The organism is Pirellulales bacterium, assembly GCA_019636345.1.
In the GTDB taxonomy this organism is placed as follows: Bacteria; Planctomycetota; Planctomycetia; order Pirellulales; family Lacipirellulaceae.
Map to the genome: position 1 here is coordinate 57,244 of JAHBXQ010000003.1, position 57,671 is coordinate 114,914.

A 57,671-nucleotide genomic window follows, 5' to 3' on the forward strand; every position below is an offset into this window, starting at 1 on the left:
GACGGCGACCCGCGCTTCGCGGGGCTGATGGTCACCCAACTGGTGATCGAAGACGGCTGGATCGCGCTGGCTTTGGGCCCGGAGTCCCCCGAACGAACGGCCTGGCGAAGCGACCCGACGACGACCGAAAGCCGCTGACGGCCCGGTTCAGCGGTCGGCGTCGTCCTCGAATCGCCCGAACTCGATCTGACACCGCCCCTGCAATTGCTTGGCAAACGCGTGCAGCGCGGTCGCCGCGTCGAAGTCCGCTTGGACCTCAGGCAACGCTGTTGCAGCGGCCGCGATCTCGTTCTTCAGCACCAGAATCCGTCTCTTGGCATTGCCGACGGCGGCCAACGGTTTGACCCCCGGGCCGTTGATGTATGCGTACAGATTGTCCGCCTCGGCTTCCATCTGAGCCATCGCGTCGGACAGCTTCTCTCCCTCCCGCGCAATCTTCTGGCAAGTGCGCGACAGTTCGGGAATGAAGAACGGCGTCGCCGACCTCCCCAAGGTTCCCGTCGACGCGGCGACGTTGAACGAGGTTTGATCCTTCTCCCCTTTGACGTACCGGATTTCGATCGTCACTTCTTCCGGCCCGTCGAGCACGATCTTCACGTCGTGCTGCTCATCCAACCGGCCGTCTCGGGGATATATCTCGTAAGGAACGGGGCAACCGCGAAGAGCGAGAACCTGCAGCGCGGCGGTCGAGCCCGATTTCAGCGAGAAGCCGACGCGACGCTTAGTCACGTCCAGCGGGACGCGGTGGGCGACCTGCGGAGGACCGGGGCGCGGCGCCTCCTGCTGACCGTCGAAGTCGCGCGCGCGATCCAACGGGTCGGCCTTGAGCTGAGCTACGGAATTGGATGGCCCGACGTCGGCCCGGGGAACCCGCTGCGGAATGATCGGGGCGGGTTGGGTTCGCGACGGACGAGGGGCAGGGCGGGGCTCAGAGTCCTTGCGCCGCGGCGCCGGATTCAGTGTCGCCCGCTCGGGGGGATTCTGCGGCGACGGGGGCTCAGGCTGCGGGACCGGCCGCGCGACAGGCGGATCGTTCTCGAACGGCGGATTAGGCGCAAGCGCCGTCCCGACTCCGGGCCGTGTCGCAAGGGCGATGCCGAAGCACAGTGCAAGCAACACCAGCGAACAGGCGACGATCACTAGCGGTCCCTGAGTACGTTTCGCACGCTGCGCTCGGGGTCGGCCGGCGACCGAAGCCGACGGCTCGCGTTGAATGATCGGGCTTTGAGGGAACGACGGCCTTGTCGCGGCGGTACGAGGAGACATGCCGGCATGAGCGCCGTCGACGCGCGTCGCAGAGTTCGCAAGCGGCTGCTCGCCTTGCAGCCGCCTGTCGTAAGCCGCCTTGCGTTGGACGTTCAGCAACGTCAGTCGCGCTTGGGCCAGTTCATTGAGCAGCGCCTGCGACTCGGCCCCGTTCCGTCCCGCGGCGAAGGACTTCACATGCGCCATCTGACGATCGGCCGCGGCGGCGATCACTTCCGGATCGTCCTCGAACCGGGCGAGCCCCAGCAGCCGGTAGCAATCGGCAGGCTGCTCGCTGGGGGGAATCCCCAGCCATTTGTGGTAGGGGTCGAAGCGTTCGGAGGCCGTGGACCGCATCACAGTCTCGCTGGGCGCAAGGCGACCGGCCGGGAGGGCCGGAAAGTGCTCGAGTTTATTTGCGGCCTCTTCGGGCCATAAGATACCATGACGACCGACGGACGGGCAATTGAACGTCGCCGGCATGCGAAACAAGTGGGGGAAAACTCCCTTGTTCGATCCGACCTCCGCTCGACGCCGGCCTCCCCGCGACGCTCGCTCGCACTGCGCGGCAGGGCGACACGACGAGGACGACTCGGCTTATTTTGGCGATTCCTTCCCGGGGCTTTCCGACCATGTCCGCTGTCATCCCCGTCGGCATCGATCTCGGAACGACGAACTGCGCGGCCAGTTACGTCGATTCCGAAGGTCGCACGAAGATGATCCCGACCAGCACGGGCGACGTGCTGACCCCGAGCGTCGTTTACTTCCATGACGACGCGCCCATCGCGGGCCAATCGGCGTGGGAGGCCGCGTTGACCGCCCCCGACCGCGTCATCGAGAACGCCAAACGCGATATGGGATCCGCCGCCTGCCGGCAATCCGTCGCCGGAGAGCACTATCCCCCGGAAGTCGTCCAAGGCTGCCTGCTGCGCCAGTTGCTGCGCGACGTGACGGCGATCGTCGGCGAGGAGTTCCAAGCGGTCGTCACCGTGCCGGCGTATTTCGACGAGGCCCGCCGCAAAGCCGCCCACGACGCGGCGATCATGAGCGGATTGCCCCTGCTGGACATCGTCAATGAACCGACGGCCGCCGCCTTGTCGTTCGGCGAGCGGCTCGGCTACCTGCGTTCCGACGGCGCCCCGCAGGCTAAGCTCAACATCCTGGCGTACGATCTCGGCGGGGGGACCTTCGACGTGACCGTCATCCGCCTGTCCCCGGGCGAGGTCCGCACGCTGGCCACCGACGGCGATTGCGAGCTGGGAGGAATCAACTGGGACGAACGATTGGTCGGGCTCGCCTTGGAGCGCGTGCCGATGTTGCAGCAGCGCGGAACAACGCTGACGCAAGTCGAGCAGATCGCCTTGCGACGCGCCGCCCGCGACGCGAAACACGCGCTGTCCGATCGGCCGGCGACGCTGCTGGAATGCCGCGTCGGCGAGGCGGCTTTCGCCATGCCGGTCACGCGCGAGGAGTTCGAGGAACTGACCGCGGACTTGCTCGAACGGACGTTGTTCACCACCAAGCAAGCCCTGCAGGCGGCGGGACTGATTTGGGATGAGGTCGACCGGTTGCTGTTGGTCGGCGGCTCGTCGCGCATGCCGGCGGTGCGCCGCGCCCTGGAACAGGCTTCGGGACTGCAGGCCGAGGTCGCCGTTCATCCCGACGAGGCCGTCGCCCGCGGGGCCGCGATCTTCGCCCGCTACTTGCTCGGACTCAGGGGCCGCGACGACGTCGCCCCCGCGCTGAGCGTCGTCGACGTCAACGCCCACGGACTGGGCATCGAAGGAGTGAATCTGCAAACCTTGCGAACCGAGAACGTCACGCTCATCCCGCGCAACACCCCCTTGCCTTGCGAGGTTGTGCGCAAGTTCGTCACCCGCAGCGACGGCCAACCAAATGTGCGGGTTCAATTGCTCGAGGGCGAGAGCACCGTCCCCTCGCAGTGCGCGCCGCTGGCGACGGCTCTGATCAAGAATCTGCCCCCTGGGCTGCCGCAAGGGACGCCGATCGACGTGCATTATTCGCTGCAGTCCAACGGACGGTTGGCGGTGAGAGCCGCCGTGCAAGGCTTCGGATCGCCGGCTCGAATCGAACTGCAGCGAGTGCGCGGGCTGGCGGAACGGCGCGTGCAGCGCTGGAAACAAGTCGTCTGTCGCGACGGCGGGTTCCGGAACTTTCAGGAGGTCCTAGCGGTGATGGCCAACGACCCGCCCGCCGGCGGCAAGCCCGAAACGCTCGAATCCGAGACCCGCGTCGAGAATCGCCGCCAAGGAGGTCGCTTGTCAGGTCCGGCCGTAGCGTACGGCGCCCCTCAGGCCGCTGCAGAAACCTTGCAAGCTCAACTCAATCCGACAAGGTCGTCGGGCTCCGCCGCGGCGATCACGCTCTCCGATCCTGAAGAAGCGGGATCGGACGCAGCAGACATCTATGCCCAGCCGGCGCCGACGAGCCGGCGCAGGCGAGGAAACTGGATCAACTCTGCCGTGAACCTGACCGGACACGTCCTCGCCGCGTTCGTCGGGTTGTTCGTCGGCTATTACCTGTTGTGCATCGTGCGACCCGAACTGAATTATTTCCGACTCAATCTCCCGGGGGTCGCCGCCCCCAGCGAAATCCGGCGATGAATCCGCCGCCCGCGCGGTCGAAGCGCTACGCGCCGACCTTGTCGCCGAGGCGCTGCTTGCGAATGTAATCCCGCGCCCGTTGGACAGAGGCAGGCTTCTTGAGGCCAAGGCGAACCGCTTCCTCGAACGCCTTGTCGGGGCCGACCCCTTCGTCGAGCACGCGGTACGTCATCCACGCGGCGCCGACTCGGTTGGTCGTCGCGCTGTGGAGCACCAGCGGCCGGCGGGCTTCGTTGGCCAGCACCTCGCGGACCTTGGTGAAGACTTCGTCCGAAAGCTCGTCTTCCGGATCGAGCGCGAGCTCGACGTAGTTCATCCCCACGACCCGCACCTCGCGCCCTTCGTCCCAGTCGACGTCGTCCGGCATGCGAAGCTTGACGACCGTTTTGATCCCGCGCCGCGCCCAGCGGGCGAAATCTTCCTTGCGCGGCTGGCCGCACAAGTAGAGATCGCCAACCGCGAAGGACGGCGCGTCGAGCCCGAGGTCGACCGGCTCGACCATCGCGGGGCCGGTCGACGCGGACTCCGGCTCCGTCTGGTTCGCCGTCCGTGCGGCGTCGCGACATCCGACGAACGCCGCAAAGTTCCCGGCGACGGCCAGCGCAATGAACACGAGCCGACGCCTATCGGGCCAGGACGACGGAAACGGCGACGGCTTCATCTGTGATCTTCTCCTGCGACGGCGGCATTCGCGACGACGTGTGACGGCGCTATGTCCAATCGTACCACGCCAGCGGAAACAGGAGCGGTCGCGGCGAGAATTCCAGGTGCAGCACGCGGCGACGGACCGGCGCAGTCGTACGTTGAGAGCTATGGAGCAACAGCGGTCGCATCAGCGCCACGCCGCCGCGGGAGGCAAGGCAGTCCACGGATGCGATCGACTCGATCTGCATGCGAATCTGCTCCTCGTCGAGCACGCCGTCGCGGTGCGTGCCCGGCAGCACGCGCAAGGGTCCCGCGTCGTGATCGCAGGGATCGAGATGGATTCGCACGGCAACCATTTCGGCGAGAACTTCAACTGGCGGCTTCACGTGAGGCACGCCGGCTTTGACCGACCACGCGGAGAACCCGGGCGCTTCGTGACGCTCGGCCACGGCAATCATCAGGTCTTGATGCCAAGCGACCTGCCAATTCGCCGCGGGACGCTTGTCGAACCACAAGGCCTTGACGCAGCGGGCCGGTCGCCCCAAGGCCGTCGCGACGCACTCGCGCACAGGAAGCGACTGAGCGACGCGGCGAACCGCCTCGCAGCGACGCAGCAAGTCGCGGGCGCCCGCGGCGTACGGATCGGCTTCTTTCTCGGTCAGAATCTGCAGAGCGTCGGCGAGCGCGTCGCACTGGTCGGCGTCGACCACCTGCGGCAGGCACGCGTAGCCGTCGCGTTGAAATCGCTCAATCTCGTGCTCCATGCGCGACGCAATTCCGGGAGTTGAGTTTGCCTCTGGGCGGCGATCAATTCTAAACTGACGGCAGGCGACGACAACATGCCCTGTGCCAAGGCGGCCGCGAAAGGAACTCTGCTTATGGAACGCGTCGGCGTCTCTTTCAAATCGTCGCTCACGGGCGACGAGGTTCGTGAGCGGTACGTGCAGCCGCTCCGCGCCGCGCTCGAGGCCGCCCAGGCCGGGTACTACAGCAATTATTTGCGCCAACCCGACGACGATCCCGACCGGCCGAGCGAACACCTGCTGATGTTCATGGTCCGCGACTTCCAGGTCGGGCTGCGACTCTTGCGGACGGAACTCGAGAAGCTCGAACGCCCGGGGGACGTGCAGTTGCACAATCTCAATCCGAGCGATCCGATGTATTGAGGGGGGCGCCTCGGCGCGTCCGCTCACGCGATCGGCGATGTGTGCGACGCGGGGCGCGAGAATTTCGCCCTTAGACCGCTCGCCCCTCAGATGTACCACATCGCTCCCGCCGCGGCCGCGCCCCGTTCGGCAAGATCGGCGAGCGTGACGCTGGTGAGCACCTCGCGCCGAGCCCGCGCCAAGTCGGCACAGGTTTCGACCAAGGCCGCGGCGAAGGGCGATTCGCCAGCCGCGCATTCGCTCGGCGCATCGTTCGCCTCGAGCAGGTCGACCACGTCGGCCAACGTCACCTCCTGCGGCGGCTGGCTGAGACGGTAGCCCCCCCCGGGACCGCGGGTGCTGGCGATGATTCCGGACCGCTTGAGTTCATGGAGAATTTGCACCAGAAACGTCGCGGGAATGCCATGCCTCTCGGCGATCCGCGCGGCGGAGGCCGGGCGCGCTGCGACGCCCGGTTGCTCCTGGGCGAGCTCCAGCAGGGCGAGGATCGCGTATTGGGTTTTGGCGGACAGCATCAGGCAACGGGGGCAAGGGGCCGGCGAGGGCGTGAATTAAATGCCGCTCCCCTCGCTCTCCGCGGGGGTGTGCAATCCGCACTCGGTTTTGCCGCTGCCGCTCCAGCGACCCGCCCGTTCGTCGCCGTCCGGCTCGCCGGGAACGACCGCCCGCGTGCATGGCCAGCAGCCGATGCTGGGATAGCCGCGGTCATGGAGCGGGTTGTACGGCACGTCCTCCTCGAGGATCCGCTTCCACACGTCCTTCTTGGTCCAGTTGGCCAGCGGGCTGATCTTCACAAGCTGGAACTTCTTGTCCCACTTCACGATCGGCGTTTCGGCGCGGGTCTCGCTCTGGTCGCGGCGAATGCCGCTCATCCAGGCGTGCTTGCCGCGGGCCGCTTGCTGCAAGACCTTCACCTTGCGGTCGAAGCAGCACTGATCGGGGTTCGATTTGTAGAGCGGTCCGCCGTGGAGCGCCTCGTACTCGGGGACCGACAGCTCGGGCTGCAGCATGTCGACTTCGATGCCGTACTTGCGCGCGATGCGATCGCGCAGGTCGAGCGTTTCGAGGAACTGGTACCCCGTGTCGAGATTGAACACGTACGTCTGCGGCGCCACCTTGGCCAACATCGACAGGATGACGCACCCCTCAGGGCCGAAGGCCGTGGCCATGGTCAAGTAGGGGGCGAACCGCTCGTGGGCCCAGGCGATGATCTCCTCGGGAGTCGCCGATTCGAGCCGAGCGTTGGCCTCGGCCAGTTCGGAGAGGAGCTCGGGGGTCGCCTCAAGCTGCTCGGGCGCGAAGGGGGCGAGTTGGGTCATGGGGAGGATTCTCAGGCGGGGCCCGGCGGCGGGCTGGAACGGTTCGCTTGTGCGCGACGCCGCCCCGGGGATCACGGGCAAAACAGGCAGGTTTTCCGCGGAAAACGCACGGGGAGAGCTGGAACTTGCCATAATGTTATCTTTGTTGGTCAGAATAGTCAACTAAAGACCGCCAGTCCCTGGTATCGGTTCGCGCGGGGCCGATTATTCAGCCTGGATCGGTCGCGCCGGCGCCCTGGAGGAACCGAGCGGAAGTTGGGCGCCTTCGCCGATCCGTGACAAGCTCCTGCCAAAACCGGGCGGCGGGTTGACCCGATCGCGGGGGGGCCGGACGATGCGGGGCGATCGGCCCGCCGAACATGGGGAGGCCGCGCGACCGGGCCGCCAACGGGGCGTTCCGCCGCTTTGACCTCCGCCTCCTCTCATCCTCACTCCTGCCTTCGCCATGCCTTGCTATCTGGCTGTTGATTTGGGCGCCTCGAGCGGGCGCGTCGTTGCAGGGCTGTTCGACGGCGAGCGGCTCGTTCTGGAAGAGGTGCACCGCTTCGCCAACGGTCCGGTTCGGTGCGGGGCGCGGCTTCACTGGCGGACCTTCCAACTCTGGCAGGACATCCTCGACGGGCTGCGTCTTGCAGGGCAGAAGTACGGCCGCGAGGTGGCGAGCGTCGGGGTCGACACCTGGGGAGTCGACTTCGCCTTGCTCGACGCCAACGACGAATTGCTCGGAGCGCCGGTGGCGTATCGCGACTCGCGCACCGAGGGCGCCTTCGAACGCGCGTTCGCCCGCGTGCCCCGCGAGGAGATCTTCGCCGAGACGGGCCTGCAGTTCATGGAGCTCAACACGCTCTACCAACTGCTGGCGCTGCAGGAGGCCGGTTCGCCGGCGCTCGTCGCGGCACGGCGGATGCTGCTCATGCCGGACCTGTTTCACTGGATGCTATGCGGCGAGAAGGCGAACGAAGAGACCGACGCCTCGACGACGCAACTGTTCAACCCCCGCACGCGGGACTGGTCGCACGCGCTCATCCAGCGGTTCGGGCTCCCCGCGGAACTGTTCGGCCCGATCTCTCCCCCGGGGACGACGCTCGGGCCGTTGCTCGAGCATGTGGCGGCCGAGACGGGGCTTGCCGGGGTGAAGGTCGTGTTGCCGGGGTCGCACGACACGGCCAGCGCGGTGATGGCGGCGCCGGGCGCGAAGCCGCAAGCGAGCGGCGGGCCGGTCGAGTGGGGCTACATCAGCTCGGGCACGTGGTCGCTGATGGGGCTCGAACTCCCGGCGCCGGTGATCACCGACGACTGCGCCCGGTGGAACTTCACCAACGAAGCGGGGGTCGCCGAAACGACGCGGCTGCTGAAGAACATCCCGGGGTTGTGGCTGGTGCAGGAGTGCCAACGCATCTGGCGCTCCAAGGGCGAGGACTACACCTGGAACGACCTTACCCGACTGGCCGCCGAGGCGCCGCCGCTGGCCGCGGTGATCGACCCCGACGACGCGCGGCTGGTCGCCCCGCGCGACATGACCAAGGCGCTCGCCGAACTGTGCCGCGAGACCCACCAGCCGACGCCCGAGTCCCCGGGGCAAATGTTCCGGTTGGCGCTCGAGAGCCTGGCGATGCGTTATCGGCAGGTGCTTGCAATGTTGAACGCGCTGAACGGGACCCCCCTGGCGCGGCTGCACGTCGTCGGGGGCGGAACGCAGAATCGACTCTTGTGCCAAATGACCGCCGACGCTTGCGGGCTGCCGGTGACCGCCGGGCCGGTCGAAGCGACGGCGATCGGCAACGTGCTGATGCAGGCGATCGCCGCCGGCGACGTGGCGGACATCCCCCAGGCCCGCGAGGTCGTCCGACGCAGCTTCGACGTCATCGAGTACGAACCGCAGAGCCGCGCGAAATGGGACGACGCGGCGGCGAAGTTCAACGAGCAGTGAAGCGAACTCGCTTCGGCTTCGCGCCCGCAATCTGCCTGCGTCCAAGCGCTAGAGCGGCGCCGCTTTTCGTGCGGCGACGAAGGCGCAGATCAACCACGCGGCCGAGACGACCTCGATCGTTGCGAACAGGTAGGTCAGCTTCGCAACCGAGAAGGCCGCCAGCGTCGGCACGCGGAACAACACCAGCGAAGTCGAGAAGATCGCGGCAAACGCCAACCCGCCCAGTCGAAGCGAAGGGGTCAGCCCGCACAGGATCATCGCGGCGCCGAGTCCCGCTTGCAGACCGCCGTAGACGGTGATCCACTCGCTGCGGCCCGAGCCGCCGGTGAGCGAAAAGCCGACCGAGGCGGCCGTCGAATCGGGAGCCGCGGCGCACCACGCCCCCAAGGCCAAGTAACACGCCCCCAGCGTCGTCAGCGGAATCACGTCCGTCCTCCCTTGCCTGATCGTCGGCGAGGCCCGCGGGGCGAGCCACGAGTGCGCCTGGCGAATGCCTGGACCCCGTGCAGCGCCAACCGCAAAGACGACGGGAGACTCACCAGCCCTGCGGGGGACTACTCGAACGGATTCTCGCTGAGCGGCTCGTCGGCCCCTGCGTCGTCGAACATCCCCTCGTCCTCGTCGAAGTCGGCCGGTTCGTCGGCCGGGAAGGCCTCGTCCTCTTCGACCATCGGCTCGTCCTCGTCCAGGGGTTCGTCGTCCGCGGCGAAGGGGTTCTCCTCCGTCTCTTCAGCCGGCGCGACGGGCTGGGCGGCGCCAGGGGTCGGCGGGACGCGATGCATGACGACCGCCTCTGCACCGACCTCGTGCAGACACTGAAGCAAGCCCAGCTCGTCGGCCAAGAAGACGCGGTCGGTCTGCTCGTTGACCAGCGCGTGGACGCCGTCAACGCCGGTCAGTCCGTTGACGGTTCGCCCCGTCTTGGCGTCGATGACGTAGAAGTTGCCGAACGCGTCGCCGGCGTAAACGCGGTCCTTGCCGCGAGCGGCGAAGCGATCGAGCCCCCGCACTCGCCACAACTCGGCCCCGGTCTTCACGTCGACGGCGTACAGCGCGGGCTCGCGCGAGGCGACGTACGCCGTATCGCCGATGACGACCGGCTGGCTTTCGATCGCGTCGCCGGCGGAGAACCGCCACTTCTCGGCGCCGGTGATTTCATGGACGCAGTACAGGTACCCGTCTCGCGACGCCGCAAACAAGTAGGGAGACTGTTCGGCCGGCGGGGCGACGATTTCGTCGTTCGTCTGCAATCGGAACAGCACGTTCGGCTTGTTGGCGCTGCAGACGTACAGCCGGCCGGTGGTGGTCGGCCAACAGATGACGTCGCCGGAGTGGGTCGGTCGCTGAAAGGTGCGCCCCTCGGACTGATAGTACCACGGTTGCGCCGCGGAGTCGTTCAGCGAGAAGGCCTCGACCCGACCGTTCACTAACGAAACGTAAGCGTACTCGTCGCTGAGCGCGGGCCCGGCGGCGGGAGCGCTCCCCAGATCGCGCTGCCAGATGACGTGCCCGTCGTTTCGATCGATCAGGTAGAGTCGCGAGGCGCTGACGACGGCCAGATAATCCAAATTCGCCCCGGGACCGAACGCCGCCGCCCCCGCGGCGCCGATCGAGGTCGTCCACAACGTTTCGCCCGTCTCGGCGTCGAACGCCGCGAGCAGACCCGACGTGGTCACGGCGTAGGCGCGATCGTACTGAAGCTTCCACTGCGACACCCGGCTGCGAGTCGTGTCGACCGGCGCCTGGGCGTACCAACTCCGCACCAATCCGCACCGCGTGGCGTCCTCGTACGAGACGAGCCGACCCCCGGCCTGCACCGCGGCCGCGGAAACGAGCACGACCGCCGACGCCCCCCACAGGGTCGACACGGCACGCGAAGCAACCAAGCGAACAAACATCGTCATCACGCCGGGGGCGAGGAGGTGATTCGAGACAGGCCTGACGGACGCCGAACGCCCACGGCCGCAGCCTTCCAGTGTAGTCACCGCCGGCGCAACCGGCAAAACAGGCAAAACGGGCTGAGCGCGGCGAGTCGCCCGGGGGGTCGCAGCGTACGGGGCGCCATGGCCCGCATTCCGTCGGCGCTTGCCTCTTGCGGGTCCGCGGGCGTAGGTTGAACCGCGGCCGGACGGAACGCCGGGCCCGCATTCCCCTCGCTTCGCTCCACTCGAGGATCTCTCCCATGAACCCCGCCGAGCCGTTCCCTTGCATCATGATCCGTCGCGGCGAGGGCGGGGCGGCTCGATTCGGCGTCGAGCGGATCCGCATCGACGATCTCCCTCCCGGCGAGGTGCTGATCCAGGTCGCCTGCTCGTCGCTCAACTACAAGGATGCGCTCGCGTGTCAGGCCCATCCGGGAGTGGTGCGAACGCTCCCCCATGTGCCGGGGATCGACTGCGCCGGGCATGTCGTCGCGGTTCCCGCCGAAAGCGACTTTCTGCCCGGCGAGCCCGTGCTCGTCACGGGATACGACCTGGGCGCCCCCGCGTGGGGCGGGCTGGCTGAGTTCGTCCGCGTCCCCGCCGCGTGGGTCGTCTCGCTCCCCGGCGGACTCACGCTCGAGGAGGCGATGACCTACGGCACGGCCGGGTTCACCGCCGCGCAGTGCGTCACCGCGATCGTCGACCGGGGCATCGGCCCGGATCGGGGCGACGTGGTCGTCACCGGCGCCACGGGGGGAGTCGGCAGCGTCGCCGTGGCGATTCTTGCGAAGCTCGGTTACCGGGTCGCCGCCGTCACCGGCAAGCCGGAGCAGGCCGAGTGGCTCCACGGGCTGGGGGCCGCCGAACTCCTCTCCCGCGAGCAAGCGGCCGACGCCTCCGATCGCCCGTTGCTCGGCGAGCGCTGGGCCGCGGCGGTCGACACCGTCGGCGGGGTCACGCTCGCCGCGCTCGTGCGGAATATGAAGCACCGCGGAGTCGTCACGGCTTGCGGACTCGTGGGAGGGGTCGACGTGCCGCTGACGGTCTACCCGTTCATCCTCCGCGGCGTGACGCTGGCCGGGATCGACTCGGCGAAATGCCCCCGCGAGCCGCGGCTGGAAATGTGGAGCAAGCTCGCCGGGCCGTGGAAGGTCGACCAATTGGCCGCGCTGCGGCGCGAGATCACGCTCGACGAAGTCCCCGCCGAGATCGCCCGCATGCTCGCCGGCCAATCTCACGGTCGGGTCGTCGTCCGGCCGACGAGCTTGGCCACGTGAACGCCCACCGCCCGGCACGATCCGGGGCGGCGGTTACTGCGAGTCCCCCTCGGCGTCCAGTCGCTTTACCGCGCCGAACAGGTGCCCCGCGTGGCCGGCGCCCGCCCAGTAGCCGGCGTAGTGACCCTGGTAGATCATCACCCGGGCGTCGAACGTCCCCAGCCCCGGCACCGCGAACTTGTCGAGCGAGATGACCGGCGTGTCCCCCGCCCAGCGGATCGGCAAAGTCAGCGGCAGCACGAGGTCCTTTCCCCCGTAGCTGAACCGCGATTGCACCAGCCAGTCGTCCCCCTGCAGGTGCTTCACCAGCACCAGTTCGTACCGGTCGTCGCGCAGCTCGCGGGGGGGCTTGTTGCTGTCGGTCGAGAAGCCGACGAGCGCCACGCCGCTGAGCGATTTCTCGAGCGCCACAAAGCGCGCGGTTTGCTCGGATCGGGGTTCAGAGCCGGGCTCGGCGCCGCAGGCCCCGGGACGTGCGACGGCGATCAGCGCGCAGGCCAGTCCAGCGGCGCGCAGCGTGCGAACAACCATGGCGGCGACTCCTTGGATCTCGCGCCCGGGGCGCCGCGCCGCGGCGGCGATTCTCCCGACGCGGACCAAGCTTACCGCGCCGCGGCCGGTTGCGGGGTCGGCCGGCCCGCCGTTCGGTGAACCGGGTCACCTCGGCCAAGAAAGGGGCGCGACCAAGGCGCTACTTGGTCGTCGTCGGGTAATACCCGCCCATGTTGAAGTACTGCGTGCTGTGCCCCGTCGTGGGGAGCCCGCCGTTCACGCCGCGGTTGATCGCCCCCGCGGCCGTGGCGCTGCGCAACTGCTGCTGGGTGCGCTGGTTCTGCATCTGCTGCCTTTGGGCGAACCGCTGCTGCTCGAGCTGCGGCTGGACGAAGGCGTAATAGCTGGGAAGGCCGACGCTGCTCTCCTGGATGTCGAGGGCCAGATAGGGGCTCAGGTTGGAACCCGCGCGATAGTCGGTGAACGGCTTGCTCGCCGGGGCGGTTTGCACCGCTTGGGACGCGGCGGGGGCGACTGATCCCGCTTTGGGGGCGGGACGATACTGCGCTCGGCCGCGGCTGAAATAATCCAGCGCCGGGTTGCTGGCGCCGCTGAGTCGCTGATAGGCGCCGGGTCGGGGGGCGTGCGTGACGGGCGAAACCCCCGCCGCAGCCGCCGCGCCCGAGGTCTGGGCTCGCGCCGCCGTCGGCCCGCTGGCCAGGACCGCCGCCGCGACGCACATCGCCCCGCAGGTCGCCCATCGCTTCGTCATATTCAGCCCGCTTTCGCCGCAAACCGGAAGAGACATCGAGACCAGCGGCCAAGAGGCTCGCCCCGCGCGGACCCTCGTCCCCGCGTCGCGACCGCTCGGCACATCTTTCCCAATCGGCAAACGCGCGTCGACGGCGTGAACAGAAAGGCTAAGATAGCGGGCTAGCGAGGGCGGAGCGGCGAGCGGTCCGAGCCCGGGACGCTGGCAGAGCTAGCGCACTGCCGGCGACCGACCGCGACCTGTCGCCTCGCCGTCCCCCCCTCTGACTTCCGGCCACTCGCCCCTAACCCCCCGCATTGCATGATCACCGTCGGCATGAATTACGTCGTCATCGAGGGCAAGCAGGCCGACTTCGAGGAGAAGTTCGCCGCGGTCATCGACGCCCTGAACGCCGCCCCCGGGCACGCCAGCTCGACGCTGTGGAAAGACGTCGCCAACGGCGCCAGCTACCTGATCACCAGCGAATGGAACGACGAACAAGCGTTCCGCGACTTCGTCACCAGCGACGCCTTCCGCGCCGTCACCAACTGGGGCAAGGAACAAATCCTCGCCGGAAGGCCGAGCCACAAGGTGTACAAGAGCTGACGCGCTGCAGCGCCGCTGACGCCTCGCCGCGCGAGGTGCAAAACCACTGAAAATTCGGAGCAAAAACTCCCGGCGGGGATGCGGTTGGATTGTTCTAACTGCATGCACGCCAACGAGTTGCCGCGAAACCACATGGCCGGCGGGCGCCCATTCTGCAAGCAAAACTCCCCGCGACGAGCAAAACCCGCCGCGGGCCTCGCCGGCGATCGCAACGCGCGGTCCGGCGCCTTCGTACTCTGCGAAGGCCCGGCTCAATTTCTGCGAACACTTCGGGAGGCTACGGGGCAAGCCCGCTAGCTGGAGTACGTCCAGGAACCGAAAACGTGGCTGATCCGGAAACCGCCGCTAGGCCCACCGTGATCGCCCCCAGTATCTTGGGGGCGAAAACCGGTCTCCAGTATTCCGGCGGCATTTCCCTATCTCAGGGACTTCGCAATCTCGCTGACGGGGGCGTATCCGTCCGACGCAAGCCTAGCCAAGACGACAGGCTCGCGGAATTCAGGGTGTCGCCGCATGATTTGGACAACATATAACCGCACCCACCAGTGTTCGTGCGAGCCTAGCTTGCTTAGCTCATTCTTTGCGTCTGGCAATGCCGCCTGGAATCGTTCTTCATAGCGGTGCTGCTTGAACCAAAGTGCGTTGCTAACAACATGCTCGGCGAGTGTAACATCGTCTCGCGGCCGTGCTCTACCTGGACGGCCTGAGCCGTCAAGGTTGTCGGCCTTGTTGAATATCAACAAGGCCTCTCCTGGCGACCGCTCGAACATGTATTCAACGAACGGGGTCGGGACGTTTTGGTTTGCAACCGTTCGCTCGCGAACGTACTCGAAATAGTCCCCGTAGTTCACCGGCCCGTTTTGCGAACTGGTGGGCCCGGCGTTGTCGTGACCTTGAAACCAGTCGCGAACAAATGAGCGAAGGTTTTTGTTCTCGGCATCAAGATACGGAGCAAGCATGCGAATCACCACGCTTGGCGGTATTTCGAGCGTTTGAAGAAGTCCCAACGCGATGAGCGGCTGCCCTTCGCCGGGGGCCGCCGCGTAAATGGCTATCTGCTTTACGATTTCATTCTTATCGGCGATTGCATCGTGTAGGCTCGCAACCCGTTCCCGCAAAGATGGATTCGACGGGGCCATTGCTTCGGCGACAAGTTGCAATTGTTCCTGAATAGGTTCTTCGGCCTGACTCACCAGAACATCAACGCTCGCATCCTGAGCGAGACTTGCCGAACACGATGCAACTATTATTGCGGCCGCTGCAAGTGAACGCATGGCAGACACCTATCTGTCTTGTAGTTGATTCAGTCTAGTAATAATCGTGTTCAGGACTGTTAAGTCATCGTCGATCGTGAAGTGAGTGAGTGCCGCAAGCACCGGGTCTGCTTGTGCTGTAAGTTCGCCCGTCTACACGTCCAAATTCTTCACATCCAGCGCGTGCTTCTGGATGAACTCGCGCCGCGGTTCGACGTTGTCGCCCATCAGCACGCGGAACAGTTCGTCGGCCCCGGCGGCGTCTTCCATGCGCACTTGCAGCAGGGTGCGGTTGGCCGGGTCGAGGGTCGTTTCGCGGAGTTCCTCGGCGTTCATTTCGCCCAGGCCCTTGAAGCGGGTGATCGTGAGCCCCTTCTGGCCCGCCTCGCGGATCGCGGCGGGGAGGCCGCGCAGGTCTTCGAGCCCCGACTCGCTCTCGCCGCGGCGCACCGCGTAGCGGCTCCCCTCTTCGCCGGTGCGCTCCTGGGGAATGAGCGACTCGATGCTGAACCCTTGGGCGGCCAAGTCCCCCAGCAGGGTGTTGATCGTGCGGACCTCGTGCAGCTCGATAATCCGCAGCCGCGGCGCCGCCGCGCCGTTGACGATCTCGGCGGAGGGGGGCGCCGCGCCGTCCGCGGCGGGGGTCGTCTCGTCGTCGGGCGTCTGGGCGGGAGAGCGGTCCAGACCGACCCCGGCGTCGACGCGCAGTTCGTGGCCCAGTTCCTGTTCCTTCGCCTTGACGAACTCGTCGAGCTGCTCGCGACCGACGAACCAATGGTCTTCGAGCCCGAGCATGACGTGGTACGCGGGCAGCTTGCCCGTGACAGGGTCTTGCCGCTCGGCGTGGATCCGCAGGCTGATGCCGCGGCGCTCGAGCGCCAGCAGGGCCTCTTCCATGGCCGCCAGCGTGCGGACGAGCTTGGTCATCCGTTCGCCCTCGATCAGTTCGCCGTTGCGAGGGTCAAAGATGCAGTCCCCCAGGCCCATGTCGAGCAGTTGGGTCTTCATCTCCTCGTCGGTCTGGACGTAGTAGGTCTGCTTCTTGTTGACGACCCGGAACAGCGGCGGCTGGGCGACGTAGACGTGCCCCCCTTTCACGAGGTCGTACATCTGCCGGTAGAAGAACGTGAGCAGCAACGTGCGGATGTGCGAGCCGTCGACGTCGGCGTCGGTCATGATGATGACGCGGCCGTAGCGGCGCTTGCTGAGATCCTGGTCGGCGCCGATGCCCGTGCCGACGGCCGAGATCATGCTGCGGACCTCCTCGTTGGCGAGCACCTTGTCCTCGCGCGATTTGTAGGCGTTGATGATCTTGCCCCGGAGGGGGAGGATCGCCTGGTACTCGCGCAGCCGGCCCCCTTCGGCGCTGCCGCCGGCCGAGTCGCCTTCCACGAGGTAGAGCTCGCACTTGTCGACGTCTTTGCTGGAGCAGTCGCGGAGCTTGCCGGGGAGCCCGCCGCTGGAGAGGGCGCCCTTGCGATCGCGGACCAGTTGCCGGGCCTTGCGGGCGCTCTCGCGCGCCTCGGCCGCGAGCAGGCCCTTTTTGACCATCGCCTTGGCGTTTTTGGGATTTTCTTCGAGATACTTCGCCAGGAATTCGCCGAACAGGCTGTTGACGATCCCCTCGACCTCGCTGTTGCCGAGCTTGGTCTTGGTCTGCCCCTCGAACTGCGGATGGGGCACCCGCACGCTGATGACCGCGGTGAGCCCTTCGCGAACGTCGTCGCCCGAGGGGACGAGGTCCTTGAACAAGTTTTCCTTTTTGCCGTAGTTGTTCAGCGAGCGGGTCAGCGCGGAGCGGAACCCCGACAGGTGGGTTCCTCCCTCGTGGGTGTTGATGTTGTTGACGTACGTGTGGCAGTTTTCGGTGTACTCGCCCGAGTACTGCAGGGCGATCTCCAGTGTGACGCCCTCTTGCTCGGCCTCCATGTACAGCACGTCGGGGTGGACCGGTTCGCTCGCCCGGTTGAGCCACGTGACGTACTCGATGATCCCTTGCTCGTACTGAAAGGTCTCGCTTTCGCCGTTACGGGCGTCGCGGATCGTGATTTTCACGCCGCGGTTCAGAAACGCCAGTTCCTGCAGCCGTTTGACCAGCGTGCCGTAGACGAATTTGGTGGCCTGGAAGATCTGCGGGTCGGGTTTGAAGGTGGTTTTCGTGCCGCGGCGATCGCTGGCGCCGATGCGGCGGACTTCGCTGGTCGGCACGCCGCGGGCGTATTCTTGGTGATATGCGTGCCCCGCACGGCTGACCTCGACCTCGCACCACTCGCTCAGGAAGTTGACGACCGTGACGCCGACCCCGTGCAATCCGCCGGAGGTCTGGTAGGCGCCTTTGCTGAACTTGCCGCCGAATTTCAGGACGGTCATCACCCCTTCCAGGGTCGAGACCTCGCGGTCCATCTGCTCGGAGAGTTGCTCGTGCTTCTCGACCGGGATGCCGCGGCCGTCGTCCTCGACGGTGACCGAACCGTCGGCGTTGACCTCGACGACGACCTGCGTCGCGTAGCCGGCCATCGCCTCGTCGATCGAGTTGTCGACGACCTCGTAGACGAGGTGATGCAAGCCCCGGGCGGTCGTGTCGCCGATGTACATGCTGGGACGTTCGCGCACATGCTCCAAGTCGGAGAGGTGTTCGAGATCGCTCGCCCCGTACTCTTCATTGCCGGAGGGCTTTTTCTTCGCTTGTTCTTCGGACATTGTCTGCTTGCTAGGTTCCATGCGTCTCGCGCCCAGGCGCTGAGCCGCAAAGAAAAGAAACGGAGTGAGTTAAACTGACAAAGAGCGAGCCAAACGCAGATCGATCTGCGTCCGTCCTGTGCGCCTCAGCACGAGAGCGTCTGAGGAGCGTGAATCACGTTGCCGTCGGTCCCACGCGGCCGACCTTGAATTTCAGGTTTTTGATCCCGGAATCGGGAAGGGCCGCTTGCAGGGCGGCGAGCAGGCGTTCCTTTTCGAAGCCGAGTTCTTGCATCAAGAGCGAGCTCGCGACGATCACCTCGAGCGTCCCTCGTTTCACGGCGCCCGGTTCGGTCAACGGGGCGAACCGTTCCCCGACCGCGGCCCGCCACGCCTCGGTGCACGCCGCGGCCGTGCGAATTTGGGCGTAACCGCGACGCTGCATGACCTGGGCGAGCACGTTCTTGAGCGCCTTGGGCTGTTGTTGCCGAAACCAGCGTCCATGCGACTCCCGTCGCTTCGCCACGTCGGCGACGTCGTCGGGATGACCGTCGAGCGGATTCATGACAACAAGCCCATTGCGTAAGTGAGCGACGGGGCGCCGGCCCGCGGCGATTCCGATCTCGCTCGTCTACCGATCTCGCGCCAACGGCATGATCACGTAACCGTAGCCGTCGTCGGTCGTGCAAACCGCCGCTGCGTCGGAGTCTTTCATTTCGAGCGTGAACGTCTTCTCGGCGTCGAGAACTTTGAGGAAATCGATCGCAAACTTGGGATCGAGCGTCGTGACGATCGGAGCGCCGTCGTAGCCGATCGGCAATTCGACCCGCGACTCGCCCACCTCGGCCGCACGACCCGACAGGACGAGCATGCCGTCGCCGAAGGCGAAGTCGACTCCGCGGCTCTCCTCGCTGGTGACGATCGCCGCTTGGCGAACGGCCGCATGCGTAGGGCCGACCGACAGTTCGATCCGATGGCCCGACCCGAGTTCGGGAAACACCCGCCGCCAGTCGGGAAACCGACCTTCCAGCAGCCGGGCCGAAATCGTCGCCCGGGCGCTCTTCACCAGAAACTCGTTGCCGCGGACCGCCAGTTGCACCTCGGCGTCGGACGGAGCGACGGCGCGTTCGATGAGGTTCATCGCTCGGGTCGGCACGATCGTGGTCGGGCCCATGTCAGCGCCCCCGTGCACGCCCACCGGGCCGGACATCTTGGCAAGTCTTCGGCCGTCGGTGCCGATCGCCGTGAGCACGCCGTCGGTCGCCTCCAGCTTCACCCCGCCCAGGGCGTACCGGCTGCTTTCGTTGTCGGTGGCGAACGCGGTGCGGCGGATCAGTTCCCGCAACAGCCGCGCGGGGATCTCGAAGTACGCCTCGGCGGTGAATTCGGCCACGGGGGGGAAGTCGCCCGGGTTCTCGGCCGGCAGACTGAACTGGCTCCGCTGGCCGCGAATGGTCGTGTTGCCCCCTTCCGATTCGATCTGCAGCGTTTCGTCGGCGCTTTCCCGGAGGATGCTGCCGAACCGCGTGACCGACAGCACGATCGCCCCGGGGGCGTGCACCTCGACCCCTTGCACCGCGTGGCGAATGCCGACCTCCAGGTCGGTCGCCGTGAGAGTCGTTCCCTCGCGGGTCGCTTCGAGTTTGACGTTCTGCAGGATCGGCTTGGGGCTGCGCGCCGGCGCCACTGCGGCGGCCGTTTGGAACGCTTGGAGCAACTGCTCGCGATCGCAAGAGATTTTCATGGGGAGTTGGTCTTTCCTTCGCTGCGGACAACGGAAGCCGTCAGGCTTCTTCCCGACACATGTCTTCTAGGTAACAGCAGTTATAGAGCGGGGCCGAATCGAGTCGACAACCGCCGGCTCAGATGGATTTGCCTCGGGATTTGCCGAGAGGCGCCGATTTGTCGACGTTGGGGAAAACCGGGCGAGAACCTGTCGCCAAGCTGTTGCGCGAGCGTCGACAACCGGCGTCTGGACGACGGCAAGCGAGGCACGTCGTCGAAACCCGACAAGTCGGCGGCAGTTGGCGACAAGCAGTCAACAAGTTATCCCCAGGGGCGATTGAATTTCGAAGTTGGCTGACGGTCGGTTCAGGCGGCTTGGTCGAACTCGATTACGCGGATTGCAGGATTCGCCCCAGGTGATCGATCGCTTCGGCCGTCGCAGCGTCGTGAACCAGCAGGTCTTGGATTCGGCTCTCGGCATGGATGATCGTCGTGTGGTCGCGGCCTCCCAGGGCCCGGCCGATTTCGGCGTAGCTGCACTCGGTCAGTCGCCGGGCCAAGTACGCGACGACGCAACGGGCGTGGACCAGCGACTTGCGTCGCGAGGGGCTCGCCAGCGCTGTTTGCGTGATGCGGAAATACCGGCACGCCACGGCGACGATCTGCTTGAGCGACGGGGCGCCGGCGGCGACGAGGGCGTGCGACTCGCCGTTGTCGGCGAGCCGGGCCATGGGGGTCGCATCGAGCCGGGCGAGCGCCCCGAGCGCCTTCGTCGCGGGGCCGTCGTGCTTGCGGGCGAGCTGGTCGAGCGTCTCGGCGGGGAGTCGCAGGCCGCGACGGGCCGCTTCGCCGGCCAGAATCGCGCGGCGGGCCGACTCGCCCGGCCAATTGAGCCCAATCGTCAGTCCCGCGGCGAGCCGGTCGCGCAACCCCGGCTCCAACTGCGGCAGACAGGCGAGCGGTTGCCGGGCGGTCGCCACGACGCACCCCCCGACGGCGACGATTGCATCGACCAGAGCCCGCAATTCCCACTGGGCGGGGTGACGGGGGCGCAGCCGATCAAGCCCCTCGACCACCAGCAGCGCCGTGCGACGCAAGCGGGCGAGCCACTCGCCGCTGCGGCCGTCGGCGCCCGCTTCGTGCAGGTCGCGGCAGAAGTCGGCGGCGGTGAAGTAGTGCGCCCGCTCGACCCCGTAGCAGCGGGCGAAGTGCCGCGCGGCGGCCTGGACGACGAGCGTCTTCCCCGCGCCTGAGGGCCCCGTGAGCACGAGCGGATTGAACCCCTCGGCCGCCGCGGGAAGCGGCTCCGGCGCCAAGAGGCGCACGAGCGCCGGCGCCAGCAGTTCGTTCTCCGGCCCGACGATGCAACTGCTCGCGCCGGGTTCGCCGGGCGAGGCAGGGAGTTCGATGGGAAACGCGGCGTCGATCACGCGCAGGGTCCGTCCAACGAAGGCTGAACTAACAGGGGAGAGCGACCACGCAGCAGCGGAGACGGGGCGGACGCTCATCGGGAGCGAGGGCTCCGCTGGGACGTCCTCGGGGCCTCGGCGGTATCAGCGCAGAGGGGCTGAGTCCGCCGGCGGCAAATCAAGCGGTGCATGATACCCGATTCGGGGGCCGGTCGTTAGCGGCGAGCGGCAAAAAAAGCCCGGTTTAGCGACGCCGTAACCGATTGACGCACAACGAGATGCGGCGAGCCGCCTCGACCATTTCGGCGGGCTCGGTCGCGGCCCCCCAACTGAGCCGAATCGCGCTGGAAATCACCCCCTCGGGAAGCCCCATCGCGACCAACACCGGGGACGGTTCGCTGGACCCGCTTGCGCATGCCGAGCCCGTCGAGCAGGCGACCCCCGCCATGTCGAGCGCGAGCACCAGCGCCTGCCGGTCCACCCCCGCGAAAGCGACGCAGAGCGTGTGGGGCGCCCGCTCGGCCGCGGCGCCGACGATCGTCATTCCGTCGAGCGACGACTGAAGCGATTCCACCAGCGTGGCGCCGAGGGCGGCCAGCCGTTCGCGACGGGCCTGCGCCTCGGCATGCCACGACTCCAACGCCTCGAGCATGCCGAGCACCAGCGCCGGCGACTCGGTTCCCGGACGTTCGCCCCCCTGCTGAAAGCCGCCGAAAAGCTGCGGGGCGAGCTTGACGCCGTGCCGGACGACCAGCGCCCCGATGCCGCGCGGGCCGTGGAACTTGTGGGGGGCGATTCCCAGGGCGTCGACCCCCAGCGCGGCGAAATCGACCGCGATCTTGCCGACCGCCTGGACCGCGTCGGTGTGGAACAGAACCCCGCGGCCGCGGCACAACGCCGCCGCCGCGGCCACGGGCTGGACGACCCCGGTCTCGTTGTTGGCGAGCATGACGCTCGCCAGCCGGGGGCCCCGGTCGAGCAACTGCTCGAGATGCTCCAGCCGAACGACGCCGGTCGCGTCGACGCCGATCCGAGCGACCGATCGCCCCTCGGCGGCCAGGGCGTCGGCCGCGGCGGCGATGCTGGGGTGCTCGATCGCCGAGACGAGCAGGTCCAGGTCGTTCGCGTCGGCGCCTCGATCGGCGGCTCGGAGAGCGCCCCCCAAGAGCCCCCGCAGGGCGAGGTTGTTCGCCTCGGTTCCCCCGCTGGTGAACACGACCCGGTCGGCGTCCATCCCCGCGACGCGGGCGCCCACGAGCTCGCCGATCCGCCGCCGGGCGTCTTCCACGGCCCGGCGGGCGTCACGGCCGAGGGCGTGCTGGCTGGCCGGGTTGCCGGGAAACCGCAACTGGGCCTCGTGCATCGCCGCGGCCACGGCCGGCAGCACGGGGGTGGTCGCATTGTGGTCGAGATTGATCGGTCCCTGCATGCCCCCCAGTATAACGGGGGACGGAGGCGCGCAAGGCGACTGGGGTTGCCGCTAGCAATTGCCGCTGCGTATGATCCGCCCCCGCCAGTTTTCGAGTCGTCCGGGAGCATCGAGCCATCGCATGGGAACCACGTTCAAAGCCGTCGTCATGTTGGCCGCCGTCGGGGGCGGGGTCGCTGCCTGGGACAAGTACGGGCCGCTGCCGCCGGAGACCCGGCGCTACGTCGATCAAGCGCTCGGCGCCGCGAAGGGGTTCCTTGCCAACCACCTGCCGCAGTCGTCGCAGCGCGACGTTGCGGGGCCGAGGATCGACGCTGGCGAACCGTTCGCGGCGCAGAGCGACTCGACCGCGCCGCCGCTGTTTGGCGTCGAGCCCGCACAGGTTGCGGCTGCGCGGCCGGCGCCGAGTTCGGGGCCGGCCGCGCAGCCGCTGTTGGACCAGTTGGTGAAGCTGGGGATCGGCGAGTACGAACTGGCCCGGTGGGGTTCCCGCGGCGATCTGTATCGGTTCCGCTGTGCGGCCCCGTTGGCCGGCAGCATGGACCAGGCCCGGCAGTTCGAGGCGATCGCCCCGACACCGTTGGCGTCGGTCGAGCAAGTGCTCGGCGAGGTCTCCGCGTGGCGGCTGGCGCGGAGCGGGGGACAGTTCACGCGTTAGTTCGGGCTGCCCTGTTCGCAGCGCCGCTCAACAGGACTGCCGACATCGGTCCCGCGGTCCCGCGGGGCCGCAAGGGCCGGATCTATGCAAGGTAAGTTCTCGCCTCGCCGATGGGGCTCGCCCGGCGCCGAGCGATTCGGTTGGCCGGCCGGCTGGACGCGTCCCGCGTGTCGCAAAAAGCGAAGGCGGCGGTCGCAAGGCACATCGCGTGCCGCGGACGAGGGCTCCCCGGAACCGGGACCGGAACTGGCGCGAGTCGAGGCGGCGCTGTTCCTGAGTCGCGAGCCGCTCACGACAAGAAAACTGGCGGAACTTGCCGGCGTTGCCGATGGAACGAGGGCCCGCACGCTGGTGGGCCAGTTGGCCGAGCGGTTGCGGCGGCGGGGGGCGGCGATGCAGCCGGTGGAAATCGCCGGCGGCTGGCAATTGCTGACCCAGCCGCGGCTGGCCGATTGGCTGGGACGGCTGCTGGGGGGCCCGGAGGACGCCCGGCTGAGCCCGGCGGCCTTGGAAACGCTGGCAGCGGTCGCCTATCGACAACCCGCGACCCGGGCCGAGATCGAAGCGATTCGCGGGGTCCAGTGCGGGGAATTGTTGCGATTGTTGATGGAACGGGATTTATTGCGTATCGTCGGGCGAGCCGATGAGTTAGGGCGGCCGTTTCTGTACGGAACGACGCGGAATTTTTTGCAAGTTTTCGGCCTGCGCCGCTTGGAAGACCTGCCCCCGATCGATCAAACTCGAACGACCGCCGGCCGTTCGGACGCCGGCGCCAGCCTCATCGCGACGGGCGCGATCGAGTGCGCCTGAGTTGGCGAAGGAGTTGTAGCGTGCAAGCTCAATTGACGACTGCGTTTGACATGACCGCCTCGCGCGAAGAGGAAGACCGGCGCGAATGGCTCGCCGTCGGCGCCCCCGCGATCGTCGCCGAAGACGACGACGATGACTACGAGTACGAAGACGACGAAGAAGAAGAGGACGGCGACGACGTCGGCGAAGAGTACGAGTACGAAGACGAAGACGCCGAAGACGAGGAATACGAGTACGAAGACGACGACGAAGAAGAAGCCGAGGAAGCCGAAGAGGACGACCTCGAAGAGGACGAGTGGGAGGAAGTCGACGACGAGGACGACGACGAAGAAGAGGACGACGAAGAAGACGAGGACTATGACTACGAGGACGACGACGAGGACGACGACGACCTCGGCCTCGAAGAAGACGATGATGAAGACGAGGAGTGGGATTGAGATCCCGACGCGGGGCGCTCTCCCGGTTCGTCAACAGGACGACAAATCACAAGCAGCCGTCGACCGACCGTCGACGGCTGCTTTTTTGTTCGTTGTCCCGATGCGCACGCCCCGCCGATGTCCGTCGCGGAGCGCCGCGTACGCTGTGGGACGGGCGGCGCGACAAGCAAGAAGCTTGCCGCTCAGTCCTCGATGCGGAACAGCCGCCGGAGCGCTTCCAAGAGCCCCAGCGGCGGGCCTTCCTGCGAGGCGTCGCGAAGGCTTTCGAGCGGCGGGTGGAGCAGCTTGTTGACGAGCCGATCGGCGAACTGCTCGATCTCGGTTCGCTGGGCTTCGTCGAGTTGCGGCAGCTTGCCGAACAGCCGCTTCAGTTCGGCCTGCTTGGGTCCCTCCATCCCGCGACGCAAGCCGGAGATCACCGGCGCCGCGACGCGGTGATGGGCCGCGGCCAGATAGCGGTTCGCTTCGAGCCGCACGATCTTCTCCGCCGCGGGCAGTTCTTGGGCCCGGGCCTGACGGTTTTGCTCGCAAGCGGCCTGCAGGTCGTCGAGCGAGTAGAGATAGACCGCCAATGCATCTCCCACCTCCGGGGCGAAGTTTCGCGGCACGGCCAGATCGAGCATGAACAGCGGGCGTTGCCGCCGTCCGCGGGCGACGTAGCGGTCGTAGTCTTCGACCGTGACGACCGGTTCCTCCGCCGAGGTGGCCCCGATCGCCAGATCGGCCGCGATGAGCTGCTCCCACCGGTCGGGCCAATCGTGGTACTCCCCCTCCCACGCCTCGGCCAGCAGGCGGCCGCGCTCGGGGTTGCGATTGACGACGTGGATATGCCGGGCTCCCGCGTCGCGGAGGTAGCGGAGGGTCTCCTCGGCCATGTCGCCGGCGCCGAGCACCAGGACCCGCTTGTCGTCGAATTGTTCGAACACGCGGCTGGCGAAGTCGGCGATCGCCACGCTGGGAATGCTGACCCGGTGGCGATGGAGCCCCGTTTCGTTATGGACCCGCCGGGCCGCGTGGAGCGCCGACTGGAACAAGTCGTGAAGCACCGGGCCGGCGGTCCCCAGTTCGTGGGCCGTCTGGTAGGCGTCTTTCACCTGGGCCAAGATCTGCGGCTCGCCGACGACCATGCTGTCGAGACTGGCCGCGACTCGGAACAGGTGGTCGACGACCTCGCGATTGGCCAGCGACACGAGTTGCCCGTTGACGCTCGCGGGGGTCAGGCCATGGTAGCCCAATAGGGCGCGGGCCAACCGCTCGCTCGCCTCGGCGGCCCGTTTTTCGGTCGTCGCAGCATACAGCTCGACCCGGTTGCAGGTCGAGACGAGCACCAGTTCGGTGTCGGGGAGCTCCTCCTGCCACCGGTCGAGGGCCTCGCCCGCTTGGCTGGCGTTGAACGCAAGCCGCTCGCGAATCTCAAGCCCGCTGACGCGATGGGTGCAGCCGACCATACGGAGGTTCATGCGCAACCTCCGCAGCGCTCAATCGAGTTGGCGGCAAACTCGCGCCGTGGCCGTTGCGTGAAGGCTGACCCTGCCGGTCGCAGATTCGCCGAGGGGAGGGGGGGGTTCTTCTTGGACGCCGGTTTGCCGTGCAGCGCGTCGCCGCCCACGGTAAACGTGGCCAGCGTGAACAACAGAAAGGCGAATGCGGCGACCGTCAGGTAGGCGACCTTCCGGCCTCGTGCGGCGGGGTAGAGCTGGCGAAACCCTTCGGCGACGATCAGCCAGGCGAGCATCGCCAGCAGGCTCATCACGACCGGGTCGGTCCAGGGAACGCCCCGGCGCGCGTCGGGCTGCGACCAGCGGGCGACCACCCCGGTGAAGAACCCCAGGCCCACGAGCACCGCTGCGGCGCCGAGCATGCGGTTGTTGACCCGCTCGAGCCATTCGAGGCTGGGGAGCCGCAGTTCGCCCAAGGGGTGGGCCTTCCGCTTGAGCCGCCAACTTTGCAGCAGGTACATCAGCCCGGCGATAAATCCCAACAGCACGGCGACGCTTCCCAGCATGAGAAGCACCCCGTGGGTGCGGCCCCAGAAACGGGACGCCGCGAACGAGGCGAGCGGCTCGGCGTCGGCGACGAGCGAGGCGCCGATCAAGCTCAGCGTGGCGGGGAGCAGGAACAGGGCGAGCGATCGCTGAGGATAGTAAAACCCCGCGGCCAGCGTGATGCCGGCCAGCAGCCACGCGGCGGCGAGATACCAGTCGTGGGGGCTGGCAAGGGGTCGGACCGGCGCGTCGGCGACCCGCTGGCCCAGGTACCAGGTATGAGCGACCCACCCGGCGGCGGTCGCCAACAGCAACCCGACTCGGCGCCCTGGCACGACGCGCCACGCCCCGGCCCCCTCGATCGCCAGCGCGACCGCGTAACTGGCCGAGAAGCAAAGCATGTTGACGCCGGATGTCATGATGGCGAAGCGTTCGGCTTCGTTGCGGAGAGATGGGGTCGCAAGAGCCGGCAGCCGCGTGGGCGAAACGGGTCTTGCTGGCGACGACCGACGACGGTCCGCGAGCAAGTCCCGGTGTTCCAAGGGCCGCTAGACGCCGTCCTCTCCGTCCAGTCCGTACTGTTTCAGTTTCTTGTGAAGCGTGTTGCGGTTGATCCCTAACCGTGCGGCGGCCTTGATCTGCACATTGTCGCACGCCGCCATCACTTGGGCGATGACCTCCCGCTCGACCCGGTCGACGATCTGGGCGTGGACGTCCTCGGCCGCGTCAGGGGCGTCGGCCAGCCCGCGACTGACCAATTCCTCGGTCAATTCGGCGAGATTCATCACCCGCGGGCCGACGCTGCGGGGCTGCTTTCCGCTGATCACCGCCTCGGGCAGCAGGTCGCATGTCAGCTCGTCCCCCGCGGCCATGACGACCGCCCGCTCGACGTAGTTCTGCAGCTCGCGCACGTTCCCCGGCCAGGCGTACCGCTGCATCGCCTCGAGGGCCTTGGGATCGATGTGGGTCACGTAGCGGTCGTTCTTCTCATTGTAGAAGTTCAGGAAGTAGCTCACCAACAGCGGGATGTCTTCGGTCCGTTGCCGCAGCGGCGGCAGATAGATCGGCACGACGTTGAGCCGGTAGAACAAGTCCTCGCGAAATTGGCCGTCGGCGGCCAGATCGAGCAAGTCGCGGTTGCTGGCGGCGATGACCCGGGTGTCGACTCGCACGGTCTTCGTGTCGCCGACCCGTTCGAACTCTCGCTCTTGGAGCACTCGCAAGAGCTTCACTTGCAGGTGCAGCGTGGTCGAGTTGATCTCGTCGAGAAAGATCGTCCCCTGGTGGGCCGCCTCGAACCGTCCGGTGCGGTTGTCGATGGCCCCGGTGAAGGCGCCCCGCACGTGGCCGAACAGCTCGCTTTCGAGCAAGCTCTCGCTGAGGGCCCCGCAGTTGACGCGGACGAAGGGGCGATCGCGGCGCCGGCTGTGAGCGTGGATCGCGTGGGCGATCAGCTCCTTGCCGGTTCCCGTTTCGCCCAACAGCAACACCGAGGCGCTGGAGCGGGCGACTTGCCGGGTGATGCGGTAGACCTGCTTCATCGCCTCGCCGCCGCCGATGATCCCCGGCAGCGGGGCGTCTGCATCGACGGCAGGCAACGGGGCGAGGGCCATAGGACGCAACGAAATCGGAAAGGGCGGGGCGGGATCGTTCCGCGAGCCGGGGCGTCCTCGCTCCCGGCGCTTGGCGGTCAACTCCGCGGGCTTACGCCGCGCGGCTCGAGTCAGGGTTCAACCTTGGCGACTGCTCGCTACTTGCGTTCGATCAAATCCAGGATGCGGCCGAGAATTTCCTGCGTCTCGGGCTCGGCTGTTTCGCTGGCGTTGTAGCGGTCGTACTGCAGCAGGACCTGGGCGCGGTTCAATTGGAGCGGGTGAGCCGCGAGGTTCTTCGCCAGGGCGTCGACCGCCGCGGTGCGGGCGGCGCTCGGCAACGCGGCGTTGCTGGCCGCCTCGACAAGAGCTGCCTGCGAATCGCGCGTGCCGATCCGTTCCAACACCAAGAGCGCCGGGGCGGTCAGGTCGGTCGTCAACAGCAGCCGTTCGGCGATCTTCGCCTCGCGAGCCAATTCGCCGTAGGGAACGCCGGCGGCCAGCCGCTCGGCGAGCCACTTCAGGGCCTGGGCCGCCTGGGCTTCTCGCTGCTCCTCGGGGGGAAGCGGCTCGGCCATTTCGCTCGCCTCGTCGGCGATCGCCTTCATCCCCGCCGCATCCACGGGGCGCAGGATCGCCAGGGCGCGCCCGTCGGCAGCAGCCCACCGTTCGGCATCGGCGAGTCGGTAAATGCTCGACAGCACCGCGACCGGCACGTGCCGCGCCGACGGATGGGTGCGAAGTTGATACATCAGCTCGCCCACGCCCGGGGAGCCGAGGTCGCTGTCGAACACGACCAAGGCTAAGCGGCCCGCGAAACGCGGTTCGATCGCCAGCCGCACCGCGTCGAGTCCCGTCTGCAGCGGTTCGGCGTCGTATCCGGCCCCGCGGAGTTGCCCGGCCCAGATTGTGGCGAGTCCCAGCCTTGACGAGGCGACGATCGCCGCCGGTCGCCCGCCTCCCGCGGCGAATTGCCACAGCGCCTCGCTCACGTAGCTGGCCCCGGCAAAAGAAGCGGGAGGGTTGATCGCCATGATCGCTTCGAGCGCCGCATATCGCAGCGCCCGCCGCGGACTGGCGGCCGCCGCGGCCAGGGGACTCGGCCGTCCGTCGGCAGTCACCAGCGCCGCGAAATCTTTCCGCCGTCCGAGTTCGGCCGCGATCTGAATCGCCGCGGCGTAGTGTTCGCGGTGGACCGCCTCGGCCAACAGCTCGCTGGCCTCGGCCGTCGACAGGCGTTCGATCGCCCGCAGCGTTGCCGCGGGCGGCTTCTCGCCGAGCAGTGCGGCCCGTTCGAGTCGGCAACTGGCGAGCTGTCGCTTCAGTTCGGGATCGAGCGCCTCGGCTGCCTCCGCGGCCTCGAGCAGCCGCGCCCCGGCGAGCACTTTGAGCTCGTCGGCCGAAGCCTGCCGGCTGGCGAGCTGCTTGGTCTGGCGGTTCCACGACCACCAAGTCGTTCGTCCCTCGGCGTCGAGCGACGCGAGCGGTGCGCCGGCGTGGAGCTCGGCAAGCCGGCGACGCACGGCCGCGGCCACCTCGGCGGGGGTTGACGGGGCGAGCCCGCGACGAGCGATCATTGCCCGCACGGCGGCGCCGGCCGCGGTCGGCGGTTCCGCAGCGCTGAGCGCGGCCAGCCACAACGCGGCCTCGCTGACGTTCAGTTGCACGGCCAGATCCGCCAGATCGCGTTGGAATTGCCCGCTCCCCTCGGCCAGCCCGGCGACCAACGGGCCATCGAGCGCCGGGCGCATTTCGCCCAGGGTCTGCAGGATCGAGCGTCGGATCGACTCGTCCTCGGTCTCTGCGAGCGTCGTCAGCAAGGCGGCGATTGCCGCCTCGCCCCGGCCGCGGAGGTCGATCATCGCAGCGCTGCGGGTCGCTTGGTCGTTTGATTTGAGTTCCGTGACGAGTTCGGCGATCCGTCGCGGGTCGCGCGCCTGTTCGGCTGCATCGTCGAGGCATCCCTGGGCGAAATTCCGCGCCCCGGCGAACGCGGAGTCTCCCGGGCGATCAAGCCGGATCAACTTCAGAAACGGGGCGAGGCCGAACTCGCGGACCAGCTCCGCCCGGGCGTCGGCGTCCAGATTCTCCTGGAGCAGTTCGGGCAGCACCTGGGCCGCCGCGGCCGGGGCTCCCAGATCGAGCAGCGTGATCACGGCCCGCAGCTTGCCCGCGGCGGTCGAGCGATCGAGGTCCAATGCCGCCGCCACGGCCGGGCTCGCGTCGGCCATTTCAGCGAGCGACGGCGACGCGGGAGGGGTTTGGGCGCGAGCGGCTGGGGTCGCGGCCAAGACGATCGCGAGGGAAAGAAGCACGAAATTCACGACGCAGCGACCCCTGTCGCAAATTCGTTTTGGTGCGTCGAATTTCGGAATTCGAATCTTGAGTTTTATCATCACCGCCCCCAGAAACTGCTCCGCCGCCGCCCGCCCTCTCGGCCGCGTCAATCCAATTCCAAGCGTTGCCGCCAGGCGGCGACCTGCTCGGCGACGAGCTTCGGGGCCGTCGAGCCTTCGCTCACGAACGCGGCGATCGCCCGTTCGCAGCCCAGCACGTCCGTCACGCTCGCGTCGAGCGCCGGGTGAGCCGCGGCGAACTCCTCAGCCGGCAATTCGGCCAGCGGCACGCCCCGCTTCATCGCGATTCCGACCAGCTTGCCGATGATCTCGTGGGCGGTCCGTTGCGGCACGTCGCGGGCGATGAGCAGCTCCATGAGCGTCGTGGCGTCGAGGTACCCCAGTTCGAGCCGGTCGGCGATCGCCTCGCGGTTCAGCTCGGCCCCGGCCGCCACCGCGGCAGCCAGCGTCAAGCACGCCTCGACCGTGTCGGCCGAATCGAACACCCGCTGCTTGTCTTCTTGCAGGTCGCGGTTGTAGGCCAAGGGAAGGCCCTTGACCAGCACCAAGAGGGCCTGCAGATTGCCCACCACCCGGGCCGTCTTGCCCCGGATCAGCTCGAGTACGTCGGGGTTGATTTTCTGCGGCATGATCGACGAGCCGGTGCAAAACGCCTGCGGAAGCCGCAGGAACCGGAACTCGACGGTCGACCACAGGATCCATTCTTCAGCCAGGGTGCTGAGGTGCTCGGCGACCAGCGTCAGGACGAAGGCGAACTCGATCGCGAAGTCGCGGTCGCTGGAACTGTCGATGCTGTTGGCCACAAGTCCCTCGAAGCCCAGGGCCTCGGCCACTTGCCGGCGGTCGATCGGCACGGTGGTGCCGGCCAGGGCGGCGGTTCCCAGGGGGAGCAGGTTCACGCGGCGGCGGCAGTCGGCCAATCGCTGGCGGTCCCGCTCGAACTTCTCCGCGTAGGCGAGCCAGTAGTGGTTGGCCAGCACCGGCTGGGCCCGTTGCAGATGGGTGTAGCCCGGCAGAATGACCCCGGCGTCGTGCTCGCATCGCCCGACGAACGCTCGTTGCAGGTTGGCCAGCAGGCGGTCAGTCCGGTCGATCGCCTCGCGGATCCAAAGCCGGAAGTCGGTCGAGACCTGATCGTTGCGGCTGCGGCCGGTGTGGAGCTTGCGGCCGACGTCGCCGATCCGCTCGACGAGCGCCCGCTCGATGTTCATGTGGACGTCTTCCAGCTCCTGGCGGAAGACGAAGGCGCCGGCTTCGATGTCGTCGTGGATCGCGGTCAGGCCGGCGACGATCTGCTCGACCTCGTCGGCTGACAGGACCCCGACCGACGCGAGCATCTGGGCGTGGGCGATCGAGCCGGCGACGTCCTGGGCGTACAGCCGGGCGTCAAAGCTCACGCTCTCGGTGAACTTCTCGACGAGTTTTACGGCGGCGGGGTCCGAATCCCCATCGAACACGCCGCCCCATGGTTTCTTGGACACGCTCGCTCTTGCGCCTGTGGGCAAATGTGCAGAAATCGGCAACCCCTTTACGGTAAACAGCTTACGGCTGGGGGTCAATGAGCAGCGGGCAGGAGACGCTTAAGAAATAGGCAGCCCGCAACCTCGCCCGGCCGGCGTGGATGGGGTCGCGACAAAGAGGGGACCCAGCCACGCTCCGTTCGCCAAAGATTCCCCGCGCAGAAGCGAATACAATGCCAGCAGCGACTTCGCCCCCAGGCGAACAACCCACGGCTCCGGGAGGGCCGAACCATGGATTCCATTTTCGCCCTGCCGTCCCCGTTCACCATGGTCGTGCTGATCGTGGCCGTGGTGATGGGCGCGCAGGTGATCTCCGCGGCGGTCGCCCAGATTCGTCGCGGGTTGGGTCACTACCTCGACCTGCAGTTCAAGCGCGAGATGATCGAACGGGGTTTGTCGATCGACGAGATCGAACGGCTGGTGCAGGTCCGCAGCCACTCGCTGCGCGAATCCACGGCGACCGACGAATTCGCCCCGCAGCCTCGTCACGGGAGCTAAGTCGACCATGATCACGCAGTCGCTGCTCTTGGCCCAGGAGGCGTACGACGCCGCCGCGGTCGGGGGTTGGTTCACCGACATTGACGCTTCGCAGCGGTTCGTCCTGACGATCGTCGCCCTGGGGTGCGCCACCGGGGTGCTGATCACCCTGGGGTGCGTCGCCGCGGCGATGTGGAACTCAGCCCATCGCCGGCGGATCGAGGTCGATCTCAAACGCGAGCTGCTCGACCGGGGCATGTCGGCCGACGAGCTTGCCAAGGTCATCGAAGCCGCTCCGCCGCCGGAAGACGGCCTTGGCCGTTGGCTGGCGAGCTGCAGCAAGAACAAGAAGTAAGCAGATCGAGCAGGTTCCGCGCTGATCCAGGAGCTCGCAGCGTTAGGTGAACAGCCGCTGCTGCCGCGTCGGGCGCCACTCGGGGAGCCAGTCGAGCGGCGGGAGGGTCGGCTCCTCGGCCTCGATCGCCAGGCGTACGCGGTCGAACACTCGGCACGGCCAAGCGTTCAGCCGGCGCTCGACCAACTCGGCGGGCGCCGCCAGTTGGGTTGCCAGCCGATTGCGGATCTCGCGCAAGGCGAGTTCCAACGCGGAGACGCCCCGCGCCGCGACGAGGTCGCGATACGCTTGCTCGGCCGCGGCGCTGACCGCCCGACTGGGGAGCAGCATCGCCAGGGCGAACTGCTCGCAGGGGCGTCGCGAGCCCTCGGCTCGTGCAAGCTCGGCGGCCTCGATCAGAGTGTCGGCAAGCGCCGCGGGGGCGACGGTGGCGGCCAAGAGCAAGCGGTACTGCGCCGCCGGGCGGACGTCGGCCGGGATGCGGTCGACGACCAGGGCGAGCCCGCCTCCCGCGCGGCGCACCGCACACGCCCCGACGCTGAACCGCGGCAAGAGCCCCGGCACGACGATGATCTGCCAGCCGAAGTCTTCGAGCGCCGCCTCGACGTCGACCGGCTCGACCCCCGCAGCGTGCCCGCGACGACCGAGCGTGCGACGGGCGCGCCACTCGATCGACAATTCGGTGAGCGGCAGCGGGTCGAGCGCCTCGTGAGTCTCGTCCCGGGCGCACTCCCCTTCGCCCATCTTGGCGTCGGCGGCGACGCCGAGGAACCGCCGCAAGTCGTCGACGTCCCCTTCCTCGAGCGGCGCTTCGGCCGCAGAGTTCCACCACAACAGGGCGTCGTCGTGCGCGAGCGCCGGACCGCTCGCGTCAGCGTCGCGACGACGACCGGCTCGGGCCTTGGAACGGCGCTCGTCGTCGGCCGCGTCGAGCAGTTGCTCGTACTCTGGGGCGTCGCACGGCACGCCGAGCGCTCGGGCCACGCGGGCCAGGATCGCCGGATCGCGCCACGGCCCCCGCTGGCCGTTCTCGATTGCGCTGACGACCGAGGTGCGCTGATCGATCAAGGTCGCAAACGTGCGCAACCCCAGCCCCGCGCCGCGACGCCAACGACAAAGCTGGAGGCCGAAATCGGACATGACGATGACAGGAGAGCGAGTAGCCCGCAGCCGGGGAGTCCCCCGCGGCAGGCCCGCCATGATACCCGACGTCGCGGCGAAAAAGGATCCGCTCTCGAGCCGGGAAGCGTCAGCTCCCGGAGTCAACGTTGTCGCGCGCTCCGGGAGCTGACGCTTCCCGGCTCGGGGGGGCCTCGAATCGATCGCCGCTAGCTGAGCAGCAGGCGCAGGTCGTCGGCGGTGAGGGCGGACAGCAGGCTCTTGTCGCCCGACACGATTGCGTCAGCCAATTCGCGTTTGTGTTCCTGGAGTTGCAGGATCTTTTCCTCGACCGTGTCGCGGGCGATCAGCCGATAGGCGAAGACGGGCCGCTGCTGACCGATACGATGAGCCCGATCGATCGCCTGGGCCTCGACCGCCGGGTTCCACCACGGGTCGAGCAGGAACACGTAGTCTGCAGCCGTGAGATTGAGCCCGCAGCCGCCAGCCTTGAGGCTGATGAGAAACAACGGGCACGCGGGGTCGTTCTGGAATCGATCGACCCGTTCTTGCCGATTGCGCGTGCGACCGTCGAGGTATTCGTAGGGAGTCCCGTCGGCGTCGAGTCGCTGGCGGACGATCGCCAACAAGCTGGTGAACTGCGAGAAGACGAGCGCCTTGTGTCCTTCGTCGGCGATCTCGGCGAGTTGTTCGTGAAGGGCGTCGAGCTTGGCGCTCGGCTTGGCGACGAGCTTCTTGTCGACGAGCCCGGCGTGGCACGCCGTTTGTCGCAGACGAAGCAGGGCTTCGAGGACCTGCATCTTGGACTGGTTGAGACCCTTGTCTTCGATCCGGTTCAAGAGTGCGCCGCGGTAGTAGTCTCGCAGTTCGTCGTACCGTTTGCGGTCGGCGGGGAGCAGGTCGCAATAGAGGGTCTGTTCGGTCTTCTCGGGCAGGTCCTTGAGCACCTGTTGCTTGGTGCGGCGGAGGATAAACGGGGCGAGCCCGCGCCGCAGCGGTTCGAGGGCGTCGGCCGTGTCGGCTTGCCGACGGGCCAAGTCTTTGAACGCGCCCGCGCGCCCCAGCATGCCGGGGTTGAGGAACTCGAACAACGACCACAACTCGCCCAAGTGATTTTCGACGGGGGTGCCGGTGAGCGCCAGCCGATGATTGGCCCGCAGCAGGCGAACCGACTTGGCCGTGATCGAGGAGTCGTTTTTGATCGCCTGGGCCTCGTCGAGCACGACATAGTCGAACGGCTGGCGTTGGAGATCCTCGATGTCGCGTCGCAGCGTGCCGTAGGTCGTCACCACCAGGTCGACGTCGGCGAGCGTTTCGGTCGCGTCGCGTCGTTCTTTGCCGACGTAGGCGAGCGTTTTGAGCCGGGGGGTGAAGCGTTTGGCCTCGAGCAGCCAGTTGAACACCAGGGTCTTGGGCGCCACGACCAGCGCGGGGAGCTTGTTCTTGTTCGCCGCGGGCGAGGTTTTGCGGGCTTGGAGATGGGCGAGCAGTTGGATCGTTTTGCCGAGCCCCATATCGTCGGCCAAGCAGCCCCCCAGCCCGAAGTCGGCCAGGAACTTGAGCCACCCGATCCCTTCTTGCTGGTACGGGCGCAGCTCTCCCTGAAAGCCGCGCGGGGCGACGGCCGGCGCGATGCCGCGGAAGGTCGCCAACCGGTCGCGAACTTTGCGGAACTGCGCGTCGAGGGCCAGCTCGATTTCCCCGGCCCGCTCTTCCAGCAGCGTATCGAGGATGAGGGCCTGCGAGGCTCGGAACCGCAGTTGGTCGCCCTCGATCTGCGCCAGCTCGGCCAGCGGGGCGAACCGCTTCAGCCACTCTTCCGGCAACAGCCCGTGCGTGCCGTCGTCGAGCCGGACGAAGCGATCCTGATTTCGCGCCGCCGCCAACAGCGCGGGGAGCGTCGCGGAGACGCCGTCGAAGTCGACCCGGGCGTCGACGTCGAACCAGTCGACGCCGCTGGCGACCGACAGCTTGAACTGGCCGGCTTGGCGGATTCGCACGCCTTGGGCCTCGATGTGCCAGCCTTCGCCGGCGAGAGTCTGGACGAGCGAACTGAAATGCTTCCTGGGGAACGCAAACGGCGCGGGGGGGCCCGGGTAGTAATTCTTCGGGGCGAGGCCGAATCCCCAATCGTCGAGTCGCGTCAGGGCTTGGACCTCGCTGCGGCGATCGCGGAGATGCACCGACTCGGCGTTCTCGCCGAGCAGAACGCTGGTCGGGTCGTCGAGGGCCAGTACGTTGTCGCCGTATTGAAACGCAACGTCGGCGAACAAGCGACTGTCGTCTTTGCGGGGGTTGCGGCGACTGTCGGAATCGGGTTCCACGATGCGCAGCACGGGTCGAGGGGCAAGCTCCTCGCAGGGGACCTGAAGATTGGGCGGCAGCAGCGCCGTCGCGGCGGCGCCGTAGCCCCAGAGATTGCCGATTAGCGACTCACGATCCTTGTACGGGACTTCGACCGGGCCGATCTTGCGGAGCATGGTCAGCCAGCGCCAGTCGCAGCCTTCCTGCAGGCGGGCCAGCGTGTCCGGCCAGACGACGATTCCCGACGAGAGCAGAAGCACAGGGTCGTCGATCGTGCGGGTCTCCTCGTCGCGGATGAACTCGCCCCGGACGAGCCATTGTTTTTTCTTCGGCCGGTCGTCGACGACCAGCCGGAACTGCCACGCCGGGCCGGGCTCCCATGCCAACGGACGCGGCGGATCGGCCTGGGACGCGTCGCTCAAGACCCAGCCGAAACGACCAGTCGCGCACAACTCGGGGAGCAGCACCTCGTGCAACGCAGGAATGATTTCAATTTGCGACGCGGCGTCGTTGAGGAGGGCGTGGAGCGGAATCGAATAGGAGCCGTAGCCGTAGGACGTTCCGGCGTAGTTGCCGAGCGCCAGCGCGAGCAGTCGCTGGTCCTCGGGGGAGAATGCCGGATCAGGGCGGCGGCCGGCCTTGAGCTGCCTCGGCTTGCTCCACTGGCTGTTCTTTTTTCGATCTTGCTGATAGAGATGGACGACCAACGCCCCGGCCGTGTGCGACTGCCCGACGTCGAGTACGAACAGGGCTTGGCGCGGTTTGGACAAGGCGCGATCGCCCTGCACCGGAGCGAGCGATGCGGGGACCGGAAACGAAGCGAGTTGCACGTCCCACGAACGGGACGAGGCGGCTTTCGCGGGACGTCTTGCCGACTTCGTTCGCGAGTCGCCCTGAGACCGGGCGAATTCCAACGCGGAATCGAATGCGTCCTCAACATCGTCGTCGTCAAAGTCGTGAAGCAAGCCGCCGCGTATGCGGAACTCCCCGGTCTCCCAGCCTTCTCGTTCCAGCGTCAGCAGCGTCGCCCAAATGTGTTTGCAGAACGAGCCTTCCCTGTAATGGGGGCAAGTGCACGAGGCGTTCACCCCGTCCTGTCCATCGGAGCAATCGAAGTCGACCTGATACGGCCGGCTGCGAGATCCCTTCACGTTGGCCGTGAAGCCCAGGGGATCGGCGTCGAGGATTTGAACGGCTTCCCGGCGGAAATAGCTTTCCCCATTGCTCCGGGTGGCCGCGGCGAACTGAGACGAGAATTGCTTGGCGACATGCATCGGGAGGATGTCCTTGCCACGGGCGTGTTGCACGTCGGGGGTGGAGCACGCGATCAGTATGGGGGCGACGTCGGCGTCTGCCAACGCCGAACGGGGCGCCGCCGTGAGCGCTCCGCGGGCGATTCGAAGCTTCTTCGCCCCTTGATAACGATTGCGCAAGGGGGGTACGATGGAGCGATTTTACTCGCTGAAATTGCGATCGGAAGGCAGGCGGTTCGGCGCCCCGGGACCGGGGACGCCGGTTCGCGTGACGGTTGGTTGCCGGCGCCTGCACGACTCTCCCCCCTCGCCTCCGACCTCTCCCCTCTCACCCCTTAAGAATTGCCGTGCCGCGTCGCGACGACATCAAGAAGATCCTGCTCATCGGTTCCGGTCCGATCGTCATCGGGCAGGCGTGCGAGTTCGACTACTCCGGCACGCAGGCCTGCAAGGCGCTGCGCGAGGAGGGGTACGAAGTCGTGCTGGTGAACAGCAACCCCGCGACGATCATGACCGACCCGGCCACGGCCGAGCGGACCTATATCGAGCCGCTCACGTGGGAGATCGTCGAGAAGGTGATCGCCAAGGAGCGGCCCGACGCGCTGCTTCCCACGCTCGGCGGGCAGACGGGGCTCAACGTGGCGATGGACCTCGAGCGCCACGGCGTGCTTGCCAAGTACGGCGTCGAAATGATCGGCGCCAAGGCCGACGTCATCGACAAGGCCGAGAGCCGCGAGCGATTCAAGCAGGCAATGGCCAAGATCGGTTTGGACGTGTGCCGGGGAAAGACGGTCAACTCGATGGCCGAGGCGCGGGCGTGGATCGAGGAGATCAGTCTGCCGGCGATCATTCGCCCCAGCTTCACGATGGGGGGGGCGGGGTCGGGGATCGCCTACAACCGGCACGAGTTCGACGAGATGGTCCTCCGCGGGCTCGACCTGTCGCCCGTCAATCAGGTGCTGGTCGAGGAGTCGATCATCGGCTGGAAAGAGTACGAGATGGAGGTGGTGCGCGACGTCGACGACAACGTCGTGATCATTTGCTCGATCGAAAACTTCGATCCGATGGGGGTCCATACGGGCGATTCGATCACCGTGGCCCCGGCGCAAACGCTCACCGACAAGGAATACCAGCGGATGCGCGACGCGAGTCTCGCGGTGATTCGCGAGATCGGCGTCGAGACCGGCGGGTCGAACATCCAATTCGCGATCAATCCCGACAACGGCCGAATGATCGTCATCGAGATGAATCCGCGGGTGAGTCGCTCGAGCGCCCTGGCGTCGAAGGCCACGGGCTTTCCGATCGCCAAAATCGCCGCGAAGCTGGCCGTGGGATATCGGCTGCACGAGTTGCCCAACGACATTACGCGCGAAACGAAGGCCTGCTTCGAGCCGACGATCGACTACGTCGTGACGAAGATGCCGCGGTTCGCGTTTGAGAAGTTCCCCGAGGCCGACGATACGCTGATGACGCAAATGAAAAGCGTCGGCGAGACGATGGCGATCGGCAGCACGTTCAAAGAGTCGTTCCAGAAGGCGCTGCGGGGGTTGGAGATCGGCTGCTTCGGCTTCGGGAGCGACGGCACGGACCTGTGGGGAACCGACCGCCAGCCGACGCGCGAGGAGATCGACGCCAAGCTGTCGCGCCCCTGTCCCGAGCGCATTCACTATCTGCGCTACGCCTTCAAGGACGGAATGACGGTCGACGAGGCGTTCGACCTGACGAAGATCGATCGTTGGTTCCTCGACAATCTTCACGAGATCGTCGAGATGGAGGAAGAGATTCGCGCCGCGGGGAGCCTCGCGGCGACGACCCCCGAATTGTTGCGCACGGCCAAGCGGTTCGGCTTCTCCGATCGGCAGCTCGCGGTCATGCTCGGCTCGAGCGACATGGAGGTCCGCGCAAAGCGAATCGAGTGGGGGATTCTTGCCGCGTTCAAGTCGGTCGACACGTGCGCCGCCGAGTTCGAGGCGTACACGCCGTACTACTATTCGACCTACGAAACTGAGGACGAGGTGCCGCCGAAGGAAGAGCGGCTGGCCGCGCTGGACGCGAGGCGCGAGGCGCGAGGCGAGAGCAACGACCAACTCGCGCCCCGCGCCTCGCAACCCGAAACTTCTCTCCGCACCGTCATGATCCTCGGCGGGGGGCCCAATCGGATCGGGCAGGGGATCGAGTTCGACTACTGCTGCTGCCACGCCAGCTTCGCCCTGCGCGAGTTGGGGATCGAGTCGGTCATGGTCAACTCGAACCCCGAGACCGTGAGCACCGACTATGACACGAGCGACCTGCTGTTCTTCGAGCCGCTGACCGTCGAGGACGTGCTGAACATCTGCGACCGCGTCGAGCCGGACGGCGTGATCGTGCAGTTCGGCGGGCAAACGCCGCTCAATCTGGCCCGAGCGCTCCAGGACGCCGGCGTGCCGATCATCGGCACCAGCGTCGAGGCGATCGAGGCGGCCGAGGATCGCGAGAAGTTCCACGCGATGATCGAGCGTCTCGGCTTGCGGCAGCCGCCGGGAGGAATCGCCCGCACCACGGCCGAGGCGAAGGCGATCGCCGAGCGGATCGGCTACCCGCTCCTCGTGCGGCCCAGCTTCGTTCTGGGAGGGCGGGCGATGGAGATCTGTTACGACAACGCCCAGCTCGAGCAATTCGTCGCCGCGGCGTTCGTCGTCGCCCAGGGGCAGCCGGTGCTGTTGGACAGCTTCCTCGAAAGCGCCACCGAGGTCGACGTCGACGCAATCGGCGACGGGACCGACGTGATCGTCCCCGGGATCATGGAGCACATCGAGGAGGCGGGGGTCCACTCGGGGGACTCGGCCTGCGCGATTCCCCCTTACAGTTTGCCGGGCCCGGTGGTGCAGGAGATCCGCGCCGCGGCCGTGGCCCTCGCCAAGGATCTCGACGTTCGCGGACTGATGAACGTGCAGTTCGCGGTGAGGTGGGAGCGGAGGGAAAAGGGCGCCGAGGTCGGAGGTCGGGGGCTCGAGACGGGCGCCCCGGCTGCCGCAGGTTCTGAGCTTCGACCTCTGGTCTCCGATCCCCACCCCGTGGTCTACGTCATCGAAGTCAACCCGCGGGCCAGTCGCACGGCGCCGTTCGTGGCCAAGGCGACGGGGATGCCAGTCGCGCGGATCGCGGCCAAGGTCATGGCCGGGGTGAGTCTGGTCGAGCAGGGTTGCACCCAGGACCCGGTGCCGGCTTACGTTTCGGTGAAGGAGAGCGTGTTTCCGTTCATCAAGTTCGTCGGGGTCGACATCGTGCTGGGGCCCGAGATGCGTTCGACCGGCGAGGTGATGGGCACGAGCGAACGGTTCAGCATGGCGTTCGCCAAGAGCCAACTGGCCGCCGGGACCGTGCTTCCCAATACCGGCAACGTGTTTCTCAGCATGAACGATCGCGGCAAAGGGGCCGTCGTCGAGCATGCTCAAAAGCTTCACGCGATGGGTTTCGGCCTGTTGGCGACCGACGGCACGGCCAAGGTCATCGAGGACGCGGGGCTGCCGGTGCGACGCGTGAAAAAGCTCAGCCAAGGGAAGCCGAACCTGATCGACTTTCTGGCCGACGGCGACGTGGCGCTGGTGATGAACACCCCCCGCGGCAAGGGCGCCCGAACCGACGAAGGGATTATCCGCGCCGCGGCGGTGCAGGCCCGCGTGCCGTGCCTGACGACGATGGAAGCGGTCTCGGCGGCTGTGCTCGCGATGGAATCGCTGCAGAGCGAGGAGATGGACGTGCTCGCGCTGCAGGATCGGTTTGCGGAGTAGGGCCGAACGGACGCTGGTGCATGAGGCGTGCGAATTCGCTTTGGCCCGCTGCGCTGAGGCTGTAGAATGCGGTTATGAGCGTCGCGCCATCCAATACGTCTGTGGTTCAGGGGTTTACTCCAATTTCGACCCGTGGTGCGCACCGTCTCGCCGACTATTGGGCGCTTCCGGAAGGCGCCCCATACGAGCTTCTTGGCGGAGAATTGGTCATGTCCCCCGCGCCGAAGACTCGTCATCAGATCATCGTCGGCGAAATCTATTTGAACGCCCGGGGATTCGAAGCGGCCGGGGGCGGACTCGCGCTGGCGTCGCCGATCGACGTCGTGCTCTCCGACGACACCGTGTTGCAGCCTGACGTCATCTATATCTGTCAGGCTCGACGGCATATCATTGGCGATTGCGTTTCTGGCCCCCCGGACCTGGTGATAGAAGTTCTCTCCGAAGGGCATGAACGGCGCGATACGGTCGAAAAACTGGCGCTTTACGCCCGGTTCGGCGTCCCGGAGTATTGGATCATCGATCCGCGGACCGAGACGATTCAATTCCTCATTCTCGATTCGGGGCGCTACGTCCACCACACGGGTCTCGACAACCAGTATCAGTCGCCGCGGCTGTCGGAAGTTCGCATCGATTTGGCGCAGTTCTGGCGAGAGATTCGGCGACGGCTGCCGTAATGTCGCATGCAGGCCATGGTTGACGGGCCCGCCGCTGAAATCGACGTAGCGCCATCGAGTTGGCGTTTGTGCATGTGGCATTTCTTCGCCTCCCCTCGTCTCTTTCTCCTTGGAGCCTGTCATGCGAAGACGCGTCGACTCGCGAGACGAGGGCGGGTTTTCGCTGCTGCGCCATCCCGGCGAGGCGTTCTTGGGACAATACCTGCTGTGCGCTTTCGCGGTGATCATCGCCATGGTCTGCTTCCATCGCAATCGCTACGAGTTGATGGGCGCGCTCGTTTGGGCAATGGGGATTAGCGGCGTCTTGGGGTTGATCCTGTTTCTTTATGCCGTTCGGCGGGTCGAGGAGGATTACTGGCGACGGGCGTTGTACGTCGCCATCGCCGTGAATTTGTGGACGACGGCGGAATTTCTCACTTGGAAAGTGCTGAATCTGCCTCCCATTCCGCTTGCGGGCAAGATCACAACGGGCGCCTACTACGTCCTCCATTACACCGCGTGGACTATGGCGATCGCCGCCGTCGTGCGCGATCGCCGTTGGGGGCAGTCGCGCTCGATGGCCCATTGGCTTGGCGTGGCGATCTACTTCATTGCCGGATTGGCGCCCGTGCTGAGCGCGCTCGTGCGTTGGTGTCGCCAAGCGATTGCCGCTTGAGCTTGCCGAGAGCCTTTTTTGAGAGTGCGTTGCGGCCAGATTGCGCCTGCTGAGCGCCGGACGGGAAGCTGCAGAACGCAGTCATGCGCGTGCTAGCACGCGCGGTTGCGGGCACTACATCTTTGGTCTTGTCGCAGGCGCTTCCCCCAGCGAATGCGACAGCGTTTCGCGTGGTGCGGGAACCGGCGCCGGCGCGAGTTTTGGCGCCGCGAGGGCTTCGCGCAGCGCGTCGAAAAACTTTTTCAGAACATCGGCGAAGTGCTGTTGACCCACTCGTGCGATCCTCCTATTCTCCGCCCCACACGACGGGGGACATGACTCCGACGTGGAAACGACGAACGCCGCTTGGCAACGCTCCTCGACGACGGCTTGCGAACTTTGAATCAAACGCTGCTTCAACGTTTCGCTCGTCTCGCTGAAAGTGCTCTTGCGGCAGATTCGACAGGCCCCTACAAATCGCACCCGTCGCCGACGTAACGGATTACGCAACTCGGCGACCACGCGGATTGCCGGCGGGGGCTTGTTCCTCCGCTGCCAATCCTCGCAGCGGTCGAGCAAGCACGGACGCGAGCACGCCGCTACGACATAATCGACGCTGAAATCACGCAGTGGTTTTGCAGCGTCCGCTTCGCAAGCGTGAATGCGACCAATCGCTCCCGGAAAAGATTGCACGTCCTTTGCCCCCCTGGGACGTGTGCTTTTTCGGGAGCTTTTTTTATGCGCGGCTGCGACGCGGGCTCGAGGCTTTGAGTTGTCCGCTGTCGGCAAACAAGATTCGCAGTTTCATCCCCCGCGCGCCTCGCATTGCTCGCTCGCGGGGGCGTCGCTACAATCCGCTCCCCACTGTTACCTCTCTCTACGCACGTCACGGAAGACGGTTCGATGAGCAGGGATGCGGCCGCGCGGATGCGGCAATTTGAGCCGGCGTCGCCGCGGGCCGCCGGTCTCGCGGCGGTTGGCGCCGACGAGATCCTCGCCTACGGCCGCGAGGTCGTCGAAACCGAGGCCGCCGCCCTGGAAGGGCTTGCCCTGCGGCTCGACGGAGCGTTCGTCGACGCCGTGCGGCTGCTTTGCGATCTGCGCGGCAATCTGCTGGTCGCCGGCATCGGCAAGGCGGGGCACATCGCCCAGAAACTGGCCGCCACGTTCGCGTCGGTCGGCACGCGGGCCCATTTTCTCCACCCGGCCGAGGCGTTTCACGGCGATCTGGGCCGGGTCCAAGCCGACGACGCGGTGCTGATCTTGTCGCAGAGCGGCGAGACGAGCGAGGTGTTGCAACTCCTCCCCGCTTTACGCTCTCAAGGAGCGAGGATCGTCGCAATGACATCCCATCACGGCAGCACGCTGGCCCGAGCGGCCGACTTGGTGCTGCCGCTGGGGAAGCTCGTCGAGGCGTGCTCGCTCGGCCTGGCGCCGAGCACGAGCACGGCGGCGATGCTTGCCCTGGGGGACGCGCTGGCGCTGACAACCAGCCGGCTGCGGGGGTTTCGGGCCGAGGATTTCGCCCGCTACCATCCCGGCGGGGCCCTGGGACTGAAGCTCAGCTCCGTCGACGACCACATGCGAACCCTGGCCGAGTGCCGCGTGTCGCAAGAGGATCGGACCATCCGCGAGGTGCTGGCGAGCTGCACCCGCCCGGGCCGCCGCAGCGGGGCGATCATGCTGGTCGACCGCCAAGGCCGGCTCAGCGGGTTGTTCACCGACAGCGACCTCGCGCGATTGATCGAGCGGCGGCAGGATCCGGCGCTCGACGGCCCCATTTCGGCCGTGATGATTCACGCGCCGACGACCATCGTCTCCGGCGAGCGGATGTCCGCGGCGCTGGAGATCCTATCCACTCGTAAATTCAGCGAACTCCCGGTCGTCGACCGGGACCGGAGACCCCTTGGCATGATCGACGTGACCGACGTGGTGGGCATGTTGCCCGAGACCCCGCAAGAGGACCATCGCTTTCAGGACGAAGTGACCGACCCCGGGCCGACGATCGTGCGGCTGTTCCCCGGACTCGACGAGTTCGAATGGGGGGCGGAGTTGCCGGAGACGGATTGAGGCGACGGGCGGGACGCTAAGCCGCCAGCGTTCGGCGGGGCGGGGGCGAGGGTTTTTTCCGGCGCGTGTGCGCCGGAGTCGGTTCGTCATCCGCATTCCGCAATCGCCATGAATCTTGCCGCCCGGTGCGCTTCGATCCGCTTGATTCTCACCGACGTCGACGGCGTGCTCACGGACGGCGGGGTGATCGTCGACGATCAGGGCGTGCATGCGCTGCGGTTCAACATTCGCGACGGGCTGGGGGTGCGGCTCTGGCAGCGGGCCGGGGGACGCGTGGGGATCGTCACGGGGCGAATCACCGACGTCGTCGCGCGCCGGGCGGCGGACCTCGACATCGACCCGCTGCGGCAAGGGATCGCCGACAAACTGCCCGTCGTCAAGGAAATCTGCCAGGAACTGGGCCTCGCCGCCGAGCAGGTGGCGTACCTGGGGGACGACCTGCCCGACGTGCTGCCGATCCGGTTCGCGGGGCTGGGGATCGCCGTCGCCGACGCCGCGGCCGAAGCGATCGCCGCGGCCGACTATGTGACGAGCGTCCCGGGGGGCCGCGGGGCCCTGCGCGAGACGGTCGAACTGATCCTGCGAAACACCGATCGCTGGGAGACGACGATCGCGCGGTTCACCGACTCCGCGTAACGGCTTTGCTGCGGCATAAAACAACGCGAGTTTCGGAGAAACTCGCCCATGCAAAATAACCGCTCCATGGAAGGAGACTTGTCATGAACGCTCTGGCCTATCTGGGAACGCTCGGGTTTGCGCTGATCAATGCGCCGGTGGTGAGCCAGTCGGAATCGGCTGAGCCGGTCCTGTTGACCGCGACATGCGGCGTGCCGTTCTTTCAAGAGGGACAGTCGATCGTCGTCGGCGTCGATCAGCCCCAGTGGCTTGATCTTGATGTCACGGACTCCCAATCCCGCGCGGCCACGTTCGTCGAGACGATGATCGAGCGGGGATTTCCTGAGACTGATTGCGTCGCTGAATCGCTGCGCGAGCCGGTCTGCTTCGACTACCTCCTTGGCGCCGAGGACGGAGTGCGGCTGATGCGTTAGAGCGCCTCCCGCCGCCGTCCTCCTCGCTTCTCCCTTCGGCCCCCCTCGCCATGCTTCCTCGTCTGGTCCACGCCGCGATCGCGTTTGTCGTCACCGCGGCGATGTACTGGGGGTACGTTGCGACGGTCGTTCCGGTGGTCGAGCCGCCGGCGACGATTCGCGAGGTCCAGACCCCCGACGCCGGGCAAGTGACGCGCGGGCAGGAATCGGTGGCCGAGTATCAACGGCTGCTGGCCGCGTACTTCAAGCCAGGGCATTGGACGAGTCGCACGCCCCCCAAGGTGTTCGAAAATCGGCAAGCGATGCTGGTGATCTCCGACTTCGAGGAGACCGACCGCGGGCAGATCATCGCTCGCAACTGCGCGATGCTGATGTTCCCCTCGCCGCGCGATCGGGGCGGGGCCCCGCCGCGCGACGCGATCATCATCGAGCCTCTGGAGGGGGCGGTGCTCGAGGGGCGATCGAGCCCCGGCAGTCCCGCGGCGTTCAGCAAGCTCGACCGGGCGTGGCTTCGCGGCGAGGTGAGGATCACCAGCGACATGCGCGAACCGGGCCCCGCCGACGATCTCGAGCTCACGACCCGCGAGATCTACATTCGCGAGGACCTGATCCGCACCGATCAGCGGGTCGAAATGCGGCTAGGTCCCCACTTCGGCGGCGGGCGGGGGCTCGAAATCAAGTTGCTGGCCACCGAGAACATTTCCGGCGAGGCCAAGACCGACGCGATCGCGGGGCGGTTCGAGTCGCTGGAAATCAGCGACGAGGTGATGATCGAGATCGTCCCCGGCGAGCTGTCGCTGCCCGGGGACGAGAAATCTCCGAAGTCGGCCGGCGCCCCCGAGCCCCCGATCACGATCAAGAGTCAGGGGCCCTTTCGCATCGATTTCGGCAACTACGTCGCGTCGTTTCTCGAAAAGGTTCACGTGCGGCAGGTCCATTCTGACGGCGTGCTCGACGCGATCGACGCCGACGAAGTGAACTTGTACTTCGCCCGGGCGAAGGCGAACAAGAAAACCGCCGCCCGCGCGTCGAGCAGCCCGCTGGGCGCCGGGTTCGAACTGGCGACGATCGAGGCGAAGGGTTCCAAGGTCGTCGTCAACGCCCCCGGGCGCAACGCCGCGGCGGAGTGCAAGCGGATGCGGATCGAACTGCGGCAGCGCCGAGTCACGGTCGAGGGAGACGACGAGGCGGTGACGCTCGCCTACCGCGGGGCCGAGATCCACGCCCCCCTGGTTCAGTACGTCCACCCGGCGGAAGGGTCCGAGCAAGCGATCGGGCAGCTTGTCGCTTCGGGGGGCGGGTTCCTCAAGGCGATTCTCGACAAACGCCGCCCGCTCGAACCGCTCGAAGTCCGCTGGACCGAGTCGCTGCGAATCGATCGCGTCGAAGGGGCCCCCGTGCTGAAGATTCGCGGCCGGCCGCGGCTCACTTTCGGCAACACGGGAAGGATGTGGGCCGACGCGCTCGAACTGACGCTGCGCGAACGACCGGCCGATCCCGCGGCCGCGGCGACCAGCCCGCTGCCGTGGGCCGTCGCGCCGGAGCGACTTCGCGCCGCGGGGAACGTGGCGATCGATTCGCCCGAGCTTGAGGCCCGCGTCGATCAACTGCACATGCAGGTGAACTACCCGTCCGGTTCGCCGCAGGAACTGGGGCTTCACGGCGCCGACGGCTCGGGGCGCGGGACCGCGGGCGGGCAGGCCAATCCGCTGGCGCAGCTAGGCGGCGCGGGGAACCGAACTTATCGGGCGGAGGGCCGGTCGCTCGAACTGACGGCGAACGTCCGCGCCGGGAAGACCGAGTTGGCCGGCGTTGCGCTCGAGGGGAACGTGCGATTCGAGGAGGCTCCTGACCCGACCGCCAAAGAGGCCCCGTTGCGGATCGAGGCGCAGCGGGTCGTCGTCGTCGAGGCCGACACGCCCCACGCCAAGATCGACATCGTCGGCCGGCCGGCGGCCGCGGGCGTCGAGTCGCAGTTGGCGCAAGTCACCGCCCGGGGGGCGACGTTGCGGGCGCCGCAGATCAGCATGATACGCGGCCGCAGCAAGTTGCAGATCGAGTCGCCCGGCGAGGTGCTGCTGGCGACCGATCGCGACTTGACCGGCCAGCCGCTTGCCCGCCCCGAACCGATGTCGATCACCTGGCAGCAGTGGATGCGGCTCGATCGCAATCGGCTTACGTTTCGGGGCGGGGTCGTCTGCCGCAACGCGTCGGGATGGCTTAGCACGCGGCAGTTGGGGGTGAATCTCTCGCAAGAAGTTTCGTTCGACGGCGCCGCCGGGGCCGCCAAAGCCGAGGTCGTGCAGCTCGACTGCAGCGACGGGGTCGTCGCCGAGTTCGACCAGCGCGACGAAGCGGGGATCACTTCGCATCAGCACGTCGAGTTGGCGTCGATCCTCGCCAATCAACAGACGGGCGCCATCCGCGGCGAGGGGCCCGGCTGGATCGAGTCGGTCCATCTGGCCACCGGCAAAGGGATACTCGCGCTGGCCGCCCCGGGCGTGGCGCCCCCGTCAGCGGGGCCGTCGCCCAATGAACCGGGGCAGCGGCTGCGCCACCTGCGAGTCGACTTCGCCCGCGGGGTCGAAGGAAGTTTGCGCGACCGCTCGATCACGCTCGTGGGCGACGTCCGGGCGACGTACGGGCCGGTCGACTCATGGGAGCAGCGATTGCAGCGGGCCGTCGGCGCCGGGCCGGGGCCCAACGTCGTGTGGCTGGCCAGCGATCGGCTGACCGTCGCCGAGAGCCCGCTCGCCCGAGTCAATCGTCCGCCGGGGGCGACGGGGCTGGCCGAGTTGGAACTGACCGCCGTCGGCCGCGTGAAGATCGACGGCGAGGCGCCGGGTCGCGGCCTGTTTGCCGCGACCGCCGGCCGGGCCAGCTACGACTCGTACAAAGGAATGTTCCTGCTGGAAGGCGACGGGGCGGTCCCCGCGACGATACACCAGCAGGACTTCATCGGCGCCCCCCCCAACGAAACGGTCGCTCAGAAACTGACCTACAATCTCCGCACGGGACAGGTGGGGGGACAGTTCAACAAGATCGAGTGGAACCAATTCGACGTCAGCCGCCCCCCCGCGACGACGCAGCAGCGGTGAGGCGGCTTCGACTTATCTCGATAGCCCGCGTCTTGCCACGTCCGGTTCACGGCCGCCGCGCCAGCAGCGTGGCGGCCGTGACGAGCGCCGCGGCAGCGGTTTCGATGCGGAGGATCCGCTCGCCTAAGTCGACGATCTGCCATCCGGCGGTCCGGGCGTCGGCGATTTCCTCGTCGGCGAAGCCTCCTTCCGGTCCGACGGCGAGCCAGGCCCTGGCGTGCGTCGGCCGGGCGGCCTCGGCGAGCGGAGCGCCGCCGGGGTGGGCGATCCACCGCACCGCGTCCGGCGTCGCGTCGACGCCGTCATCGCCGGGGCCCGCGGCGAGCCACTCCCGCCAGCTGCGCACAGGGGCGAGCTCCATCAATCGGTTCCGCCCGCACTGCTTGCTCGCCTCGATCACGTAGCGGTCAAGCTTCTCGCCCCCTTTGCTCGGGGCCTCGCTGCGGGCGGTCGCCAAGGGGACGAGCCGCGCGACTCCCAGTTCGACGGCCTTCTCGACGAGCCACCGCGTGCGGTCCCCCTTGGGAAGCGGCGCCGCCAGGACCAGTTCGCCGACAAGCTCGCGTTCAATCGCCAGCCGCGGGCCGACGCGCACTTCGACCTCGCGGCGTGAGACGCCGACGACCTCGCCGCGGAATTCCCCCCCGCGCCCGTCGAACAGCGTAAGTTCGTCCCCCGCACGGACCCGCAGCACGTGCAGCAGGTGATGCGCCTCGGCGTCGCCGATCCTCGCGATTCCATCGGGGGCGATCGGCTCGGCAGAGTAGACGCGACGTGACATGCGGCGAGCTCAACGCGCGGGAACGTCTTGAAATCGGCGACGCCGAAGAGAGTCGCGGTTAGCATAGGACCCGCTCGGCCGGGAGCCAAGCCGTTGCCGGCTGCCCCCGACCAGGGTGTTCAGGTCGCGCTCACCACGCGGTCGCGTCCCACAGCAGGGTGCGGCCGTCGCGTCCGGCCGAGAGGATGGTGCGCCCGTCGGGGGCGAACTCGACGGCGGTCACCTCGTCGTCGTGGGCGCCGAGGGTGAGGATCTCTTTGCCGGTCTCGGCGTCCCACAGTTTCACCGTGCTGTCCTCGCTGCCAGTGACGGCGCGGCGGCCGTCGGGCGAGAGGGCAACCGCGGTCACGGCGCCGGTATGGCCGGCGAGCTTGGCGACCCTCTGGCCGTCGGCTGCGTTCCAGACGATCGCCGCGTTGTCGTCGCCGCCGGTGGCGATGCGTCGGCCCGCTGCGTCGAACGCGCCGCACCGAACGGTCCAGGCGTGGCCGCGCAGGATCATGAGCTCGGCCCCGTCGACGGCGTTCCACACGCGGGCGGTCTTGTCGCTTCCGCAGGTCAGGATGCTGGCCCCGTCGGGAGCGTAGCAGGCGGCGCGGATCCGCCCCTTGTGCCCGCGGATCACCAGCGGCAGCGGCTCGCCCGTCGCGGCGTTCCACTGCCGGGCCGTGCCGTCGTCGCTGGCGGTGAGGACCCAGGCGCCGTCGGGCGAGAACGCCGCCGCGTTCACGTAACCTTCGTGGGCGCCTTCGAGCTTGGCGACGACGCGTCCCGTGGCCGCGTCCCAAATTTTGGCCGTGCGATCCCAACTGCCGGTGACGACGCGGCTGCCGTCGGGCGAGAGGTCGGCCGAGGCGACGACTCCGTGGGAGCTGAACCGCGTGCGGAGCGTGCGATCGGCCAAGTCGTACAACCGGGCGTCGTTGCCGCCGATGGCGAGTACGCCGCGACCGTCGGGCGCAAACCGCGCCGCCCACACAACCCCGCCGCGCCGCCCGGCGCTGAGCCATGCCTGGCGCGACCCCCCGGCGTCGTCGGCGGAGAGTTCCGACCCGGTCGTCAGGTTCCACAATCGTACGGTCCCCTCGGCGGCGCAGACGGCCAGAGCCAGATCGCCGTCGGGCGAGAGATCGACGGCCGTGATTGCCGCTTCGCTGCGGGGCGGGGCGACGGTGCGCAGCAGCTTGCCATCGGCGAGCGACCAGAGTCGCAGTGCGCCGTCGTCGCAGCCGGTCAAGGCGACGGCGCCATCGGCGCTGACGACCATATCGCTCACCCACCCCGGATGCTTGAGGGCCAGCTCGCGCAGTTCCTGACGGGTCGCCACGTTCCACACGCCGCACGTATTGTCGCCGCTGGCGGTCGCCAGCCGCCGGCCGGCGTCGTAAAACGCCATGGCCGTGATTGTGCGGCTATGCCCGCGGAGCCAACCGGCGGATTGCCACCGACCGGTCGCGGGGTCGAGACGCCACAACTGCGCGTGGCCCCGTTCGTCGCCGGCGGCTAGCGTCAGGCCGTCGGGGCTGAACGCGACGGCGGTCACCTCGGCGTCGTGGCCGGGGAGTTCGGCAAGTCGCTTGCCGGTGCGGGCGTCCCACACCAATGCGGACCCGGCGGGGCTGCCGGTGGCGACGAGTGCGCCGTCGTCGGTCGCCGCCAAGGCGGCGGTGCGCCCGGCGCCTTTCAGGGCGCTTGTTTCGGCGCCGGTGCCCACGTCCCACAGGCGCACGGTGCCGTCGCCGGCGCCGGTGGCCAGTTGCGCTCCTCCCGCGAAGAAGGTCGCCGACGAGGCGAGGAAGTCGTGTCCCTCGGCGAACTGTCGCACGCGGGCCAGCGATTTCGCGTCCCACAACTCGGCCTTGCGATCGCGCCCCGCGGTGACGATCTGCCGACCGTCGGTCGAGAACCGAGCGGCGAGCACCGCGTCGCGCTGGGCCGGGTCGGCCGCGGCGACGAGCCGGGCCTCGGCGTAGGTCGCGGGGTTCCAGAGCATGACCTCGTGCCCGCGGCCTCCCGACAACAACAGCCCGCCGTCGGGCGCGAAGGCGAGCGCCCGCACGTGGCTCGAGTGGCCGCGAAGCCGCTTGAGCTCCGTGCCGCCGGCGAGGTCCCACAGCACGATCGTATTGTCTTGTCCCCCGGAGGCGAGTTGCGTTCCGTCGGGCGCGAACGCCAACGCACGGACCGGGCCGCGATGGCCAGTCAGTTCGACGAACGGCGCGGCGGGGTCGGGCAAGCGGTCGATCCGCCGCGCAACGTCGACGGCTTCGACTTCGTCGGGCGACCACGACAGCACTCGACCGTCGTACCCCGCCGTAGCGATTCGCCGGCCGTCGGGGGCGAACTTTGCCGCGTAAACGGCGCCCCGGTGTTTGGTGAACTCGGTCAGCGGCGTGAACAGGTCGGTCGCGGCGTCGCGGCGCCAGACGATCGCCTTGCCGTCCTGGCCGGCAGTGACCAATCGGAGCCCGTCGGGCGAGAACTCGGCGGCCCAGATCCACCAGCTATGGCCGCGGAGCGTTTGCAGTTCCTTGCCAGTCGCCGCGTCCCAGAGGCGGACCGTGTCGTCGTAGCCTCCGGTCGCCAATTGGGAACCGTCGGGGGAGAAGCGAACGCAGAGGACCGCCTCCTCGTGTCCGACGAGCCGGGCGACGAGCTTGCCGTCGGCGGTACGGTAGACGTTGACGGCGCCATCGCTGCTGGCGGCGGCGAGCCGTTCGCCCGAGGGGTCGTAGGCGACGGCGTGGACGTACTGCCCTTGGGGCAATCGCACGAGCGGCTCGGCGTCGTCCGTCGACCAGATCGTCGCCGCTCCGTCCCAACCCCCGGCGGCAAAATGGCGTCCGTCGGGGGCGAAGTCGACCGCGTCGACCGGCGCCTGCAGGTCCCAGGCCCGCATGGCGAGTCGGCACAACCGATTCAGCCGACCCCACTCGAAGCCGCGCAGGTCCTCCGGGCACTGAGCGAGCAGCTCCTTGGCCCGGGCGAACGCGTTTTCCTCGATCTTGGCGCTCGCCAGTCCGATCCGGGCGACGTAGGCGGCGTACTCCTCCTGCTCGCGGGCGTCGACGGCGTCGGCCTCGGCGGCGACGGCCCGATCGCGCTCGGCGTCGGCCCGCACCTTCTCTGCTTCGGCCCGCTCTTTTTCCGTCTCGGCGCGTTCCCGTTCGGTGTTCGCCCGATCGCGCTCCGATTCGGCGGTCGCCTGGGCCTTCTCGGCCCGCTGGCGTTGCTCGGATTCTTTGCCGCGAGCTTCTTCGGCGGCCAGGTAGTTTTGTTTGGCCTCGCCCTCGGCCTTGACGGCCCGATCGCGCTGGACGAACGCCTCGTTCCGTTCCCGGCGGACCGCGACGTACGCTCCGGAGCCGATGACGACGACCGCCGCCGCGAGCGCCGCGACGGCGCCCTTGAGGAGCTTGATCCGCCGCTTGCGCGACTCCCGCTCGGCGCGGGCGTGCTGCAACTTTTCGACGACCGGGGCGTGCCGCGCCTCGGAGGTCGAGACCAGCGACAACCCGAGGTCGAGGTCCCCCTTGGCGAGCGCCAGCTCGGCGTACTGTTGCCGCGCGGCGACCAGCAGGTGTTCGGCGCGGCGGTTGTCGCGCCACAGCTCCAGCGCCTCTTCGAGCGCGTACATGCTGCGGGCGAACGGCTCGTAGTCGCTGGCTCCTTCGGCTGCGGCCAGCGTCTTGGCCGCGCTGTCGGTCAGCACGATGCTTTCGCTGTGCGATTGGTAGGTGCGGATCGCGTCCTGCATCGCCCGGACCGATGCGTAACGATCTTCGGGCTTCGTGGCCATTGCGTGCCGGGCGATCTCCATGAGCTCGCCGCCGGCGTCGACCGCCACGATTTTGTTCTTGGCCGCGGCCAGCAGGCAGTCCATGACCGTCTTGCCCGTGTGCGGCGGCCGACCGGAGACGATCTCGAACAGGATGGCGCCCAGCAGGTAGACGTCGCTGGAGGCGGTGACCGAGTCGATCGGCCCGCTGGCCATTTCGGGCGCCATGTACGCCGGGGTTCCTCCCATGGCGTTCGACTGGCTCACCGAGCCGGCGCCGGGAAACTCGGGGCTGATCCGCGCGAGGCCCCAGTCCATGACCAGCACCTCGCCGTAGTCGCCGAGCATGATGTTCTCGGGCTTCAGGTCGCGGTGAATCACCCCGTTGGCGTGGGCGAAGGCCACCGCGTCGGCGACGCGCAGCAGGATGTTCAGGTTGTCGTCCAGCGACTGCTCGGCGATCACCTTGTTCCAGGGGGTCCCTTTGACCTTCTTCATCGAGTAGAAGAGGGCCCCGTCCTTGTTCGACCCCAGGTCGTAGATCGGGACGATGTTCGGGTGATCGAGCTCGCCGGTGACGACCGCTTCGGAGATGAACTTGTCGCGCTGCTCGTCGGACTTTTCGCCGGCGCCCTTGAGCATCTTCACCGCGACGGTTCGGGCGATCGACGACTGACGAGCCGAGTAGACGACCCCCATTCCCCCCTCGCCCAACACGTCGAGCAGTTCGTAGTCGGGGGCGTCGTCCGGCGAGGCGATCGTCACGTTGTATTTCTTTTCGCCCGGAGCTGCGAGCGATCGCGACTTGACGACGATCGACGATCGCGAGGCCATTTTGCCGACGATCGTGTCTTTCTGCCGAATCGTGACGCCCGAGTTGCCGCCCCCCTGGGCGACGGCCGCTTCCCACTGCGAGGTGAGCATCGTCGCGGCGTCGGTCTCGACGTCGTGCGTCGAGGAGAACTCGATCGTCGCGTCGGCCCGCAATTCGATCGTCCCCGGCTTGCCTGCGGGGGTCGAGTCGGAGAGTTCCAGCGTATGGAGCGAGTCGTGTTCTGCCGACGCGCCGACGTCTTCGCCGGGAACCGAGGCGGCGATCGAGTCGAGATCGACCGTGAACTCGATCGTCTTCTCGCCGGCTCCTTGGATCGTGCGCCCCGGATCGTCCGCAGAGAGAGCCCCCCCGTCGATCGTGCCTTGCGAGGCGGCGAGCTCTTCCTCGGCGATCGTGCGATCGGCGACCCGACGCTGCGGCACGACCGGCAGCCGCGCGCCGCACGACCCGCACCGACCGGCGAGGCGAGACGCTTCATCAAGTTCAGTCTGGCAAGAGGGGCAGACGAGCATAGGAGGAGCGAGGGGTGAGAGGCGAGGCTTGAGGCGTGAATATCGAGACGTCAGCGCGGTCGGCGGCGACCGCCGTCTCCGCCGCGGGCTGCATTCAAATACCGCTTCCGTCGCGAGGCGTCGGCTGTCTTGGCATCCTTGCCGAACGTCTCGGCCGCGCGGCTGGTCAGCGCCAATCCTGCAGCGGTCAGCAGCCAGCGGTGCGACAAGCGCGGTGCGATCGCGCGTTGGTTGCCTGCCGACTCGGCGTCGGCGATGGGATCCGCGGAGGACGCCGCCGCCATCGAAGCGGGCTCGGCGGCGCGGCGCTCGACGGTTTCGTCCGTCGGAGGCAACGGCTCGGCGTGCGGCTTTGCCGCGTCGTCGGTCGGCGGCCGGTCGCGGGCGCCCTCGGTGTCGTCGCCGGGATCGATGAGTTTGCCGTTCCGCACGAACACTTCGATCACTAACCGCCGCGAACCGGTTTGCGGCTGGACGAGGTAGATCGCGTAGCGGTTGTCGGGCAGATTGCGGAACAGCCCGGGCAGGTCGCTGATCGCGTCGTTGGGGAGCCGGTAGCCCGCGCTCTGCGAGCCGTCGGGTTCGATGACTCGCAGCTCGAAGTATCGCTCGTCGCCGACCTTGGCCTCACCCGCGGCTCCGCGCTGGTCGAACGCCGTGCGCGATTGCACCGGGGGGACCGACTCGGTCGGCGCCGCCCCGCTGTCGGTGCGCGGCGGAAACTGGATCGCCGGCGGGCGGGCGGTCAGCTCGACGAAAAAGAACTCCTGCCCCGTTCCCGGGTTTGAGATGACGACGAACTGGACGTTGCTCTCGCCCTGCTGGATCACCCCCGGCGTGTGGAAATCGTCGTCGCGGATCTTGACCGTGATCGTGATGTCGGCCGCGGGGTTGAGCGGATCCGGGGGGCCCTGATATTGGTGCACCAGGACGAACGTCTCGGGGGTCGGCCCCGCGTAGACCGTCGCGACGACGAACCGGTCCGCCGGCGGCAGGTGGAGCTTGTCCCCCCAGTCGACCAGCACCTCGAACGAGTCGGCCCCCGGGTCGACGAACGACAAGGTCAGCGTGGTGGTCCCCGCCGACGTGACGTCGGTCGCCGCGAGCGGGTCGAGCGTCGGGTTGACGTTCAGCACGGTGACTTCGATCGTCTTCACGTCGACCCCGCCGTCGTCGTCGTACAGCGTGACGGTGATCGTGTACTTGTTGTCGGCGTCGTTGTCGGCGTAAAAGTGGCTCCCCGCAAAGCTGCCGGCGGTCAGCACGCCGGGCGAGCCGCTCGTGCGTACGTCGGGGGCCGCGAAGAACTCCAAGGGGGTCCCGTCTCCCCAGTCGATCGTGTAGGTGAACAACTCGGCCGTCTCGCCGCCGTTGGCCGCGTTGCCGGCGTTGAGCGGGTTGTCGAATCCAGGGTCGGTGAACGCGGCCAAATCGGGGATGACGAGCGTCTGCCCCTCGTTGATCACGTACTCGACGGTCGTCAGCGTGAGCGTCGGGGCGACGTTGTTCACCTGGATCTGGAAGGTGCGGCTCACGACCGGCCCGTCGTCGTCCGACAACTGCACCGTGACGGTGTACAGCCCGTTGTCGGCGTAGGTGTGGGGAGCATGGACCAATCCGGCGGTCGTGGGGACGCCGGGCGAGCCGCTCACCCGCGGGAAGACAGTCACCGGCACGATCGGCGTGCCGTCGCCCCAATCGATCGACACGCCGGTAAAAGTCTCCTCGACTTCGCCGCCGTTGGCCGCGTTGCCGGCGTTGAGCGGGTTGTCGAACCCGGGATCGGTCACCCCGACCCCCAAGCCGGCGAGCGTGAACGCCTGACCCTCGTCGACCGTCAGCGGCGCGTCGACGCCGGTGAGCGTCGGATCGACGTTCGTGACGGTCACCACGAAGGTCTGCAGCGCGACCCCGCCATCGTCGTCGAAGACCCGCACTTCGACCGTGTAGACGCCGTTGTCGGCGTAGATATGTTCCCCGCCGAACGAGCCGGCCGTGAGGACGCCGACCCCGCCGACCTGATCGATCGTCGGGACGCCCGCGTCCAGCGGCGTGCCGTCGCCCCAGTTGATCGTGTAGGTGAAGGTCTCCGCGACTTCGCCCCCGTTGGCCGGGTCGATCGTGTTGAGCGGGTTGTCGAACCCGGGGTCGGTGAACATGCCGATCACGGCGAGCGACAGCAGGCTCCCTTCGGCGATGGTCTGATCGCCGACGACCGCCAGGGCCGGGGCGACGTTGCTCACCACGACCGGGGCCGAGCCGAGGCCGATCCCCGTGTCGTCGTCGACGACCCGGGCTTGAACCGTGTACGTGCCGTTGTCGGCATAGACGTGAGTGGCGACGAAGGTGCGCCCCGTCGCGGGCCCGACGACCGTCGCCGTGCCGTCGCCCCAGTCGATTTCGACCGTGTGCGTGTCGAGCGACCCCGGGTCGACGAAGTCGACCTGCGCGATGAAGACGCTCCCCTCGTTTCCCGGGGCGATTGCGACCGTCACCGCCGAGGGGGCGACGTTACGGACCTCGACGGTCGTCATGGCGGACGTCTGCCCGCCGTCGTCGTCGCGGAGGGTGACGTTGATCTGGTAGACGTCGGTCGGGGTGCCGGTCGGGTTGTCGTCGAGATACTGGTGCGTGATGGTGAGCGTCCGCTCTCCGACGGCGAGCGTGACCGTCTCCAGCGGCGAACCGTCGCCCCAGTCGATCTCGACCGTGTGGACGTCGAGCGAACCGGGATCGTCGAACGACAGTTGCAGCGTGGCGACGCCGTTCTCGTCGATCGTCGCCGGGGGGACGAGCACCAGATTCGAGGGGGCGACGTTACGGACCTCGACGGTCGTCATGGCGGCAGCCTGCCCGCTGTCGTCGTCGCGGACGGTGACGTTGACTTGGTACACGTCGGCCGGGGTGCCGGTCGGGTTGTCGTCGAGATACTGGTGCGTGATGGCGAGCGTACGGGCTCCGACGGCGAGCGTGACCGTCTCCAACGGCGAGCCGTCCCCCCAGTCGATTTCGACCGTGTGGACGTCCAGCGAACCGGGATCGTCGAACGACAGGTTCAGCGTGGCGACGCCGTTTTCGTCGATCGTCGCGACCGGCTGCAGCACCAAGTTCGAGGGGGCGACGTTGCGGAC

At 67.5% G+C, this 57,671-nt stretch carries 43 protein-coding genes (2 of these 43 only partly in view); 18 read left to right on the forward strand and 25 right to left on the reverse strand.

Annotation, left to right across the window (positions count from 1 at the left end; genetic code table 11):
• Positions 1–138, forward strand: partial view of a hypothetical protein gene (locus KF688_08040; protein MBX3425613.1) — the final stretch only. The gene continues 2,706 nt to the left of window position 1, outside the view; 138 of the gene's 2,844 nt are visible here — the last part of the coding sequence; its start codon lies off the left edge, out of view; it ends in the stop codon at positions 136–138.
• A 9-nt stretch (positions 139–147) separates the two neighbouring features.
• On the opposite strand, the gene KF688_08045 is transcribed toward KF688_08040, so the two are convergent.
• On the reverse strand, positions 148–1,602 hold the full coding sequence (locus KF688_08045; GenBank protein ID MBX3425614.1) for a hypothetical protein: 1,455 nt from the start codon (positions 1,600–1,602) through the stop codon (positions 148–150).
• 275 nt (positions 1,603–1,877) lie between these two features.
• Between KF688_08045 and KF688_08050 the strand changes: the two genes are divergently transcribed.
• Positions 1,878–3,869: an Hsp70 family protein gene (locus tag KF688_08050; protein ID MBX3425615.1), complete on the forward strand. Its 1,992-nt coding sequence runs from the start codon at positions 1,878–1,880 to the stop codon at positions 3,867–3,869.
• 25 nt (positions 3,870–3,894) lie between these two features.
• Here the strand turns inward: KF688_08050 and KF688_08055 are convergent, their stop codons facing one another.
• A complete protein-coding gene (locus tag KF688_08055; protein ID MBX3425616.1) occupies positions 3,895–4,530 on the reverse strand; it encodes a hypothetical protein in 636 nt (211 codons plus the stop codon).
• 49 nt (positions 4,531–4,579) lie between these two features.
• Positions 4,580–5,278, reverse strand: coding sequence for a phytanoyl-CoA dioxygenase family protein (locus KF688_08060; GenBank protein MBX3425617.1), 699 nt, complete (start codon positions 5,276–5,278; stop codon positions 4,580–4,582).
• Positions 5,279–5,392: 114 nt separating this feature from the next.
• Between KF688_08060 and KF688_08065 the strand changes: the two genes are divergently transcribed.
• The gene (locus KF688_08065) at positions 5,393–5,680 is read left to right on the forward strand and encodes a hypothetical protein (GenBank protein ID MBX3425618.1); all 288 of its coding nucleotides are present in this window, start codon (positions 5,393–5,395) and stop codon (positions 5,678–5,680) included.
• 86 nt (positions 5,681–5,766) lie between these two features.
• Here the strand turns inward: KF688_08065 and KF688_08070 are convergent, their stop codons facing one another.
• Together KF688_08070 and KF688_08075 are read right to left on the reverse strand one after the other, a co-directional pair.
• Positions 5,767–6,195 carry an Rrf2 family transcriptional regulator gene (locus KF688_08070; protein ID MBX3425619.1) on the reverse strand — a complete coding sequence of 143 codons (429 nt, stop codon included), beginning with the start codon at positions 6,193–6,195 and terminating at the stop codon, positions 5,767–5,769.
• Between the two features lie 36 nt (positions 6,196–6,231).
• Positions 6,232–7,131, reverse strand: coding sequence for a phosphoadenylyl-sulfate reductase (locus KF688_08075; protein MBX3425620.1), 900 nt, complete (start codon positions 7,129–7,131; stop codon positions 6,232–6,234).
• Between the two features lie 313 nt (positions 7,132–7,444).
• On the opposite strand from KF688_08075, the gene KF688_08080 reads away from it, so the two are divergent.
• Positions 7,445–8,929 (forward strand): rhamnulokinase, encoded by a 1,485-nt coding sequence (locus KF688_08080; protein MBX3425621.1) that lies wholly within the window; start codon positions 7,445–7,447, stop codon positions 8,927–8,929.
• Positions 8,930–8,977: 48 nt separating this feature from the next.
• Here the strand turns inward: KF688_08080 and KF688_08085 are convergent, their stop codons facing one another.
• A complete protein-coding gene (locus KF688_08085; GenBank protein MBX3425622.1) occupies positions 8,978–9,355 on the reverse strand; it encodes a hypothetical protein in 378 nt (125 codons plus the stop codon).
• A 128-nt stretch (positions 9,356–9,483) separates the two neighbouring features.
• Positions 9,484–10,836, reverse strand: a complete 1,353-nt coding sequence (locus tag KF688_08090; GenBank protein MBX3425623.1) for a PQQ-binding-like beta-propeller repeat protein — start codon at positions 10,834–10,836, stop codon at positions 9,484–9,486.
• Between the two features lie 275 nt (positions 10,837–11,111).
• Between KF688_08090 and KF688_08095 the strand changes: the two genes are divergently transcribed.
• The gene (locus KF688_08095; protein ID MBX3425624.1) at positions 11,112–12,128 is read left to right on the forward strand and encodes a YhdH/YhfP family quinone oxidoreductase; all 1,017 of its coding nucleotides are present in this window, start codon (positions 11,112–11,114) and stop codon (positions 12,126–12,128) included.
• Positions 12,129–12,161: 33 nt separating this feature from the next.
• Here the strand turns inward: KF688_08095 and KF688_08100 are convergent, their stop codons facing one another.
• Together KF688_08100 and KF688_08105 are read right to left on the reverse strand one after the other, a co-directional pair.
• Entirely contained in the window at positions 12,162–12,659 is a 498-nt protein-coding gene (locus KF688_08100; GenBank protein ID MBX3425625.1) for a hypothetical protein, read from the reverse strand.
• Between the two features lie 160 nt (positions 12,660–12,819).
• The gene (locus tag KF688_08105) at positions 12,820–13,428 is read right to left on the reverse strand and encodes a hypothetical protein (protein ID MBX3425626.1); all 609 of its coding nucleotides are present in this window, start codon (positions 13,426–13,428) and stop codon (positions 12,820–12,822) included.
• A gap of 264 nt (positions 13,429–13,692) precedes the next feature.
• Here KF688_08105 and KF688_08110 point away from each other — a divergent pair, with 264 nt between their 5' ends.
• Positions 13,693–13,977 (forward strand): antibiotic biosynthesis monooxygenase, encoded by a 285-nt coding sequence (locus KF688_08110; protein ID MBX3425627.1) that lies wholly within the window; start codon positions 13,693–13,695, stop codon positions 13,975–13,977.
• A 416-nt stretch (positions 13,978–14,393) separates the two neighbouring features.
• Here KF688_08110 and KF688_08115 read toward each other — a convergent pair whose 3' ends face one another.
• From KF688_08115 to KF688_08140, 6 genes are all read right to left on the reverse strand, one after another.
• The gene (locus tag KF688_08115; GenBank protein ID MBX3425628.1) at positions 14,394–15,251 is read right to left on the reverse strand and encodes a hypothetical protein; all 858 of its coding nucleotides are present in this window, start codon (positions 15,249–15,251) and stop codon (positions 14,394–14,396) included.
• A gap of 132 nt (positions 15,252–15,383) precedes the next feature.
• Complete coding sequence (locus KF688_08120) at positions 15,384–17,930, reverse strand: DNA gyrase subunit B (GenBank protein MBX3425629.1); 2,547 nt, start codon at positions 17,928–17,930, stop codon at positions 15,384–15,386.
• Positions 17,931–18,084: 154 nt separating this feature from the next.
• Positions 18,085–18,474 (reverse strand): DUF721 domain-containing protein, encoded by a 390-nt coding sequence (locus KF688_08125; GenBank protein MBX3425630.1) that lies wholly within the window; start codon positions 18,472–18,474, stop codon positions 18,085–18,087.
• 66 nt (positions 18,475–18,540) lie between these two features.
• Complete coding sequence (dnaN, locus tag KF688_08130; GenBank protein ID MBX3425631.1) at positions 18,541–19,653, reverse strand: DNA polymerase III subunit beta; 1,113 nt, start codon at positions 19,651–19,653, stop codon at positions 18,541–18,543.
• 370 nt (positions 19,654–20,023) lie between these two features.
• Positions 20,024–21,142 (reverse strand): ATP-binding protein, encoded by a 1,119-nt coding sequence (locus KF688_08135; GenBank protein ID MBX3425632.1) that lies wholly within the window; start codon positions 21,140–21,142, stop codon positions 20,024–20,026.
• A gap of 145 nt (positions 21,143–21,287) precedes the next feature.
• A complete protein-coding gene (locus KF688_08140) occupies positions 21,288–22,472 on the reverse strand; it encodes a cysteine desulfurase (GenBank protein ID MBX3425633.1) in 1,185 nt (394 codons plus the stop codon).
• A 121-nt stretch (positions 22,473–22,593) separates the two neighbouring features.
• On the opposite strand from KF688_08140, the gene KF688_08145 reads away from it, so the two are divergent.
• The 3 genes from KF688_08145 to KF688_08155 all read left to right on the forward strand — a co-directional run bounded on the left by KF688_08145 (position 22,594) and on the right by KF688_08155 (position 24,377).
• The gene (locus tag KF688_08145; GenBank protein MBX3425634.1) at positions 22,594–23,130 is read left to right on the forward strand and encodes a hypothetical protein; all 537 of its coding nucleotides are present in this window, start codon (positions 22,594–22,596) and stop codon (positions 23,128–23,130) included.
• An 84-nt stretch (positions 23,131–23,214) separates the two neighbouring features.
• Positions 23,215–23,940, forward strand: a complete 726-nt coding sequence (gene scpB / locus KF688_08150) for an SMC-Scp complex subunit ScpB (GenBank protein ID MBX3425635.1) — start codon at positions 23,215–23,217, stop codon at positions 23,938–23,940.
• 20 nt (positions 23,941–23,960) lie between these two features.
• Positions 23,961–24,377: a hypothetical protein gene (locus tag KF688_08155; protein MBX3425636.1), complete on the forward strand. Its 417-nt coding sequence runs from the start codon at positions 23,961–23,963 to the stop codon at positions 24,375–24,377.
• A gap of 182 nt (positions 24,378–24,559) precedes the next feature.
• Here the strand turns inward: KF688_08155 and hemA are convergent, their stop codons facing one another.
• From hemA to argH, 5 genes are all read right to left on the reverse strand, one after another.
• Complete coding sequence (gene hemA / locus KF688_08160; protein MBX3425637.1) at positions 24,560–25,837, reverse strand: glutamyl-tRNA reductase; 1,278 nt, start codon at positions 25,835–25,837, stop codon at positions 24,560–24,562.
• A complete protein-coding gene (locus tag KF688_08165) occupies positions 25,834–26,781 on the reverse strand; it encodes a hypothetical protein (protein ID MBX3425638.1) in 948 nt (315 codons plus the stop codon). The genes hemA and KF688_08165 overlap by 4 nt, the downstream gene beginning before the upstream one ends.
• 129 nt (positions 26,782–26,910) lie before the next feature.
• Positions 26,911–27,975: a sigma-54-dependent Fis family transcriptional regulator gene (locus KF688_08170; GenBank protein ID MBX3425639.1), complete on the reverse strand. Its 1,065-nt coding sequence runs from the start codon at positions 27,973–27,975 to the stop codon at positions 26,911–26,913.
• A gap of 137 nt (positions 27,976–28,112) precedes the next feature.
• Entirely contained in the window at positions 28,113–30,278 is a 2,166-nt protein-coding gene (locus tag KF688_08175; protein MBX3425640.1) for a hypothetical protein, read from the reverse strand.
• A gap of 119 nt (positions 30,279–30,397) precedes the next feature.
• A complete protein-coding gene (gene argH, locus KF688_08180) occupies positions 30,398–31,768 on the reverse strand; it encodes an argininosuccinate lyase (GenBank protein ID MBX3425641.1) in 1,371 nt (456 codons plus the stop codon).
• A gap of 294 nt (positions 31,769–32,062) precedes the next feature.
• Between argH and KF688_08185 the strand changes: the two genes are divergently transcribed.
• Together KF688_08185 and KF688_08190 are read left to right on the forward strand one after the other, a co-directional pair.
• Positions 32,063–32,329, forward strand: coding sequence for a hypothetical protein (locus KF688_08185; protein ID MBX3425642.1), 267 nt, complete (start codon positions 32,063–32,065; stop codon positions 32,327–32,329).
• A 7-nt stretch (positions 32,330–32,336) separates the two neighbouring features.
• Positions 32,337–32,663 carry a hypothetical protein gene (locus tag KF688_08190; GenBank protein MBX3425643.1) on the forward strand — a complete coding sequence of 109 codons (327 nt, stop codon included), beginning with the start codon at positions 32,337–32,339 and terminating at the stop codon, positions 32,661–32,663.
• Positions 32,664–32,705: 42 nt separating this feature from the next.
• On the opposite strand, the gene KF688_08195 is transcribed toward KF688_08190, so the two are convergent.
• Together KF688_08195 and KF688_08200 are read right to left on the reverse strand one after the other, a co-directional pair.
• The gene (locus KF688_08195; protein MBX3425644.1) at positions 32,706–33,803 is read right to left on the reverse strand and encodes a helix-turn-helix transcriptional regulator; all 1,098 of its coding nucleotides are present in this window, start codon (positions 33,801–33,803) and stop codon (positions 32,706–32,708) included.
• A gap of 188 nt (positions 33,804–33,991) precedes the next feature.
• The gene (locus KF688_08200; GenBank protein ID MBX3425645.1) at positions 33,992–37,519 is read right to left on the reverse strand and encodes an SNF2 helicase associated domain-containing protein; all 3,528 of its coding nucleotides are present in this window, start codon (positions 37,517–37,519) and stop codon (positions 33,992–33,994) included.
• A 167-nt stretch (positions 37,520–37,686) separates the two neighbouring features.
• On the opposite strand from KF688_08200, the gene carB reads away from it, so the two are divergent.
• The 7 genes from carB (at position 37,687) to KF688_08235 (ending at position 48,634) form a co-directional block, all read left to right on the forward strand.
• Positions 37,687–41,109: a carbamoyl-phosphate synthase large subunit gene (gene carB / locus KF688_08205; protein MBX3425646.1), complete on the forward strand. Its 3,423-nt coding sequence runs from the start codon at positions 37,687–37,689 to the stop codon at positions 41,107–41,109.
• 74 nt (positions 41,110–41,183) lie between these two features.
• Entirely contained in the window at positions 41,184–41,783 is a 600-nt protein-coding gene (locus KF688_08210; GenBank protein MBX3425647.1) for a Uma2 family endonuclease, read from the forward strand.
• A 121-nt stretch (positions 41,784–41,904) separates the two neighbouring features.
• Positions 41,905–42,438, forward strand: a complete 534-nt coding sequence (locus KF688_08215; protein ID MBX3425648.1) for a hypothetical protein — start codon at positions 41,905–41,907, stop codon at positions 42,436–42,438.
• Positions 42,439–43,344: 906 nt separating this feature from the next.
• Positions 43,345–44,487, forward strand: a complete 1,143-nt coding sequence (locus KF688_08220; GenBank protein ID MBX3425649.1) for a KpsF/GutQ family sugar-phosphate isomerase — start codon at positions 43,345–43,347, stop codon at positions 44,485–44,487.
• 108 nt (positions 44,488–44,595) lie between these two features.
• Positions 44,596–45,123 carry an HAD hydrolase family protein gene (locus tag KF688_08225; protein ID MBX3425650.1) on the forward strand — a complete coding sequence of 176 codons (528 nt, stop codon included), beginning with the start codon at positions 44,596–44,598 and terminating at the stop codon, positions 45,121–45,123.
• Positions 45,124–45,206: 83 nt separating this feature from the next.
• On the forward strand, positions 45,207–45,536 hold the full coding sequence (locus tag KF688_08230) for a hypothetical protein (GenBank protein ID MBX3425651.1): 330 nt from the start codon (positions 45,207–45,209) through the stop codon (positions 45,534–45,536).
• 50 nt (positions 45,537–45,586) lie between these two features.
• Complete coding sequence (locus KF688_08235) at positions 45,587–48,634, forward strand: hypothetical protein (GenBank protein ID MBX3425652.1); 3,048 nt, start codon at positions 45,587–45,589, stop codon at positions 48,632–48,634.
• A 46-nt stretch (positions 48,635–48,680) separates the two neighbouring features.
• On the opposite strand, the gene KF688_08240 is transcribed toward KF688_08235, so the two are convergent.
• The 3 genes from KF688_08240 to KF688_08250 form a co-directional block, all read right to left on the reverse strand.
• Positions 48,681–49,415: a 16S rRNA (uracil(1498)-N(3))-methyltransferase gene (locus tag KF688_08240; protein ID MBX3425653.1), complete on the reverse strand. Its 735-nt coding sequence runs from the start codon at positions 49,413–49,415 to the stop codon at positions 48,681–48,683.
• A gap of 130 nt (positions 49,416–49,545) precedes the next feature.
• On the reverse strand, positions 49,546–54,540 hold the full coding sequence (locus KF688_08245) for a protein kinase (protein MBX3425654.1): 4,995 nt from the start codon (positions 54,538–54,540) through the stop codon (positions 49,546–49,548).
• A 50-nt stretch (positions 54,541–54,590) separates the two neighbouring features.
• Positions 54,591–57,671, reverse strand: the 3' portion of a protein-coding gene (locus KF688_08250; protein MBX3425655.1) for a PKD domain-containing protein. The gene runs 1,788 nt beyond the window's last position; the window shows 3,081 of its 4,869 coding nt (coding positions 1,789–4,869); the start codon falls outside the window, past its right edge; its stop codon occupies positions 54,591–54,593.

What these genes read in the sequence shown, in the direction of transcription:
- KF688_08120 (MBX3425629.1), bottom strand. Translation starts at nt 17,930, where the DNA reads ATGTCCGAAGAACAAGCGAAGAAAAAGCCCTCCGGCAATGAAGAGTAC.
- KF688_08235 (MBX3425652.1), top strand. Translation starts at nt 45,587, where the DNA reads ATGCTTCCTCGTCTGGTCCACGCCGCGATCGCGTTTGTCGTCACCGCG.
- KF688_08220 (MBX3425649.1), top strand. Translation starts at nt 43,345, where the DNA reads ATGCGGCAATTTGAGCCGGCGTCGCCGCGGGCCGCCGGTCTCGCGGCG.
- KF688_08110 (MBX3425627.1), top strand. Translation starts at nt 13,693, where the DNA reads ATGATCACCGTCGGCATGAATTACGTCGTCATCGAGGGCAAGCAGGCC.
- KF688_08230 (MBX3425651.1), top strand. Translation starts at nt 45,207, where the DNA reads ATGAACGCTCTGGCCTATCTGGGAACGCTCGGGTTTGCGCTGATCAAT.
- KF688_08185 (MBX3425642.1), top strand. Translation starts at nt 32,063, where the DNA reads ATGGATTCCATTTTCGCCCTGCCGTCCCCGTTCACCATGGTCGTGCTG.
- dnaN (MBX3425631.1), bottom strand. Translation starts at nt 19,653, where the DNA reads ATGAAAATCTCTTGCGATCGCGAGCAGTTGCTCCAAGCGTTCCAAACG.
- KF688_08170 (MBX3425639.1), bottom strand. Translation starts at nt 27,975, where the DNA reads ATGGCCCTCGCCCCGTTGCCTGCCGTCGATGCAGACGCCCCGCTGCCG.
- KF688_08075 (MBX3425620.1), bottom strand. Translation starts at nt 7,131, where the DNA reads ATGGCAAGTTCCAGCTCTCCCCGTGCGTTTTCCGCGGAAAACCTGCCT.
- KF688_08105 (MBX3425626.1), bottom strand. Translation starts at nt 13,428, where the DNA reads ATGTCTCTTCCGGTTTGCGGCGAAAGCGGGCTGAATATGACGAAGCGA.
- KF688_08210 (MBX3425647.1), top strand. Translation starts at nt 41,184, where the DNA reads ATGAGCGTCGCGCCATCCAATACGTCTGTGGTTCAGGGGTTTACTCCA.
- KF688_08135 (MBX3425632.1), bottom strand. Translation starts at nt 21,142, where the DNA reads ATGAGCGTCCGCCCCGTCTCCGCTGCTGCGTGGTCGCTCTCCCCTGTT.
- scpB (MBX3425635.1), top strand. Translation starts at nt 23,215, where the DNA reads ATGCAAGGTAAGTTCTCGCCTCGCCGATGGGGCTCGCCCGGCGCCGAG.
- KF688_08060 (MBX3425617.1), bottom strand. Translation starts at nt 5,278, where the DNA reads ATGGAGCACGAGATTGAGCGATTTCAACGCGACGGCTACGCGTGCCTG.
- KF688_08125 (MBX3425630.1), bottom strand. Translation starts at nt 18,474, where the DNA reads ATGAATCCGCTCGACGGTCATCCCGACGACGTCGCCGACGTGGCGAAG.
- KF688_08225 (MBX3425650.1), top strand. Translation starts at nt 44,596, where the DNA reads ATGAATCTTGCCGCCCGGTGCGCTTCGATCCGCTTGATTCTCACCGAC.
- KF688_08115 (MBX3425628.1), bottom strand. Translation starts at nt 15,251, where the DNA reads ATGCGTTCACTTGCAGCGGCCGCAATAATAGTTGCATCGTGTTCGGCA.
- hemA (MBX3425637.1), bottom strand. Translation starts at nt 25,837, where the DNA reads ATGAACCTCCGTATGGTCGGCTGCACCCATCGCGTCAGCGGGCTTGAG.
- KF688_08080 (MBX3425621.1), top strand. Translation starts at nt 7,445, where the DNA reads ATGCCTTGCTATCTGGCTGTTGATTTGGGCGCCTCGAGCGGGCGCGTC.
- KF688_08055 (MBX3425616.1), bottom strand. Translation starts at nt 4,530, where the DNA reads ATGAAGCCGTCGCCGTTTCCGTCGTCCTGGCCCGATAGGCGTCGGCTC.
- KF688_08165 (MBX3425638.1), bottom strand. Translation starts at nt 26,781, where the DNA reads ATGACATCCGGCGTCAACATGCTTTGCTTCTCGGCCAGTTACGCGGTC.
- KF688_08145 (MBX3425634.1), top strand. Translation starts at nt 22,594, where the DNA reads ATGGGAACCACGTTCAAAGCCGTCGTCATGTTGGCCGCCGTCGGGGGC.
- KF688_08195 (MBX3425644.1), bottom strand. Translation starts at nt 33,803, where the DNA reads ATGTCCGATTTCGGCCTCCAGCTTTGTCGTTGGCGTCGCGGCGCGGGG.
- KF688_08100 (MBX3425625.1), bottom strand. Translation starts at nt 12,659, where the DNA reads ATGGTTGTTCGCACGCTGCGCGCCGCTGGACTGGCCTGCGCGCTGATC.
- KF688_08140 (MBX3425633.1), bottom strand. Translation starts at nt 22,472, where the DNA reads ATGCAGGGACCGATCAATCTCGACCACAATGCGACCACCCCCGTGCTG.
- KF688_08095 (MBX3425624.1), top strand. Translation starts at nt 11,112, where the DNA reads ATGAACCCCGCCGAGCCGTTCCCTTGCATCATGATCCGTCGCGGCGAG.
- KF688_08215 (MBX3425648.1), top strand. Translation starts at nt 41,905, where the DNA reads ATGCGAAGACGCGTCGACTCGCGAGACGAGGGCGGGTTTTCGCTGCTG.
- KF688_08065 (MBX3425618.1), top strand. Translation starts at nt 5,393, where the DNA reads ATGGAACGCGTCGGCGTCTCTTTCAAATCGTCGCTCACGGGCGACGAG.
- KF688_08245 (MBX3425654.1), bottom strand. Translation starts at nt 54,540, where the DNA reads ATGCTCGTCTGCCCCTCTTGCCAGACTGAACTTGATGAAGCGTCTCGC.
- KF688_08045 (MBX3425614.1), bottom strand. Translation starts at nt 1,602, where the DNA reads ATGCGGTCCACGGCCTCCGAACGCTTCGACCCCTACCACAAATGGCTG.
- KF688_08190 (MBX3425643.1), top strand. Translation starts at nt 32,337, where the DNA reads ATGATCACGCAGTCGCTGCTCTTGGCCCAGGAGGCGTACGACGCCGCC.
- KF688_08070 (MBX3425619.1), bottom strand. Translation starts at nt 6,195, where the DNA reads ATGCTGTCCGCCAAAACCCAATACGCGATCCTCGCCCTGCTGGAGCTC.
- KF688_08050 (MBX3425615.1), top strand. Translation starts at nt 1,878, where the DNA reads ATGTCCGCTGTCATCCCCGTCGGCATCGATCTCGGAACGACGAACTGC.
- KF688_08240 (MBX3425653.1), bottom strand. Translation starts at nt 49,415, where the DNA reads ATGTCACGTCGCGTCTACTCTGCCGAGCCGATCGCCCCCGATGGAATC.